The following is a 57,143-nucleotide window of genomic DNA, read 5'->3' on the forward strand; positions in this document are numbered from 1 at the left end:
TATGCAGGTAGGGGTTTTGTCTTTTCCGCCCTTCGGCAATGCGGCGCTTTGCCGCTGCAGCCAAATGTCTTTTGTCTGTATCCTCCTAGCTGCACCGTTTGAACGGTGCGACAATATTTCTCGCAAATTAACGTGACTTGTTTGCGCTTAAGCTGCGTCAAGACTTAAGTTCGGGGCAATCCTGGCCCCCGAATCGAGCGATGCCAGCGTACCGTGCTGCGCATTTCTGGACTTCCACCGTCCGATCACTTGAGGTTACAAGCAAGATGGCCAAGGCCGCCGATGTCGTTGTGCAATGCCTGGAAAACGAAGGTGTCGAGTATGTGTTCGGCATTCCTGGTGAGGAAAACCTCGACCTGCTGGAATCCCTGCGCAAGTCGAAGATCAAGCTGGTACTGACCCGCCACGAGCAATCCGCGGGCTTCATGGCCGCCACCTATGGCCGCCTGACCGGCAAGACCGGTGTCAGCCTGTCGACCCTGGGCCCTGGCGCAACCAACCTGGTGACCGCCAGTGCGTACGCCTACCTGGGCGGTATGCCGATGATGATGATCACCGGCCAGAAGCCGATCAAGAAGTCCAAACAGGGCCGCTTCCAGATCATTGACGTGTGCGGCATGATGGACCCCATCACCAAGTACACCCACCAGTTCGCCTCGGCCGACAACATTCCGGCGCGCATGCGCGAAGCGTTCCGCCTGGCTGAAGAAGAGAAGCCGGGCGCCGTGCACCTGGAACTGCCGGAAGACATCGCTGCCGAGCAGACCGACGCCCTGCCGATCCCGCGCAGCCTGCACCGTCGCCCGCTGGCCGAGCACGTGGCCATCGAAGCCGCCGTCGAGAAACTGCAGAAGGCCCGCAGCCCGATCCTGGTGATCGGCGCCGGCGCCAACCGCAAGATGACCGCCAAGGTCCTCAAGCAACTGATCGACAAGACCGGCATCCCGTTCATCACCACCCAGATGGGTAAAGGTGTGGTCGACGAGCGCCACCCGCGCTTCCTCGGCAACGCTGCGCTGTCGTCCGGTGACTTCGTCCACCGCGCCATCGAAGCGGCCGACCTGATCATCAACATTGGCCACGACGTGATCGAGAAGCCGCCGTTCTTCATGGTCCGTGGCGGCACCGAAGTCATCCACATCAGCTTCCGCTCCGCCGAAGTCGATGCCGTGTACTTCCCGCAGGTCGAAGTGATCGGCGACATCGCCAACGCAGTCTGGCAGATCAGCGAAGCGCTGACCGACACCGCGCACTGGGACTTCACCCGCCTGATGGCCATCCGTGAAGCCAACGAAGCGCAGATCGCCGAAGGCGCCGACGACAACCGCTTCCCGGTCTACCCGCAGCGCATGGTCGCCGACATCCGTCGCGTACTGCCGTCCGAAGGCATCGTTGCCCTGGACAACGGCATCTACAAGATCTGGTTCGCCCGTAACTACAAGGCCCACAAGCCGAACACCGTGCTGCTCGACAACGCCCTGGCGACCATGGGCGCCGGCCTGCCATCGGCAATGGCGGCGCACCTGGTGTACCCGGACCGCCCGGTGATCTCGGTGTGTGGCGACGGCGGCTTCATGATGAACAGCCAAGAGCTGGAAACGGCGGTGCGTCTGGGCATGCACATCACCGTGGTGATCCTGCGTGACGATGGCTACGGCATGATCCGCTGGAAGCAGGCCAACATGGGCTTCACCGATTTCGGCCTGGACTACGGCAACCCGGACTTCGTCAAATATGCCGAAGCCTACGGTGCCAATGGCCACCGCGTGGAAAGCGCCGAAGCCTTCCTGCCGCTGCTCGAGCACTGCATCAAGACCCCTGGCGTGCACGTGATCGACTGCCCGGTCGACTACAGCGAGAACGACCGCATCCTCAACAGCGAGCTGCGTGAGCGTGCGCTGGCGGTATAAGGCTTAACGGCTTGATCGCCGGCAAGTCGGCTTTCACAGGTTTTTTGCAGGCCTCATGGCCGTTGCAGGACCTTGTGGGAGCTGGCTTGCCGGCGATTGCTTTTGTACAGGTAACAAATCCCTCCAGCTGATCACCATGTGCTAGGGTGCACGCAAATCTTCACCCAGGACGTCCGCACATGCTCCCCGCCCTCAGCGAAAAAGAACTCGCCCGCCTCGAAGACCTGCTGATCACCTACGGCAACGACTATTCGGTGCTCAACCTGGCCGAGCTCAACGGCTTTTTCACCGCCTTGGCCAGTTCCCCGGTCGACGTACTGCCAGAGCAATGGCTGCCCACTGTCGCGGGTGGCAAGGTACCGAAATTCAAGAAGCCTGCCCATGAAGAGGCCTACACCGCCTTGATGCTGCGCTATGCCCACCAGGTCGCCGAGCAACTTGCAGAAAACCTCGATAGCTTCGAGCCGCTGTTTGAGGAAAGCGAAGCCGAGGAGGGGCCGGCGATCATCATGGAGGAATGGTGCTTCGGCTACATGCGTGGCACGCAGATCGCTGCCTGGGGCCAGTTGCCGCCAGAGCAGGATCAACGGCTCAAGGCTATTTCGCTGCATGGCCTGGAAGACAACTTCGAGTTGCTCGATGCCATGAGCTTCGATGAATTGCAGGCCTGCGTGCCGCACGTGGTCGAGGCGGCGCGGGGCTTGTATCGCTATCAGAAGCAGTCGCGACACTGACCTTTCGATTATTTCGCAAGGCGAAATTATGGTTTGCTCCTTGCACTGATTCTGCTGCCAGCCGAATCAGCGCAGGATGGGCTCCAGCTGGCACCACCCCGGTGCCCTCCTGGAGCCCAGCCCATGATCAAACTCTACAACTTCCCCAAATCGGGCCACGCCCACCGTATCGAGCTGATGCTGTCGCTGCTCGACCTGCCCACCGAACGGGTATTCGTCGACCTGGCCAAAGGTGCGCACAAGCAGCCGGAATTCCTCGCCCTCAACCCGTTCGGCCAAGTGCCGGTGATCGATGACAACGGCACTGTCATCGCCGATTCCAATGCCATCCTGGTTTACCTGGCCAGCACCTACGACAAGGCTGGCAAATGGCTGCCCCATGACCCGCTGAATGCTGCCCGCGTGCAACGCTGGCTGTCGGTTGCCGCCGGGCCACTGGCCTTCGGGCCTGCCGCCGCCCGTCTGGTGACCGTATTCGGCGCTTCGTTCGACACCGACGACGTCATCGGCCGCGCCCACACCCTGTTCAAGGTAATGGATGCCGAGCTGGCCAAGTCGACATTCCTGGTCGGCGATCAACCAACCATCGCAGATGTTGCCAACTACTCGTACATCGCCCACGCGCCCGAAGGCAATGTCTCGCTGGAACCCTACCCCAATGTGCGAGCCTGGCTGGCTCGTATTGAAGCGTTACCTGGCTTCGTGGCCATGCCACGCACCGCCGTCGGCTTGCAGACTAGCGTCTGAGCCGCCACCCCACGCGAGGAATGCCGCCATGGCGCAACTCCCCAACCATCGCAGCTCGCCCTGGCACGCTGGCGAGAAACGCCTGCAGGAGCAGGTCGGAGTGTCGCAGCGCATGGACGTGTTCGGGCAGAAGGTCATTCGTGACTTCATGCCCGATCAGCACCGCATGTTCTACCAGCAGTTGCCGTTCATCGTCGCTGGGGCTGTGGACTCGGGCGGCAGGCCTTGGGCGACGTTGCTGGAAGGCCCGGAGGGTTTCATCAGCTCGCCCGACCCCCGGCATTTGCTGATCCACACACAGCTGGCCAGTGACGACCCGGCAACACCAGGGCTGGCCGCTGGCGGGGCCATCGGCCTGCTCGGCATCGAGTTGCACACGCGCCGGCGCAATCGCATGAATGGGTTGATCGCCCAGGCCGCTGACGATTGCCTGGACGTGCAGGTGGAACAATCGTTCGGCAATTGTCCGCAGTACATCCAGCTGCGCGAATACACCCGCGTCGATGAACCGGCACAGAGGCGCATCGATGCGCAAGGGCTGGATGCCAGCACGGCCGCAATGATCGAGAACGCCGACACATTGTTCGTCGCCAGCTACATCGATCACCCGCACGGCCAACGTTCGGTAGACGTCTCCCACCGTGGCGGTCGCCCAGGTTTCGTCAGGGTCGAAGGCAATCGCCTGACCATTCCCGATTATGCTGGCAACCTGCATTTCAATACTCTCGGCAACCTGCTGGAGAATCCGCAGGCCGGGCTGTTGTTCGTCGACTTCATGACCGGCGATGTATTGCAAGTGACCGGGCGCACCGAAGTGCTGCTCGACAGCCCGTTGACCAAGGCCTTCGAAGGGGCCGAGCGGCTGTGGACGTTGGACATCGAGCACGTCGTGCTGCGCCGCGCAGCGGTGAGCCTGCGCTGGGTGTTCCAGGAATATGCGCCGACCAGCCTCATGACCGGTACCTGGGCAGAGGCGGAGCAACGGCTGCAGCAACGTGAACGGCAGCGTCAGTGGTTGAGCTGGCAGGTGGCACGTGTGGAGCAAGAGAGCCGCGATATCCGCTCGTTCTACCTTGCCACGGACGAGCCGGTGGAGTTCTTGCCCGGCCAGCACATTCCCGTTCGTATCTCGCTGGGCGGCGAGGCGCCGCTGATCCGCACCTTCAGTTTGTCTAGCGCGCCAGCCGATGGTTTCTTGCGCATCAGCGTCAAGGCGCAGGGGCCGGCGTCGCGCTATTTGCATGAGCGAGTCGGGGCCGGAGACACGCTGGACGTTCGCCTGCCCATGGGCAGCTTCACCTTGGATAGCAGCAGCGACAGGCCGATCGTGCTGATCGGCGCCGGGGTGGGTATCACGCCCCTGATCGCCATGCTGCGCGAGTTGCTGGCGAACGGGCAGGGCCGGCGCATCCATCTGTTTCAGGGGGCACGCAGCCTGAGTGAGCTGCCGTTCCAGCAAGAACTGGCCGAATTGCGTGAGCAGGCCGGAACACGCTTGAGCGTGCATCGCTCGCTGAGTCAACCTGAAGCCGAAGCGGTGCAAGGGCGTGATTTCGAGCACGCAGGGCGGCTGGGCATTGAGCAGGTGAAAGCGATGCTGACGTTGGATGATTACGCATTTTACCTGTGTGGCCCAGCCAGTTTCACCCAGGACCTGTACGAAGGGCTGCGCGGCGTGCATGTGCCGGATGCGCGCATTCATGCCGAAGCCTTCGGGCCATCGACCTTGCGCCGCCATGGCGATGACAACCAGCCGACGCTGCAGCAGCCGCCGGCCGCCAGCGAACCGGTCCCCGTGTATTTCGCCAGCTCTGCCAAGGAGGCACGTTGGGCGCCGGGAAGCGGAACCTTGCTGGAGCTGGCAGAGGCGCGCGGACTGGCACCAGACTTCAGTTGCCGGGGTGGGTCTTGCGGTACATGCAAGACCCAGGTGTTGAGTGGGCAGGTGCATTACCCGATTCCGCCCGCCGAATTGCCAGAGGAGGGCACTGCGCTGATCTGCTGTGCGGTACCGGCCCAGGCATTGGTGCTGGAGCTATGAGGTGGCTTGTGCTGGCCCTTTCGCGGGCGTGCCCGCGAAAGGGCCGGAACGGGCAGCGAAAATTGCCCAGATAATCGATAATCCCCGCACCCTCGATGCCCTGGAGCGCCCATGGACCAGATCCACCTGATGAAGGTGTTCGTCGCCGTCGGCGAGCTGGAAAGCTTCGCCGCTGCCGCCCGTCGCCTGGACATCTCACCCGCCGCCGTCACCCGTGCCGTCAGCGCGCTTGAAGAGCAGATCGGGGTCAAGCTGGTGCTGCGCACCACCCGTAGTGTGCGCCTGACCGAGGCGGGTAGCCGCTACCTGGAAGACACCCGGCACATCCTCGCCAGCATCCATGAGGCCAACGAAGCTGCGGCGGGTATCAATGCCACCCCCAAGGGCGAACTGGCGATCACTGCGCCAATACTGTTCGGCAAGAAGTTCGTCATGCCCTGCATCGTGCGTTACTTGCAGCAATACCCCGAAGTCGACGTATCGGCGTACTTCCTCGATCGTGTGGTGAACATGGTCGAGGAGGGTATGGACGTGGCTGTGCGCATCGGGCCATTGCCCGACTCCGGTCTCAAGGCCCTGCGTGTGGGCCGGGTGCGGCGGATGCTGTGTGCATCGCCCGAGTACCTCGCGCGCATGGGCGAGCCGCAGCACCCGTCGGACTTGCCGGAACACGCGGTGATCGCCACCACCAACCTCTCGCCCCGCGCCGGTTGGCGCTTCGGCCTGGCCGACGAGCCGACCCTGGTGCGCATGAAGCCGCGGCTGACAGTCACCAGCAACGACGGTGCAATCGCTGCGGCAGTGGGCGGGCTGGGCATCGCCCGGTTGCTGTCATATCAAGTGGTCGATGAACTGGCCAGCGGCCAGTTGAAGGTCATTCTCGCCGAGTACGAGGAAGCTCCCTGGCCGATCCACGTCTTGCACCGCGAGAGCAAGTACGGCTCGGCGAAGGTGCGTTCGTTCATCGACCTGCTGGCGCAGGACCTGCGGGCTCGTCAATTGGATTGACCTTTGAGGTCGTACAACGTAACTGGATATCACTCGATTCCGATGTATACGCCCATTTTTGCTGGTCATGAGTAATTATTGTTGTACGACGACCTATGACATGGCAATCTTCACCTGAAACAATTTGTCTCATTTAGCCCTGCCGGCGCATGAGACAGATCACCCGTAAATCTAAGAATAAAATTCAGGTGAACCATGAAGATCAAAGGCATCCGTTGGTGGATGGTCAGCCTTGTCACGGCCGGGCTCGTCGTCAACTACCTCGCCCGCAATACCCTCTCGGTGGCAGCCCCTACGCTGATGACCGACCTCTCCATCACCACCGAGCAATACGCCAAGATCGTCGCGACCTGGCAGATGTGCTATGCGCTCATGCAGCCGATCGCCGGTTGGCTCATCGATTTCATTGGCACCAAGCTGGGCTTTGCCGTGTTCGCCCTGGCCTGGTCACTGGCCTGTGCAGGCGCGGCGCTGGCCAGCGGCTGGCAGAGCATGGCATTTCTACGCGGTTTGCTGGGCATGACCGAGGCTGCTGGCTTGCCGGCCGGGGTCAAGGCCACCACCGAGTGGTTCCCTGCCAAGGAACGCTCGGTCGCCATTGGCTGGTTCAATATCGGTTCTTCCCTGGGCGCGCTGTTGGCGCCACCGCTGGTGGTATGGGCGATCCTGCACAGTGGCTGGCAGTTGGCATTCGTCATCGTCGGCCTATCCGGTGTGCTATGGACCCTGCTGTGGATGCTGCTGTACAAGCACCCGCGTGATCAGAAACGCCTGAGCGACGAGGAACGTGACTACATCCTGTCCGGCCAGGAAGCTCACTTCAAGGCAGAGCGGCGCGAGAAGGGCGCCTGGAAGCGCATCTTCAAAACCCGCAACTTCTACGCCATCGCCTCGGCACGCATTCTTTCCGAGCCGGCCTGGCAGACCTTCAACGCCTGGATTCCGCTGTACCTGATGACCGAGCGGCACATGAACATCAAGGAAGTGGCGATGTTTGCCTGGTTGCCATTCCTCGCTGCCGACATCGGCTGTGTGCTCGGGGGGTACCTGAGCCCCATGTTCCATCGCTATTTCAAGGTGTCGCTGTTCACCTCGCGCAAAATGGTGCTGGTATTCGGCGCCAGCTGCATGATTGGCCCGGCCTGCATCGGGCTGGTCGAAAGCCCGTACACGGCGATCCTGCTGCTGTGCATTGGCGGCTTCGCCCACCAGACCTTGTCGGGTGCGCTGTATTCGATCACTTCGGATTCCTTCAGCAAGGACCAGGTGGCGACCGCGACCGGCATGGGCGGGATGTGCGGCTACCTGGGGGCGGCGCTGTTCACCCTGGTATTTGGCATCCTGGTCACGCAGATCGGCTACAGCCCGCTGTTCGTGGTGCTTGCGGCGTTCGATATCGTGGCGGCGGTGCTGGTGTGGAAGGTCGCGCGGGAGGTGCAAGGGGCCGCTTCGCAAAGGCCACTGGCACCGACGACCGAGGCACTGGCGTAAGGCATGGAATGCAAGGGCCGCGTCTACAGCAATAAATACGGTCTTTGTAGGAGCGGCCTTTTGTCGCGATTGGGCTGCGCAGCCGCCCCAGTATCAGGCATTCACAATGCCTGATACTGCATCCTGAATCCCAGGCTGCTCGTTTCGCCCTTCTGCAGCAGTCGCAGCCCCGGCCGCCCTGGCAAGTGATGCGCATTGATCGGGTGGCTCACCGGCTCAAAGCAGAAGAACGGCTGATCATGTGGGCAGAACAACAGAAAATGCTCGGCGCCGCTGGCGCTGCAGGCCAACCGATACCCAGCGCTCGGCTGCTCGATCACACAGTCACCAGGCCATCCGCTGAACGCGTGATCAACCACCGCGGCTGGCAGCGTTCGTGCAGTGGCGAAGTTCCAGTCTTCAGGCAGCGCAGCTTGCCGGGAAGGCAAATTTCCATCATCTGCCAGCCACACCTTGCGCGCCTCTGCGCGCAGCCTTGTATCGCCGTAGCGCGGGAAGTAAGGATGCAGCCCCAGCCCATACCAGGTGGCAGCCGAGTCCAGATGCGTCACGTGCAAATCGATATTCAGGCAGCCTTCGTGCAGGTGTATGTCGAGGGTAGCCCGGTAGGCGAATGGCACAGTGCTTTCGAGGCCAAGACGGGTACGTTGCTCGCTGTGATGCTCCACTTGCCAGGCCTGTTGCCAGGCGCTGCCGTGTATCGGGTAAGGGTCATGCCCGGTGTTCGGCGTGAGGGCCAGCCAGCCATCAGGGCGCAGGAAGCCGCCCTCGGCGATGCGGTTGGACCACGGGGCCAAGGGGTAGCAGCCCAGGCGCCGCGGGCTGCCGCTGGCCAGGGCCTCTTCGTCGGCTGGGCGCAGCAGCGCCTGGCCGGTGGCTCTGGCCTGCCAGTTGACCAGGCTGGCGCCCAGCTCGGGGGCGATGCTCAGGCGGGTAAGGCGGTCTTGCAGGTGCAGCAGGGTGACGCTCATCAGGGCCTCCGGTAGGTCAGCAGGACGATGCCGCACACCACAACGGCACCGCCTATCAGTTGCAGGCCACTGAGTTGCTGGTCAAGCAACGCCCAGCCCAGCAGCAAGGTGGCGATGGGTTCGACGTTCATCACCGGCGCGTTCTGCGCCATGTTCAGTTTCGGCACGCAGACGAACAGCAAGGTGAAGGCCACGCCATACAACACCACGAGGCTGGCCAGCGCCATCCACCCGCTGGCACTGCCCGGCAACGACAAGCCGGCGGGCATCACGCCGCTGATGCCGGCGACCAGCATGCTGCCGAACACGATCAGCAAGGTCAGCAGACTGCGCACGGGGCCGCGCACGCTCGCCAGCTTGTGGTCGGTGATCCAAAGTGCACACGCGAACACGCAGGCGGCGCAGAACGCCAGGCCCACGCCCAAGGCCCAGTGCGGATTCGCGTCGCCATCGTCGGCCAGCCGTGCCGGTACATCCAGCGCCAGCACCAGGCCACACAGGATCAGCCCCATGAACAGCACCGTGCGCCCGCTCGGGCGGGCACCGCCAAGTGCCCAGGTCAGCAGCGCCAGAAGCATGGGGAAGGTGTTGCCCACCAGCAGTGCCAAGGCCACCGGAATGCGTGCTACTGCCGAATACAGGCACAGGCTCTGGGTGGCGATCAGCAGGCCCAGCAGCAGCTGCCAGCGCCATGTGCCGGCTGGCAGGCCCAGCGGCTGGCGCTGCCACAGCACCAGGCTGGCCAGCGCCAGGAAGGTGATGCCTGAGCGACAGAGGATTGCCAGCAGCACGCCGGTGTCGTCATCGAAGGCGATGCGTGCGGCGATGTGGTTGCCGGCGAACGAACAGGCCAGCAGGACGAGGAGGGCGATAGCCAGCCTGCGCGGGAAGGGGATTACAGCAGAGGAAGAGAAAGCCATGTGCAGGATCCGTTTGCTTTGAGAACCTGGGACCCTGTAGGAGCGGCCTTGTGTCGCGAAAGGGCCGCAAAGCGGCCCCAAGGTTCCAGCGTCAATGCGCAGATCCTGGGGCTGCTTTGCAGCCCTTTCGCGACACAAGGCCGCTCCTACAGGCAACCCGCTTGCAGTTACAAGACCACGCTCGGCAACCACAGCGAAATGGCCGGAATGTAGGTCACTGCCATCAGCACCAGGAACAACGCCAGGTAGAACGGCAGCAGCGCCTTCACCGTGGCTTCGATGCTCACCTTGCCAATCGCTGACCCGACGAACAGCACAGCGCCCACAGGCGGTGTGATCAGCCCGATCCCCAGGTTGACCAGCATGATCATGCCGAAGTGCACAGGGTCTACGCCGATACCGGTAATCACCGGCAGCAGGATTGGCGTGAGGATCAGGATCAGCGGCGCCATGTCCATCACCGTGCCCAGCAGCAAGAGCATGAAGTTGATGCACATCAGGATCACGTAGCGGTTGTCCGACAGGGTCAGGAACGCCGTGGTGATCTTCGACGGGATCTGCATCAGGGTCATCACGTAGCCGAAGCTGGCGGCGAAGCCGATCAGGATCATCACGATCGAGATGGTCCGCACGGTGCGGTGCATCAGCTTGGGCAGGTCGCGCCATTTGTAGTCGCGGTAGATGAACATGGTCACGAAGAACGACCACACTACCGCCACTGCAGCCGATTCGGTCGCGGTGAACACGCCCGACAGAATGCCGCCGAGAATGATCACCATGGCCATCAGGCCCCACAGCGCTTCACCGGCGATCTTCAACGCCTGGCGCAGCGGGATGACCTCGCCCTTGGGGTAGTCGCGCTTCTTCGCGAAGACCAGGCACAGGCCCATCATCACCGCGCTCAGCAGCAACCCGGGCATCACCCCGGCCATGAACAGCGAAGCGATCGACACCGTGCCACCGGCCGCCAGCGAGTACAGCACCGAGTTGTGGCTGGGCGGGGTCAGCAACGCCTGCACCGAGCCGCTGACGGTCACTGCGGTAGAGAATTCGCGTGGGTAGCCCTTGCGTTCCATCTCTGGAATCAGCACCGAACCGACCGACGCGGTGTCAGCCACCGATGAGCCCGAGATCGCGCCGAAGAAGGTCGAGGCCATGATGTTGACCAGCGAGAGCCCGCCGCGCACGAAGCCCACCAGCACCCCGGCGAACGCCACCAGGCGCCGCGACATGCCACCTTCGGCCATGATCGCCCCGGCGAGGACGAAGAACGGAATGGCCAGCAGCGAGAACTTGTTAACCCCACTGGCCACCTGAATCATCATCGCCTGCAGCGGGATGTCGATGTACCACGCGCCGATCAGCGCCGACAGGCCAAGGGCGTAGGCCACCGGCATGCCCAGCAGGATCAGCGCAATGAAACTGCCCAACAGAATGAACGCATCCATTTACGCCGCCCCCTCGTTTTCTTCCACCAGGTCGAACCGCACCACCTTGCGCTGGCTCTGGTCACCCAGCAGGAGTTTTTCCAGCACGAAGATCAGTGTCAGCACGCCACCGACCGGGATCGGCGCATAGCTCATGCCCACCCGCACGCTGGGCAGCGAGGCCATGAACTGGTTCCAGGTGGTGACGCACAGCTTGAAGCCGTACCAGGTCATGAACACACAGACACCCACCATCAGCAGTTGCGTGAACACCGCCACCCCCTGGCGCAGTGGTTCCGGCAGGCGGTCGGTAACCATCGCCACCGCCATGTGCGCACCTGCGCGGTAGCTGGCGGCGGCGCCGATGAAGGTGAACAGCACCATCAGCAGGATCGAAACCGGCTCTGGCCAGCTTGAGCCGGTGCCGAGTACGTAACGGGCGAAGATGCCCCAGGGAATGATCAGCGTCATGGCCAGGATCGACAGCCCGGCGACCCAGATACAGCTGCGGTACAGCGTGTCGTTGACGCGCAGGAAAAGCGTTTTCATAGGCATCACCAAAGCGGCAGAGCGACGGACGTCGCGCTGCCGAGGTCATCTTGGAAAAGGTCCGGGGTTACTGGACTGCGTCGATACGCTTCATCAGGTCGGCGTACTGAGCACCGTACTTCTCGCGCACTGGCGCGGTGGCGTCGTAGAAGGGCTTGGTGTCGACGGTGATGAACTCGACGCCGGCGGCCTTGAGCTTCTCTTCGCTGGCGGCGGACTTGGCGTCCCACAGTGCACGCTCTTCCATCTGCGCTTCGCGGGCGACCTTCTTCACCAGTGCCTGCTGCTCGGGGGTGAGCTTGTTCCAGGTGGTCTTGGACATCACCACCGGCTCCGGCAGGATCAGGTGATTGGTCAGGGTGAAGTACTTGGCGCTCTGGTAGTGGTTGTGTTCGAGCAGGGTTGGCGGGTTGTTCTCGGCACCGTCGATCACCCCGGTCTGCAGGGCGCTGAAGATTTCGCCGGTGTCCATGGCGATGCCGTTGCCGCCCATGGCGTTCATCATGTCGATGAACAGCGGGTTGCCTTGCACGCGGATCTTCATGCCCTTGAGGTCTTCGAGGCTGCGCACCGGCTTCTTGGTGTAGAGGCTGCGCGAGCCCCCATCCATCCAGGCCAGGGCGACCAGGTTGAATTCGGAGTTGGTGATCTTGTCGAGGATCTCCTGGCCGATGTCACCGTCGATGATCTTGCGCATGTGCTCATGGTCGCGGAACACGAACGGCATGTTGAACACGTTCACGTCCGGCACCACCGGGCCGACGATGCCAAGGCTGACGCGGGTCATCTGCACAGCACCGATCTGCGCCTGCTCGATCACCTCCTTCTCCGAACCGAGCACGCCGCCGGGGAACATCTTGAAGGTGATTTGGCCATTGCTGGCCTGTTCGAGCTTCTTGCCCATGTTCTGTTCGGCGACCACGGTCGGGTAGCCGGCCGGGTGAATCTCGGCGAACTTGATGTCGAGGGCCGAGGCGGGCATCGACAGGCTGAAAGCGAACGGGAGTACGGCAAGAAGCAGCTTGCGTTTGAAGGTCATGGTGAAACTCCGTGGTTTTTATTATCTGGTTTCGCGCGTGAGTGTTGGGTACTGCGGTGTGGTACAGGCCGTATTCAGCCGCGCCAGGCAGGTTCCTCCAGGCCTTGCACGCCTGGGCGCAGGGCGAACACGCCACCGGCCAGGGGCTGGTCGCTGAGGTCGCTGCCGGCAGGGCGGATCGAGGTGACGAACAAGGTGTCGAGGTGGGCGCCGCCAAAGGCGCACATCGCCGGCTTCTTCACCGGCACGCTGAGCGAGCGATCGAGGCGCCCGTCAGGGGTAAAACGGTGGATCTGCCCGGCGTCGTTGCCGCAGATCCAGTAGCAACCGTCGGTATCGATGGCGGCGCCGTCGGGTCGCCCGGGGAAGGCGCGCATGTCGACGAACAGCCGCTGGTTGTGTGGTGTGCCGCTGTCGATGTCGTAATCGAAGGTCCAGATCTTCTGCACGTTGGGGTGCGAGTCGGAGAGGTACATGCGTGTGCCGTCAGGGCTGAAGGCCAGGCCGTTGGGCACGATCATGTCCTTGAGCTGCGGGTGCAACTGGCCCTCGCCATCGACGCGGTACAACGCGCCAAGGTGGGCACCTTGCTGCATGTCCATCAGCATGCTACCGGCCCAGAATCGGCCCTGGCGGTCACAGCGCCCATCGTTGAAGCGCATGCCCGGTTGGGCATGCACGACCGGGCTGAACAGGCGGCTGTGGAGGCTGCCGTCAGCGTGGGTCTGCAGCTGGAAGATGCCGCTTTCCATACCCGCGACCCAACCCCCTTCGGTGCGGGCGATGCAGGCGAGCATCTCGTCACCCTGCCAGACCTGATGGGCGCCGTCTCGCCAGCGGTGCAGCTGGCGGGCCGGGATGTCGACCCAGTACAGCGCCTGCTCGGTGGGGTGCCACACGGGGCTTTCGCCGGTGCCGTTGCGGGCGTCGACAATCAGTTCGCAGTGCATGCTGGAGCCTCCTGGCAGTGCGTGGGTTCAGCTGAATGGGCCGGCAGCGACGAAGGCTCCGCCCTGGTAGACCATGCTCGGGTCGTCGGCGGCGGGCGCGGGTCTGGCCTCTACCGCTGCGCGGAACACTTCGGCGCTGTCTTTGGGCTGGTAGCCCAGGTGTGCGGCGTAGCGGTTGTCCCACCAGACGGTACGGTTGTCGGAAGCGCCGTAGACCACGGTGTGGCCAACGTCGGGGGTGAACAGGCCACGTTCGATGAGCTGGGTCAGGTCGTCGTAGCTCAGCCAGGTGCTGAGCATGCGCAGGTTCTGCGGTTCATCGAACGAGGAGCCGATGCGAATGCTGACGGTCTCGATGCCGTAGCGGTCGAAGTAGAAACTGGCGACATCCTCGCCATAGCACTTGGACAAGCCGTAGTAGCTGTCTGGCCGGCGCAGGGCATGGGCGTCGATCGTCTGGTCCTGGCGGTAGAAGCCGATCACATGGTTGGAGCTGGCGAAGATGATGCGCTTGACCCCGTGCTTGCGCGCGGCTTCGTAGATGTGGAACACGCCGCAGATGTTGGGGCCGAGGATGTCCTCGAACGAGTGCTCGGTGGACACGCCGCCGAAGTGGACGATGGCGTCGACGCCTTCGACCAGTGAATGGACCGCAGCCTTGTCGGCGAGGTCGCAGGGCATGACTTCTTCATGGGGGCCGTTGGCGGGCGCCATTGGAGCGATGTCGGAAAGGCGCAGGACCTCGGCGCAGCCGGTCAGGCGTTGGCGAAGGACCTTGCCCAGGCCGCCTGCGGCTCCAGTGAGCAGCAGGCGCTTGAAGGGGGTGGTGGTCATGGCGGCTCTACTTGTGATTGTTGTAAGTTGTCGTATGACTTTGCTGATTATCGGCAGTGCTTTCCGGGGTTGTCAATGCTGCTTCTGCACGTTTCCATGGCCTTGTAGGAGCGGCCTTGTGTCGCGAAAGGGCCGCAGCGCGGCCCCAGCATTCGCGCATGTGCTGCAATTTCTGGGGCTGCTGCGCACCCCTTTCGCGACACAATGGCCGGATTACAGCAAGGAGAGCGGATAGTTGAAGATCAGCCGGTTCTCATCGAACTCGTTGTTGCTGTAGTCCCGGCGAATGGTCGAGTTGCGCCATTTCACGCTCAAATCCTTGAACGGCCCGCTCTGGATCACATAAGCCAGCTCCGACTCGCGCACCCACTCCTTGCCGTCGGTCACCGCTCCAGTATGCACATCGCGGCCACTGATATAGCGGTTCATCACGGTAAGGCCCGGGACCCCGAGCGTCACGAAGTTGAAGTCATGCCGCACCTGCCACGAGCGCTCGTTGGCATTGTCGAAGCTGGAGTTGTAGCTGTCGTTGGCCAAGGTCCCGCCGCTGGTGCCGTTGACCCGCATCCAGGTATCGCCGTCGACTTTCTGCAGCCCGACCCAGAAGGTGTTGCCGCCATACTTGGCCGAGAACATCCCCGAGTAGGTCTTGTTGTCCAGCTTGCCGGCGCGCTCCGCGCCATCCTCGCCGCCGTGGAAGTAGCCCAGGTTGGCGCCGAGGGTCCAGTCGCCCAGTGGCTGGCTGTGGCTCAGTTGCAGGTACTGCTGTTCGTAGACATCCTTGAGCACCGCATTCCACAGCCCGACCAAGGTCCGGTCCTGGTTGAACTTGTACTCGCCACCGACAAAGTTGAACCGGTCCGACAGGCCGCCGCCGTAGCTCATGTCCTCCATGCTTGCATCGTTGCGCGGGCTGTTGCCACGGAACTGGCCGCCATACAGGGTCAGCCCGGCCACTTCGTTGGAAGTCACCTGGCCACCGCGGAAGGTCTGTGGCAGCGAGCGGCCATCGTCCGAGCGCAGGATCGGCAGCACCGGCATCCATTCGCCGATCTTCAGCTCGGTCTTGGAGATACGCGCCTTGCCCGCCACCGCCAGGCGGCCATAGTCATCCGCCGGCCGCCCATCGTCATGGCGTGGCAGCAGCGCTGTGCCATAGGTGCCGCCACCGCCATCGAGCTTCAGCGACCACAGCCCCAGCACATCCGCGCCAAACCCCACCGGCCCCTCGGTGAAGCCGGAGCGGGCATCGAGAATGAAGCTTTGGGTCCATTCTTCAGCCTTGCTCTGCGGATTGCTGGGGTTGGTGAAATTACGGTTGATGTAGAAATTGCGCAGGCCCAGCACGGCCTTGCTGTCTTCGACGAAACCCTGAGCGAGGCTGATGCCCGGCATGCCGCCGAACAGGCTGGCGCCAAGCAGCGCAAAGGGGAGGGTTGTCTGGCAGATTTTCGACATGGGATGGGTCCGCTATGTTGTTTTTGTTATGTGTTGTCGTACAACTGCGGCGTTTTTTATCAAGCTGAAATACACCTGTCAACGCTGGGAAACGCAATAAATTCGCGTCGTCAAGTGAATGAATACTGGCGATGGCTCTAACTCAAGGACTTGGATTAATTTAAAGTCATACTATGACAGCGCGCATATTGATGCATGGGTGTCAAAGCTTGCACGCTGGCGCGTCGGTAGTCGCAGAATCATCTCGTAATACTATTCTGTGTTATCTGACGGGCTAATCGATTCAGTTCAATGGAAATGGAGAATTCGCTGATGAGCACTACCGGTGCTTCACAAACCCCACGCGTGTTGCCCAAGCTGCTGGGCGTGGTCATGCTGTTGATGGGCCTGGCGCTATTGGCCGGCGGCATCAAACTGGCGACCCTGGGCGGTTCGCTGTATTACCTGCTGGCCGGCGTCGGTTTCCTGATAACCGCTGGCCTGCTGCTGGCCGGGCGACGTGAAGCGCTGAGCGTGTACGGCATCGTGCTGCTGCTGAGCACGCTGTGGTCATTGATGGAGGTGGGCCTGGACTGGTGGCAACTGGTGCCACGCCTGGCCCTCTGGTTCGTCCTCGGCCTGATCTTGCTGTTGCCTTGGCTGCGCAAACCGCTGACCCTTGGCCAGCCATACCCGTTGGGTACCGGCGTGCTGGGTGTGGGGGTGGCGGCGGCGGGGCTGATGGCCCTGGCCAGCCAGTTCACCCACCCCGGTACCCTTGTCGGCCACCTGGATCGCGACACGGCGGGTACTGCCAGTAGCGCGCCGCAAATGCCTGACGGTGACTGGCAATCCTACGGCCGTACCGAATTCGGCGACCGCTATTCGCCACTCAAGCAGATTACCCCCGAGAACGTCGGCAAGTTGAAGCTGGCCTGGACCTATCGCACCGGCGACATTCCAGGCCCTGACGACCCAGGTGAAACCACTGCCGAAAACACCCCGCTCAAGGTCAACGGCAAACTCTACGTCTGCACCCCACACAGCCAGGTGATCGCCCTTGACCCGGATACCGGCAAGGAGATCTGGCGCTTCGACCCCAAGCTCAGCACCCAGAACGCTGCCAACTTCAAGGGGTGGGCGCACATGACCTGCCGCGGCGTGGCCTACTTCGATACGGCCAGGTCGCAAGCGCGCCCCGCTGAAGGGCAAGCCTGTGCCAAGCGTGTCTACGTACCCACCGCCGATACTCGTCTGATTGCCCTGGATGCCGATACCGGCAAGCAGTGCGCAGGCTTCGGCGACAATGGCCAGGTCGACCTGACCCGTAACATTGGCACCTTCGCCCCCGGTGGCTACTACTCCACCTCGCCACCCACCGTGGCCGGGGGCCTGGTGATCCTCGGCGGGCACGTCACCGACAACGTATCCACCGACGAGCCGTCAGGGGTGGTCCGTGCCTACGACGCAATTACCGGCAAGCTGGTCTGGAACTGGGACAGCGGCAAGCCCGACGCCACCGCGCCGATCGCTGACGGCCAGTTCTATACCCGCAACTCGCCGAACGTGTGGTCAGTGATCAGTGCCGATGAAAAGCTCGGCCTGCTGTACCTGCCCATGGGTAACCAGATGCCCGACCAGTGGGGTGGCAACCGCACACCGGAAGCCGAGAAATTCAGTGCCGGCCTGGTGGCCCTGGATATCGCCAGCGGCAAGGTGCGCTGGAACTACCAGTTCACCCACCACGACCTGTGGGACATGGACGTCGGCGGCCAGCCGAGCCTGATCGACATCAAGACCGCCGATGGAATGAAGCCTGCTGTCATGGCCTCGACCAAGCAGGGCAGCATCTACGTGCTTGACCGCAGCAATGGCCAGCCGTTGGTGCCGATTCGCGAAACGCCGGTTCCCCAAGGCGCGGTGGAGGGCGACCACACCTCGCCGACCCAGCCGATGTCCGAGCTCAACTTCATGCCGCCGACCCTGCACGAGCGTGACATGTGGGGCGTGACGCCATTCGACCAGCTGCTGTGCCGCATCGACTTCCGCTCCATGCGCTATGACGGCATCTTCACGCCGCCGTCGCTGCAGGGCTCGCTGGTGTACCCGGGTAACTTCGGGGTGTTCGACTGGGGCGGCATTTCGGTCGACCCGGTGCGCCAGATCGCCTTCGTCAACCCCAGCTACATGGCCTTCAAGTCGCAACTGGTTCCGGCCGCGAAAATCGCCAGTCAGCCTGCGCGCAAGAGCGAGACCGAAGGCATCCAGCCGAACAAGGGTGCGCCGTATGGCGTCATCATGGGCGCCTTCCTGTCACCGTTGGGCCTGCCGTGCCAGGCGCCATCGTGGGGTTACGTGGCGGCCGTGGACCTGACTACCCACAAGGTGATCTGGAAGCACAAGAACGGCACCGTGCGTGACAGCTCGCCAGTGCCGATCCCGCTGACAATGGGCGTGCCGAGCCTGGGCGGGACCTTCACTACCGCCAGCGGCCTGGCGTTCCTCAGCGGCACCCTCGACCAATACCTGCGCGCCTATGACGTGCGTGACGGCAAGGTGCTGTGGGAAGGGCGCCTGCCAGCAGGCGCGCAGACCACGCCGATGACCTACACCGGCAAGGACGGGCGCCAGTATGTGTTGGTGATGGCCGGCGGGCATGGTTCGCTGGGCACCAAGCAAGGCGACTATGTGATGGCGTTTGCCTTGCCTGAGTAAGGGGGTGTTGCCGCGGTTCTACGTCGTGGCATTTTCATGGCCTGTAAGACCGAGCGCCGCCCGCGCGGCGCATCGCGGATAAATCCGCTCCTACATCTGTTGCAACGTACCGAACCTGTTACGCCATGGTTGCCCGCCTTGGCACATGACTTGAGCCTTACGAACAGGCTGGCAACCATGGCCTGACAGGCATGGCCACGTTGCAACAAATGTAGGAGCGGATTTATCCGCGATGCGCCGCGCGGGCGGCGCTCGGTCTTACAGGCGCCACACCTGCGGCGACAGGCACATCCAGCCCAAACGAGGCCTACCCAGTAAATCAATAGAAATCCCTATATATGGGATTGTATTTTACATATTGGAATTTAACGCTCCCCAGGTTTATAGTCGCCCTCACTCACTGCCAAGAACAGAACAGGTGAAGCGATGCAGGCGCAATTGATCGCGCTCGACTGGGGAACCACCTCCCTTCGTGCTTACAAACTCGGCGCCAACGGCCAGGTACAGGACGTGCGCGCGCTGCCCAGTGGCATCATGCAACTGCCCAAGGCCCCGCGCCTGATCAACGGCGAACGCTGCAGCGACGGTTTCGAACTGGCCTTCGACGATGCCTGCGGCGACTGGCTCGACGCCCAGCCTGGCCTGCCGGTGATTGCCTGCGGCATGGTCGGCAGCGCCCAGGGCTGGCACGAAGCGTCCTACCGCGACACCCCCGCCAATGTCGCCAGCCTGGGTGCCTCCTTGCAGACCGTGAGCAGCCGCCGCGGTGTCGATGTGCACATCGTGCCCGGTGTGATTCAGCGTTCCCGGCTGCCCAATGTCATGCGCGGCGAAGAAACCCAGGTGCTCGGCGCACTGCCCAGCGTCACCACGGATGACCTGCTGATCGGGCTGCCCGGCAGCCATTCGAAATGGGTGCAGGTGGCCGACGGTTGCATCGTGCATTTCGATACCTTCATGACCGGTGAAGTGTTCGCCGTGCTAAGCGAGCACAGCATCCTCGGCCGTACCCAGCAACGCGGCGCAGCGTTCGATGCCCCGGCATTCGACCACGGCGTGCAGGTGGCGCTGTCCGCCGAAGGCGAGATCGGCCCGCTGTCCACCGTATTCAGCGCCCGCAGCCTGGGCCTGACCGGTGAATTGAGCGCCAGCGCCCAGCCCGATTACCTCTCCGGCCTGCTGATCGGCCACGAACTCTGCGCCCTGGCCAAGGTGCAACGCCAGCGACGCAACAGCGTGCACCTGCCGGCGATCCTGCTGATCGGCAACGGGCCGCTTTGCATGCGCTACAGCCGTGCCCTGCAGGCATGTGGCTTCAGCCACGTGAGCGTGGCCGAGCAGGCCACCGAACGCGGCTTGTGGCAGCTGGCGCTCGCCGCCGGCCTTACTCATCCATCTTGAAGGGAGCCCGACATGCTTGAACACGCACTGGCACAGAACGGCCTGATCGCGATCCTGCGCGGCCTGCAACCGCACGAAGCCGCCGCCATCGGTGAAGTCCTCTACGGCGCCGGCTTTCGTGTCATCGAAGTGCCTCTCAATTCGCCCGAGCCCTTCGAAAGCATCCGCATCCTGCGCGGCAGCTTGCCCGCCGATTGCCTGATCGGCGCCGGCACCGTGCTGACACCCGCGCAGGTGGCCCAGGTGCAAGCGGCGGGGGGGCAATTGATCGTCATGCCGCACAGTGACCCACAGGTGCTGCGTGCGGCCAAGGCGGCGGGCCTATATCTGGCGCCAGGTGTCGCCACGCCGACCGAAGCGTTCGCCGCCCTGGCCGAAGGTGCCGACGTGCTCAAGCTATTCCCGGCCGAGCAGATGGGCCCGGCGGTGGTCAAGGCCTGGTTGGCCGTGCTGCCCGCCGGCACCGTGCTGGCGCCGGTTGGCGGCATCACGCCCGGCAACCTGCAGCAGTTCTTCGACGCTGGCGCCCGAGGCTTTGGCCTCGGCTCCGGCCTGTACAAGCCGGGCATGACACCCAGGCAGGTCGCGGCCGCTGCCCAGGCTTACGTGACCGCCTGGCAAGCCCTGCGCTGATCCATTCCTGCGCTGCATCCAACAAGAGAGACAAGCAGATGAAAATTACCAAGCTGACCACCTTCATCGTTCCGCCACGCTGGTGCTTCCTCAAGGTCGAGACCGACCAGGGCGTGACCGGTTGGGGCGAGCCGGTGGTCGAAGGGCGTGCGCACACCGTTGCGGCTGCCGTCGAAGAGCTTTCCGACTACCTGATCGGCAAGGACCCACGCAACATCGAAGACATCTGGACCGTGCTCTATCGCGGGGGCTTCTACCGCGGTGGCGCCATCCACATGAGCGCCCTGGCCGGCATCGACCAGGCCCTGTGGGACATCAAGGGCAAGGCGCTGGGCGTGTCGGTCAGCGACCTGCTGGGTGGCCAGGTGCGTGACAAGATCCGGGTGTATTCGTGGATCGGCGGCGACCGCCCGGCCGACACCGCCCGTGCGGCGAAAGAGGCCGTTGCCCGGGGTTTCACGGCCGTGAAAATGAACGGCACCGAGGAGCTGCAATTTCTCGACACCTTCGACAAGGTCGATCAGGCCCTGGCCAATGTCGCTGCCGTGCGCGATGCGGTGGGCCCGAACGTTGGCATCGGTGTCGACTTCCATGGCCGGGTGCACAAGCCCATGGCCAAGGTGCTGATGAAGGAGCTCGACCCGTACAAGCTGATGTTCATCGAGGAGCCGGTGCTCAGCGAAAACTACGAAGCGCTGAAAGAGTTGGCGCCGCTGACCAGTACCCCGATCGCCCTGGGCGAGCGGCTGTTTTCACGTTGGGACTTCAAGCGCGTGCTTAGCGAAGGCTATGTCGACATCATCCAGCCCGACGCCTCCCACGCTGGCGGCATCACCGAAACCCGCAAGATCGCCAACATGGCCGAGGCCTACGACGTCGCGCTGGCGCTGCACTGCCCGCTGGGCCCGATTGCCTTGGCGGCCTGCCTGCAGCTGGATGCCGCCTGCTACAACGCCTTTATCCAGGAGCAGAGCCTGGGCATCCATTACAACGAGAGCAACGACCTGCTCGACTACGTGCGCGACCCCGGCGTATTCGACTATGAGCAGGGCATGGTGAAGATCCCCGACGGCCCGGGCTTGGGTATCGAGATCAACGAGGCATACGTCATCGAGCGCGCCGCTGTAGGCCATCGCTGGCGCAATCCGGTGTGGCGCCATGCCGACGGCAGTTTCGCCGAGTGGTGATGGCGCTCTGACAAGCGCGCTGAAACGACCTCAATAACCATAACAAGAGGCACTTCTCATGCTCCCGCACACCCTCACTGGGCAGGCCACCCTGGTGGCGCCCAGCCGCAAGCGCTTTTTCATCATGGTGCTGCTTTTCATCACGGTGGTGATCAACTACCTGGACCGCAGCAACCTGTCGATTGCCGCGCCTGCCCTGACCAGCGAGCTGGGCATCGACCCGATCCACGTCGGCCTGGTGTTCTCGGCATTCGGCTGGACCTACGCCGCCATGCAGATCCCCGGTGGCTGGCTGGTCGACCGGGTGCCGCCGCGCATCCTCTATACCGTGGCGCTGGTGCTGTGGTCGCTGGCCACGGTGATGCTCGGCTTTGCCGCCAGCTTCATCGCGCTGTTCGTGCTGCGCATGGCAGTCGGCGCCCTGGAGGCGCCGGCCTACCCGATCAACAGCCGCGTGGTCACCACCTGGTTCCCCGAGCGCGAGCGGGCTACTGCCATCGGCTTCTACACCTCCGGGCAGTTCGTCGGCCTGGCGTTCCTGACCCCGTTGCTGGCCTGGCTGCAGCATGAATTCGGCTGGCACATGGTGTTCGTCGTGACCGGTGCGGTGGGCATTCTCTGGGGAGTGATCTGGTACGCGGTGTATCGCGAACCGCGCGATTTCAAGGGTGCCAACGACGCCGAGATCGCACTGATCCGCGAGGGCGGCGGGCTGGTGGACATCCAGGATGAGCAGGCCAAGGTCAAGGCAAGGTTCAGCTGGACCGACCTCGGCATCGTGTTGACCAAACGCAAGCTGTGGGGCATCTACCTCGGCCAGTTCTGCCTCAACTCGACGCTGTGGTTCTTCCTCACCTGGTTCCCGACCTACCTGGTGAAGTACCGCGGCATGGACTTCATCAAGTCCGGGATGCTGGCATCGCTGCCATTCCTCGCGGCCTTCGTCGGCGTGCTGTGCTCGGGCTTCTTCTCCGACTGGCTGATCCGCCGTGGCGCCAGCGTGGGCTTTGCACGCAAGCTGCCGATCATCAGTGGCCTGTTGATTTCCACCGCGATCATCGGCGCCAATTTCGTCGACTCGACGCCACTGGTAATCGCCTTCCTGGCCCTGGCGTTCTTCGGCAACGGCCTGGCTTCGATCACCTGGTCGCTGGTCTCGACCCTGGCCCCGGCGCGCCTGCTCGGGCTGACGGGCGGAGTGTTCAACTTCATCGGCAACCTGTCGGCAATCATTACCCCGATCGTGATCGGCTTCCTGGCCAGCGGCGATTCTTTCGCCCCGGCCATTACCTACGTCGCGGCACTGGCTCTGGTCGGTGCGCTGTCGTATATCCTGCTGGTGGGCAAGGTCGAGCGCATCGAGTTGTAGGCGTGCCCTGTGGGCGAACATAATGTCGCCCGCCCACTCGCTCAACGAAAAAGGCCGTACATGCAGGAAGACCCCGCAAAAACCGCCCCCACCGGCACCCAGACCCTGCTGCGCGGGCTGGCCGTGGTGCAGGCCGTGGCCGCTGGCGCGCGCGACCTCAAGGACATCGCCCGGCACATCGGCACCACCCGCAGCACCACCCACCGCCTGGTCAGTTGCCTGGTGGACGAGCGCTACCTGCGCGTGGTGCCCCAGGTCGGCTATCTGCTAGGCCCCAAGCTGATCGAACTCGGCTTCCAGGCCCGCGAGGAGTTGCCGCTGGTGACCCTGGCCGGTCCTTACCTTGATGAGCTGTCGGCCCTGACCGGCGATACCATCCACCTGGCGATCCGCGAAGGCGACGAAGTGCTGTACCTGCACAAGACCCCGGGGCGCAACGGCCCGGAAATGCGCTCGCGGGTCGGCCACCGCATGCCGCTGGCACGCACCGGTATCGGCAAGGCACTGATGCTCGACGACACGCCGGCCGAATGGCAGCGCCTGTATGAGACCAGCCTGCCGGTGGGTGGCAAGAGCGCGTTTTGGCCGCACCACACCGAGCAGACCTGGGCGCAGTTCGAGCATCGCATGGTCGATTATGTCGCGGGGGGATATGCCTTCGATCTGGAAGACAATGAGCCATCGATCCGCTGTGTGGCGGCCCCGGTGCGCGATGCGAGCCGTCGGATCGTGGCGGGGATCAGTGTGGCGAGTACTGTGCCGTACATGCCCGAAGAGAAGATGCGCGAGCTGGTACCGGTCCTCAAAGGCGTGACCGCACGGCTGTCGGCAGAGCTTGGGCTGAAAAACTAGCCCCAACCGCTCTCTTCGCTGAACAAATTGAAACGAATCATGTCTCGTGGCCAGCAGAGACATGACGTTTCGTTTTCCCAAGCGAGGAGGCTTCACCCTGCAACCCACCCCACCTGCGTCCACCGGCAAGCTGCTCGGCAGCTGCAATTGGCCGCAGCCAGCGACGAGGCCGGTGCAGGCATAACCAGGCTCTGGGCTATACGCACATCATGTGGGAGCAACTGTCTTCTTGTGGAAGCTGGCCTTGCCAGCGATGGGGCGCGTAGCGCCCCGAGCCCGACTCTGTCAGGCATCGCCAGCAAGGCTGGATCCTATGAGTGAACTACCTGTTCCTGCCAGGGCGTTCCAGTCTTGAGCATCGCGTTCAGCCGCACTATCAATACCCGCAGCAACGCCACCACCTCATGGGTCAGCCACCAGCGCAGATGTCGGTTCTCTGGAACATGGTGATGCGCCAGCAACGTCTAGGCCCCGGACTCGCAGAGCATCGTGGTCTCCTGGTACTGCCCGTAGCGCAGCAGCTGCACCTTGCGGTACTGGTCCGGGTCGAGCTTGTGGATGCAGTGTTCGTCGAAGAAGCGAGCGCTCAGCCGGCCGAGTTCGTGGGTGCAGAACCAGGCTTGGGATTCGAGCCAGAGGGTGTGGAGGGGGCGGTTGTGGTGGGTGAAGAGGGGGGAGGTATAGACGCTGTTCATGATTGGCCATCCTGATGTGGGAGTGCCGTTTCTGACGGGTACGGGATGCCGCTATGTGAGCGTTCTTAAGCGCCGGAAAACGTTATCGTGATGGCGTGCGACAGGCAATGCCGCAGTTTGTAGGGCACTTCCTGTTCTGTTAGCGCAGGCAATAAAAAGGCTGCCATTCGGCAGCCTTCTCGATGCTCAGCCCGGACGATCAGTCCCAGCTCAATGCCCCACCAGTCTGATACTCGATCACGCGAGTCTCGAAGAAGTTCTTCTCTTTCTTCAAGTCCATGATCTCGCTCATCCATGGGAACGGGTTGGTAGTCCCCGGGTACTCTTCCTTCAGGCCAATCTGGGTCAGGCGACGGTTGGCGATGAACTTGAGGTAGTCCTCCATCATCGCTGCGTTCATGCCCAATACGCCGCGTGGCATGGTGTCACGGGCGTATTCGATCTCCAGCTGGGTCCCTTGCAGGATCATCTGGGTCGCTTCTTCCTTCATCGCCGCGTCCCACAGGTGCGGGTTCTCGATCTTGATCTGGTTGATCACGTCGATGCCGAAGTTCAGGTGCATCGACTCGTCACGCAGGATGTACTGGAACTGCTCGGCAACGCCGGTCATCTTGTTGCGGCGGCCCATGGACAGGATCTGGGTGAAGCCGCAGTAGAAGAAGATGCCTTCCAGTACGCAGTAGTAGGCGATCAGGTTGCGCAGCAGCTCTTTGTCAGTCTCGACGGTGCCGGTGTTGAATTCCGGGTCGGAGATGGCGCGGGTGTACTTCAGGCCCCAGGCGGCTTTCTTCGCGACCGACGGGATCTCGTGGTACATGTTGAAGATCTCGCCTTCATCCATGCCCAGCGACTCGATGCAGTACTGGTAGGCGTGGGTGTGGATCGCCTCTTCGAAGGCCTGGCGCAGGATGTACTGGCGGCATTCCGGGTTGGTGATCAGGCGGTACACGGCCAGGGCCAGGTTGTTGGCCACCAGCGAGTCGGCGGTGGAGAAGAAGCCGAGGTTGCGCATGACGATGCGGCGCTCGTCCTCGGTCAGGCCGTCCATGCTCTTCCACAGGGCGATGTCGGCGGTCATGTTGACCTCTTGCGGCATCCAGTGGTTGGCGCAGCCGTCGAGGTACTTCTGCCAGGCCCAGTCGTACTTGAACGGTACCAGCTGGTTGAGGTCGGCGCGGCAGTTGATCATGCGCTTTTCGTCAACGGCGACGCGGGCCGAGGAGCCTTCCAGCTCAGCCAGGCCTTCGGCGATGTCGAGGGCGTCGAGGGCAGCTTTGGCGCGTTTCACCGCGTCGGAGTCGGCGGCTGTGGCAGCACGGGCTTCCAGGGCGGCGGCACCACCGGCGCTGTCGAGCTTGTCGAGGGTGGCGGCGGCAGTGGCCTGCGCAGGGGTGTTGCCTTTGGCGGCTACTTCGCCGTCTTCCTTGTCGAATTCGTCCCAGCTCAGCATGGTGATTGGCTCCTGCTTGAGGGTTGCCCCCTTGGGGTAACCGGTTGGATTTTAAGAATGTGATGCCTGACGCAAGGCCGTTACGGCGAATGGACAGCTCGAGAGGCTGACTCTCGTTACATCTGACTCGTGCCTGGCCAGGCCTCGGGGGAGGGGCCAGGGACATGAATGGGTGCCCTTTTCAGAGGGGGCGAAGTATACCGGAATTCGCTTTCGATCGGGGCGCGTGTCTAGCGGGCGAGGGTAATTTTTCGACCGGTTCTGTGCGCGTCCGTTCAAGGAATCTCGTGTCGTTCTTTACGGGGAGGGAGTTTAGCGGCAAATAATGCGAAGCACTACATGTGGTGGGTTTTTATTTTTAAAGCACAAGATGCTGGGTTTAACAAACCCTTGTAGGAGCGGCCTTGTGTCGCGAAAGGGCCGCAAAGCGGCCCCGGCAATCTCGCGCTGGAGCCGAGATACTGGGACCGCTGCGCAGCCTTTTCGCGCCACAAGGCCGCTCCTGCAACGACCGCATTTTCAGCGGGCTAGCTGCACTGCTTGCGCAGCGTCTCGACCACATGGGTCTTGGGGTGCTTGCGGGCCTCTTCCACCGAAGTGAAGCGGCCGGTTTCTGCATTGCGACCGATCTTGCGAGTTGCCACTTTTTTCCGCGCCATGGGTTTGCATCCTTTCTGAGAGGTCCTTTCTTTTTACCTATGCGCGTGAGCGGTGGGCAAAGGGCAGGGCTTCTCAGGGGCGCAGATACAAAAATGCCGCAAGGGGCACCCGAGGGCACCCCTTGCGGCATCAGGCCTTACTGGCAGGCTTCGCAGTCAGGCTCGTCGATCGCGCAGGCCTTCGGCACTGGCGCAGGGCCGGCTGCCTGGACCGGGGCGCTGTCGCCGCCGCTGGAAACGGCGTTGAGCTTGCCGGTGTTGATGGTCGACTTCTCGGTGCTGGTCGCGGCCAGGGCACGGAGGTAGTAGGTGGTTTTCAGGCCACGGTACCAGGCCATGCGGTAGGTCACGTCCAGCTTCTTGCCCGAAGCGCCGGCGATGTACAGGTTCAGCGACTGAGCCTGGTCGATCCACTTCTGGCGACGGGAGGCTGCATCGACGATCCACTTGGTCTCGACTTCGAACGCGGTGGCGTACAGGTCTTTCAGCTCTTGCGGGATACGCTCGATCTGCTGCACCGAACCGTCGTAGTACTTCAGGTCGTTGATCATTACCGAGTCCCACAGGCCGCGGGCCTTCAGGTCGCGGACCAGGTACGGGTTGATCACGGTGAACTCGCCCGACAGGTTCGATTTCACGTACAGGTTCTGGTAGGTCGGCTCGATCGACTGCGACACGCCAGTGATGTTGGCGATGGTCGCGGTTGGCGCGATGGCCATGATGTTCGAGTTACGGATGCCTTTCTGCACGCGGGCACGGACCGGCGCCCAGTCCAGCGACTCTTCCAGGTTGACGTCGATGTACTTCTGGCCACGGGCTTCGATCAGGATCTGTTGCGAATCCAGCGGCAAGATGCCCTTGGACCACAGCGAACCCTGGAAGGTCTCGTAGGCGCCACGCTCGTCGGCCAGGTCGCAGGAAGCCTGGATCGCGTAGTAGCTGACCGCTTCCATCGACTTGTCGGCGAACTCGACGGCAGCGTCGGAGCCGTACGGGATGTGCTGCAGGTACAGCGCGTCCTGGAAGCCCATGATGCCGAGGCCGACAGGGCGGTGCTTGAAGTTCGAGTTACGCGCTTGTGGCACCGAGTAGTAGTTGATGTCGATCACGTTGTCGAGCATGCGCACGGCGGTGTTCACGGTGCGTTGCAGCTTGGCGGTATCCAGCTTGCCGTCGACAATGTGGTTCGGCAGGTTGATCGAGCCCAGGTTGCAGACCGCGATCTCGTCCTTGTTGGTGTTCAAGGTGATCTCGGTGCACAGGTTCGAGCTGTGGACCACGCCCACGTGCTGCTGCGGCGAACGCAGGTTGCACGGGTCCTTGAAGGTCAGCCATGGGTGGCCGGTCTCGAACAGCATCGACAGCATCTTGCGCCACAGGTCTTTGGCCTGGATGGTCTTGAACACCTTGATCTTGTTGTACTCGGTCAGGGCTTCGTAGTACTCGTAACGCTCTTCGAAGGCCTTGCCGGTCAGGTCGTGCAGATCAGGCACTTCCGATGGCGAGAACAGGGTCCACTTGCCGTCATCGAAGACGCGCTTCATGAACAGGTCAGGGATCCAGTTGGCGGTGTTCATGTCGTGGGTACGACGACGGTCATCACCGGTGTTCTTGCGCAGCTCGATGAATTCTTCGATGTCCAGGTGCCAGGTTTCCAGGTAGGCACACACGGCGCCTTTGCGCTTGCCACCCTGGTTGACGGCAACGGCGGTGTCGTTGACTACTTTCAGGAACGGCACGACGCCCTGGGATTTGCCGTTGGTGCCCTTGATGTAGGAGCCCAGTGCGCGCACAGGGGTCCAGTCGTTGCCCAGGCCACCGGCGAATTTCGACAGCATGGCGTTGTCGTGGATCGCGTGGTAGATGCCCGACAGGTCGTCCGGCACGGTGGTCAGGTAGCAGCTCGACAGCTGCGGGCGCAGGGTACCGGCGTTGAACAGGGTTGGGGTCGAAGCCATGTAGTCGAACGACGAGAGCAGGTTGTAGAACTCGATCGCACGGGCTTCTTTGTCTTTTTCTTCCAGCGCCAGGCCCATGGCCACACGCATGAAGAACACCTGCGGCAGCTCGAAGCGCACGCCATCCTTGTGGATGAAGTAGCGGTCGTACAGGGTTTGCAGGCCCAGGTAGGTGAACTGCTGGTCGCGCTCGTGGTTGATCGCCTTGCCCAGTTTTTCCAGGTCGAAGTCGGCCAGTGCAGGGTTGAGCAGTTCGAACTCGACACCTTTGGCGATGTAGGCCGGCAGGGCCTTGGCGTACAGGTCGGCCATCTCGTGGTGGGTGGCGCTGTCGGCGACGTTGAGGAAGCCCAGGCCTTCGGCGCGCAGGGTGTCCATCAGCAGGCGGGCGGTGACGAACGAGTAGTTCGGCTCACGCTCGACCAGGGTACGGGCGGTCATCACCAGGGCGGTGTTGACGTCCTTGATGGCCACGCCGTCGTACAGGTTCTTCAGGGTTTCGCGCTGGATCAGGTCGCCATCGACTTCGGCCAGGCCTTCGCAGGCTTCGCTGATGATGGTGTTCAGGCGCGCCATGTCCAGCGGCGCCAGGCTGCCGTCGGCCAGGGTGATGCGGATGCTCGGGTGCGGCTCGACCACGCTGTCTGCGTTGCTGCGGGTTGCGCGCTCCTTGGCGCGCTGGTCGCGGTAGATCACGTAGTCACGGGCGACTTTCTGCTCGCCGGCACGCATCAGGGCCAGTTCGACCTGGTCCTGGATTTCTTCGATGTGGATGGTGCCACCCGATGGCATGCGACGTTTGAACGTGGCGGTGACCTGCTCGGTCAGGCGCGCGACGGTGTCGTGGATGCGCGACGAGGCAGCGGCGGTGCCGCCTTCAACTGCGAGGAACGCCTTGGTGATGGCCACGGTGATCTTGTCGTCGGTGTAGGGGACGACAGTGCCGTTGCGCTTGATCACGCGCAGTTGGCCCGGGGCGGTGGCAGCCAGATCCTGGTTGGAATCGGCGGCCTGCGGCGCCTTGGCCTGCGGGTTCTCGCGAGTTGTGTCGGTTTGCATGGGTGGGTGTCTCCACAGTTTCTATAGTGTTCAGGCGCCTTTTGGGCGCCCACCGTTCCGTCCACTTGCTCGATGGCCCTTGCGGGGATGCGGCATGCACGCGCATCCGCCCGCTCGGGCGTACCGACTTCGGGACAGATCAGGAAATGGGGGCAAGAACCTTGCCGCTCCCTGGCCGAAGTCAAATGCTCTGGGGTGAGCCAAAGCAGGCTGTTCAGTATCCGCTAGGAGCGGTTGGATCGATGAAACCACAACGAGTTCTGCCAGAAAAATCGCTTGAATTTCTCTGCTGACTCATGCTTGGCGTTGGTGACTGAAACCCAACATCTAGTGGTTTGCTGTGCTGGGGATACAAGATAATGCGGTACAGGGGGCTTTGCAAGGCGACCGTCTGTGGATAACTTGTGCGTACTTTGTGAGTGAATAGTGGGTAATCGCTGTAGGCCTAGTGCCAAGTGGTGTGCACTATTTTTCTCTGGGTCGCTGCCCCCAGGCAGAATTTTTCGGGCGCGAACCCTACCACAAAAAACGGTTCAGTCGAGGCTGCCGTCGGGCAGGTTGGCAGTGCCGGGGGCGGCACGTAGTATCCGAAGCCGATGTTGCCTTTTGGTTAAAGGCCGGTACCGACAGAAAAACAACAATTCAAAGGCAGGGGCCATGGACCAATCCAGCAACCGCATCCTCATCGTCGAAGACGACCAGCGCCTGGCCGAGCTCACCGCCGAATACCTGCAGGCCAACGGCTATGAAGTCGCCGTGGAGGGCGATGGCGCCCGCGCTGCCCGCCGTATCGTCGACAGTCAGCCGGACCTGGTGATTCTCGACCTGATGCTGCCCGGTGAAGATGGCCTGAGCATCTGCCGGCGCGTGCGCGGCCAGTACCCCGGCCCGATTCTGATGCTGACTGCCCGTAGCGACGAACTCGATCAGGTTCAGGGCCTGGACCTGGGCGCCGACGACTATGTGTGCAAGCCGGTGCGCCCGCGTTTGCTGCTGGCGCGGATTCAGGCGCTGCTGCGGCGCAGCGAAAGCCCGGACAACAAGCGCCACGACCTGGCCTTCGGCCCGCTGCGCATCGACAACCGCCTGCGCGAAGCCTGGCTCGACGCGCAGCAGATCGACCTCACCGGTGCTGAGTTCGACCTGCTCTGGCTGCTGGCCAGCAACGCCGGGCGGGTGCTGTCGCGCGAGCAGATATTCACCGCATTGCGCGGGGTCGGCTACGACGGCCAGGACCGCTCCATCGACGTGCGCATTTCCAGGATTCGCCCCAAGATCGGCGACGACCCTATCCACCCGCGGCTGATCAAGACGCTGCGCAGCAAGGGCTACCTGTTCGTCGGCGATGCCCCATGAAGCACTCGATCTTCCTGCGTATCTACGGCGGCATGCTGGCTGTGCTGGTGCTGGTGGCACTGCTCGGGGTGCTCAGCCTGCATCTGGTCAACGAGGTGCGCGCAGCCCAGCACCGTGAGCGCCTGGCCCAGGGCACGTTCAGCCTGATGGCCGACAACCTGGCGCAGCAGAACGACACAGAGCGCAAGCGCTCGCTGCTGATGTGGGAGCGCCTGCTGGGTGTGCCGCTCGTGTTGCAACCGATGTCGGCCCGCTCGCTGGAGGGTGGCCAGCGCGCCCGCCTGTACCGCGGCCTGGTGGTGGTGGAGAAGACCGGGCCGCACGCCGCCCAGGTGCTGCGCAAGGTTGGCCAGGAAGACCTGTTGCTGGTGGCCCAGGTCAAGCAGGTCAGCGAGCAGCTGGCGCGTGCCACGCTTTATCTGCTGGCCGATGAGCTGGTGCGCTACCCGGTGACCGAGCAGCAGCAGCGCCTGGCAGAAATAACCCAGAGCAAGGGCTTCGGCTTCGGCGTCGCCCTGCAGCGTATCGAGCGGGTCGGCCTGGACGATGACCAGCGGCGCCGGGTGGAGGAGGGCGACACGGTGATGGCGCTGGGCCGCGACGGTGATTCGATCCGCGTGTTCGCGGGCCTGCCAGGCTCGCCATTGGTGCTGGAGATCGGCCCGCTGTATCAGCTCAACCCCTATCCGCCGCAATTGCTGATTCTGATCGCCTTTCTCGGCCTGTGCCTGATCGGCCTGGTGGTCTATTTGTTGGTGCGCCAGCTGGAGCGGCGCGTGTCGGGTATGGCAATCGCTGCCACACGCATCGCCCAGGGTAGCCTGGACACGCGCGTGCCAGCCGGTGATGCCGATTCGGTGGGGCGCCTGGCCGCTGCGTTCAATGGCATGGCCGAGCACCTGCAGCGCTCGCTGAACATGCAGCGCGAACTGGTGCGCGCGGTGTCCCACGAACTGCGCACCCCCGTGGCACGCCTGCGCTTTGGCCTGGAGATGATCGAAAGCGCGCCCACCGAGCAGGCCCGCGCCAAGCACCTGGCTGGCATGGATGGCGATATCCAGGACCTGGACAAGCTGGTCGACGAGATGCTGACCTACGCTCGCCTGGAGCAGGGCGCCCCGGCGCTGAAGTTCCAGCGTGTCGAGCTGGATGCCTTGTTCGACCGGGTGATCGAAGAGCTGGCGCCACTCAACAGCAACGTCCGCCTGGTGCGTGGGGCATGCCAGGGCAACGACGGTTGCTGGGTCGAGGCCGAACCGCGTTACCTGCACCGTGCGCTGCAGAACCTGGTAAGCAATGCCCTGCGCCATGCCGGGAGTGAGGTGCGCCTGAGCTACCAGCTGGGCCAGCAGCGTTGCCGTATCGATGTGGAGGACGATGGCCCGGGTATCCCTGAAGGTGTCTGGGATCGCATCTTCACCCCCTTCACCCGGCTCGACGACAGCCGCACCCGCGCTTCCGGCGGGCATGGCCTGGGCCTGTCGATCGTGCGAAGGATCATCTACTGGCACGCTGGCCGCGCCACGGTGGGGCGCAGCGAGGCGCTGGGTGGGGCCTGTTTCAGCCTCAACTGGCCGCGCGAGCAGGCGCCGCAGTAGGGCTCAGATGCTTATCAGGCTGAGCAGGTGGCCGTCTTGCAGGCAGAACTGGCCTTCGACCTCGGCGCCGTGTCGCCACTCGGGCGACAGGTCGGTGAGCAGGCGCAGCCGTGCCAGGCCATCGCAGGACCATTCCAGCAACTCGGCATGCTCGAAATAGAAGCGCTTGCGGGTCACTGGGTAGAGGGTCTTGAACAGGCTTTCCTTCAGCGAGAAGGTCAGGGTGACCGTAAGACCCAGCTGGCTGCGGTCCAGCCGGCCGAGCTCGCCTGGTGTCAGGATTTCACCCATCAAGCGTTCAGCGCGTTCGTCATCCAGTAGCGCTTCCTGGTCCAGTCCCAGGCCGCGGCATTCGCCATCGGCGGCCACCACGGCGGCGGCCCAGCCTTTGCCGTGAGTGATCGAGCCATGGATGCCGGCAGGCCAGATCGGCGAGCGATCCTCATGGGTGCCGGGGACGTAGTCGCGACCATCCAGGCGCTGCAGCGCAGCACGGGCGCAGACTCGCCCGGCCAGGTATTCCGCCTGGCGTTTGGCCACCGAGCGTTGCAGGCTGGCGCTGGGCACGATGCCTGCGCGCTGGAAGTCATCGGCGGCCAGGCGGGCGGGGTCGAAGGCACAACTGGCCAGCACCGCACCGGGTAGCGGGCGGGGCAGGGGCCAGTGGTACTGGAGCGGGGCGCAGCAGGCGGGGAGACTGTTCATGGCGGCTATTGTGCCAGCCGCGAGGCGTGTGTGGGAGACGGGGCTGCTTCGTCACTTGAACACTTGTTTGAAGAATGCCTGCATGTCCGCCCAAGAGCTCTTGTCCGCGGCCTCGTTGTAGCCAATATCCGGCCCGCCGTGCTCGCCATGACTGAGCCGGTCGGCATCCGGGTTGGTAAACCCATGCTTGGCCCCAGGAATACTGACGAACTGGTATTCGACCTTTGCCGCGTCCATCTCTTTCTTGAAAGCGTCCACTTGCTGCGGGGTGACCATGCTGTCTGCCGCGCCGTGCTCGACCAGCAAATAGGCCCTTACAACGCCTGGCTGGGTGACCGGTGTCTGGGTGGCCAGTGCGCCATGGAAACTCACCACACCATCGAGCCTGGCGCCGCGCCGTGCGGCATCGAGCACCACCTTGCCGCCGAAGCAGTAACCCACTGCGCCGAGCTTGTGCTTGTCGGTGTAGGGCTGTTTCTTCAACAGGTCCAGCCCGGCGTCGAAGCGCTTGGCCGATGCCTCCGGATCCTTGCTTGCCTCGGCCATGAATGCCTGTGCGTCCTGCGGATGCTCGGTGTGCTTGCCTTCACCATACATGTCGATGGCCAGCGCGCTGTAGCCCAGCGCGGCGAGGTCGCGGGCACGGCGTTTGGCATAGTCGTTCAGCCCCCACCACTCGTGTACCACCAGCACGCCAGGGCGCTCGCCCTTCACGGCATCATCGTAGGCGTAATAGCCGATCAGCGCGGTGCCGTCGGCATCTTGGTAACGGATCTCGCGGGTTTGTACTGCCGCTTGGGCTAGGGCGGCGCTGCACATCAGGGTCAGGGCCAGCAGGGCGCGCATGTTCACTACTCCTTGTTTTGCCGACAAATCGTTCAGCCGCGGTTCAGTCAGGGTTCAGCCGCGGTTCAGGGCACCCTGCTTACTCTAGCTTCCAGACCGCAACAGTGCCTTCATCTGGAGTACCGCGCCATGAAAACCTTCAACTCCCTGCTCGCCGCCATGGCCGTCTGCGCCGCTGGCATCACCTCTGCCCAGGCAGCGGATGAAAATTTCGCCAGCCTGACCTACGGCCAGACCAGCGACAAGGTGCGCAAGTCTGGCTTGCTGCAGAGCAACACCGACCATCTCAATGCCGACGGCATCATCGGCAAGGATGACACCTGGGGGGTGCGCCTGGGCCGCATCAACGACCAGGGCCGCTACTACATCACCTACGACAATGTCTCGGGCGACCACAGCGGCCTCAAGCTGCGCCAGGAGAACGTGCTGGGCAGCTATGATCTGTTCTTGCCGGTGGGCGATACCACCAAGCTGTTCGGCGGTGGCAGCCTGGGCATGACCAAGTTGACCCAGGATTCGCCAGGTGCCAGCCGTGATACCGACTACGGTTATGCCGTGGGCCTGCAGGCCGGTGTGATACAGGCAATCACCGACAATGCTTCGATGGAGCTGGGTTACCGCTACCTGCGCACCAATGCCGCGACCGAGGTAGGCGCCAGCGGTGGGCCGAAAGAAGGCACCTTGCGCCTGACCAGCAGTGCACAAACCTATCTGGCAGCAACTTACAAGTTCTGACCGGCGAGCCGAGTTATCCTGTAACGGCCTCTTCGCGGGTAAACCCGCTTCCACAGGGATCGCACAGTCTTCGAAACGTGTGCAGTCCCTGTGGGAGCGGGTTTACCCGCGAAAAGGCCTGTACAGGCAACACATCAAGAGGAGCCTTGAATGAAACTGCTGGTGGTCGAGGACGAAGCCCTGCTGCGGCACCACCTCTACACACGCCTGGGCGAAAGCGGCCATGTGGTGGAAGCCGTGGCCGATGCCGAAGAAGCCCTGTACCAGTCTGAACACTTCCATTTCGACCTGGCCATCGTCGACCTTGGCCTGCCTGGGATCAGCGGCCTTGAACTGATCGGCCGCCTGCGCAGCCAGGGCGAGTCGTTCCCCATCCTGATTCTCACCGCCCGCGGCAACTGGCAGGACAAGGTCGAAGGCCTGGCCACCGGTGCTGACGACTACCTGGTCAAGCCGTTCCAGTTCGAAGAACTCGAAGCGCGCCTGAACGCCTTGCTGCGCCGTTCCAGTGGTTTCACCCAGTCGACCATCGCCGCTGGCCCCCTGGTCCTTGACCTCAACCGCAAGCAGGCGACCCTGGACGAGCACCCGCTGGCACTGACCGCCTACGAGTACCGCATCCTCGAATACCTCATGCGTCATCACCAGCAGGTGGTGGCCAAGGATCGCCTGATGGAGCAGCTCTACCCCGGTGACGAGGAGCGTGACCCCAACGTCATCGAAGTGCTGGTCGGCCGCCTGCGTCGCAAGCTCGAGGGCGATAGCGGTTTCAAACCGATCGACACGGTGCGCGGCCTGGGCTATCTGTTCACTGAGCGCTGCCGATGATCCGCTCGCTGCGGGTACGCCTGATGCTCGCTGCTGCCGTGCTGGCGCTGCTGTTCATGCTGGCGCTGCTGCCAGCCTTGCAGAAGGCCTTCAGCCTGGCCCTGCAGGAATCGATCGAGCAGCGCCTGGCCTCGGACGTGACCACGCTGATATCCGCCGCGCGCATCGAACATGGCCAGCTGCAGATGCCTGAACTGTTGCCGGACGAGCGCTACAACCTGCCGTACACCGGCCTGCTGGGTTACATCTTCGACCGCGATGGCAACCTGGTCTGGCACTCGCGCGCCACCGCCGACCGGCACATCAATTACCGCCCGCGTTACGACGGGCGCGGCAACGAGTTCGCCCGTATCCATCAGGACGATGGCGAAGAGTTCTTCGTCTATGACGTCGAGATCAAACTGCTCGGCGGCCAGAGCGCGGCCTACAGCATCGTCGCGCTGCAGCCGGTGAGTGAGTACAAGGCCACGCTCAGTGGTCTGCGCGAAAAGCTCTACCTGGGCTTTGGCGCTGCCTTGCTGGCCCTGCTGGCGCTGCTCTGGGCCGGCCTGACCTGGGGGTTGCGCTCGTTGCGACGATTGAGCGTTGAGCTGGATGAGGTGGAGTCTGGTGCACGTGATGGCCTCAGTGGCGAGCACCCGCGCGAACTGCTGCGCCTGACCCGCTCGCTGAACCGGCTGTTACGCAGTGAGCGTGAGCAACGCGCGCGCTACCGGGATTCGCTGGGCGACCTTGCGCACAGCTTGAAGACACCGCTGGCGGTATTGCAGGGTGTTGGCGAGAGCCTGCAGCAACGTGACGGTGAGCGTGAGCAAGCGCGGGTACTGCAAAGCCAGATCGAGCGCATGAGCCAGCAGATCGATTACCAGTTGCAGCGCGCCAGCATGCGCAAAAGTGGCCTGGTGCGCCATAGCGTGCCGTTGCTGCCGGTACTGCAGAGCCTGTGCAGTACTTTGGCCAAGGTCTACCGCGACAAGCAGGTCGATGTCGATCTGCAGGTGCCTGAACCGTCGCGCGTGCCGATGGAGCGGGGCGCCTTGCTGGAATTGTTGGGTAATCTGCTGGAGAACGCTTATCGCCTGAGCCTTGGGCGGGTGCGGGTTGTGTTGCAGGAAGAACCTGGGGGGCTGACGCTGTGGGTCGAAGATGACGGGCCGGGAGTGCCGGCTGACCAGCGCGAGCGAATCCTGGAACGCGGCGAGCGGCTGGACCGGCAGCACCCGGGGCAGGGGATCGGGCTGGCGGTGGTCAAAGACATCGTCGACAGCTACGACGCCGAGCTGACCCTGGGGGATTCTCCGCTGGGTGGCGCGGCGTTCCGCATCACCTTCCACCTTGACTGACCTGTAACCTGCTCCGGCCCTCGAATGGGCCCGTGCCGCCAAGACCAAACAGGGCGGATTCCCGCCATATCCGCTGTACATTTCCCGCCACCGGGCGGAAATCCGCCACCCCTCCTCAGAAAATTCGCCCCGTCGTTGGGCATTTACACCCCGTAAACATTGCCTCTGCACTCAAGATGGGCATTTTGGCATCGCCCTTGCTATCTCAGTTGGCAGAGGCCTGCCCAGGCAGCTCGAACACAACGACAAATCCCTCCAGGTGCAGGAGGGTTAGCGATTCAGGTGCCCAACCACCCTGGGAAGGGTGAAGCCGGCACACTTGAGGAAAATTGAGCCATGACGACACGTCAGCCGCTGTACAAATCCCTGTATGTCCAGGTGTTGGTCGCCATCACCATCGGCATCCTGCTCGGCCACTTCTACCCCGAAACCGGTGTCGCCCTTAAGCCCTTGGGTGATGGTTTCGTCAAACTGATCAAGATGGTCATCGCGCCCATCATCTTCTGTACCGTGGTCAGCGGCATCGCCGGCATGCAGAGCATGAAGTCGGTCGGCAAGACCGGCGGCTACGCGCTGCTGTACTTTGAAATCGTCTCCACCATTGCCCTGATCATCGGCCTCGTGGTCGTCAACGTGGTCCAGCCGGGCGCTGGCATGCACATCGACGTCAGCACCCTGAACGCCAGCAGCGTCGCTGCCTACGCCGCCGCCGGCGCGCAGCAGACCACTGTCGGCTTCCTGCTCAACATCATCCCCAACACGGTGGTGGGTGCCTTCGCCAACGGCGATATCCTGCAAGTGCTGATGTTCTCGGTGATCTTCGGCTTCGCCCTGCACCGCCTGGGCAGCTACGGCAAGCCGGTACTGGACCTGATCGATCGTTTCGCCCATGTGATGTTCAACATCATCAACATGATCATGAAGCTGGCGCCGCTCGGTGCCTTCGGCGCCATGGCCTTCACCATCGGCCAGTATGGTGTGGGTTCGCTGGTGCAGCTGGGCTACCTGATGGCGTGCTTCTACATCACCTGCCTGCTGTTCGTGCTGGTGGTGCTGGGCGGTATCTGCCGTGCCCACGGCTTCAGTGTCCTCAAGCTGATCCGCTACATCCGTGAAGAGCTGATGATCGTGCTGGGTACTTCCTCCTCGGAGTCGGCCCTGCCACGCATGCTGGCCAAGATGGAGCGCCTGGGTGCCAAGAAGTCGGTCGTCGGCCTGGTTATCCCGACGGGTTACTCGTTCAACCTCGACGGTACCTCGATCTACCTGACCATGGCTGCGGTGTTCATCGCCCAAGCCACCGACACCCACATGGACATCACCCACCAGATCACCCTGCTGCTGGTGCTGCTGGTGGCTTCCAAGGGTGCCGCCGGCGTGACCGGTTCGGGCTTCATCGTCCTCGCTGCCACCCTGTCGGCCGTCGGCCACCTGCCGGTTGCCGGCCTGGCGCTGATCCTCGGTATCGACCGCTTCATGTCCGAAGCCCGTGCACTGACCAACCTGGTCGGCAACGCCGTGGCCACCGTGGTTGTGGCCAAGTGGGTGAAGGAGATGGACGACGACAAGCTGGCCTCCGAGCTGGCCTCCGGTGGCGCGCCGCTGGAAATGAACCTGCCTACCGATGACCTGGGTGTTGCAGAAACCCCGGTTCGTTGAGCCTGACGGGGTAAAAAAGAAGGCGACCCTCGGGTCGCCTTTCTTGTGCCTGGCTATTTATTCGACGCGCGTTTCGCCGCTATACACCAGGATTTCCCTGCAGCGCCGGCACAGGTAGCGCCGCCCTTGGTGCACCAGCTTGTGCCGCTGCGCGGTAAACGGGAAATCGCTCTCCGGGCAGGGGCAGCGGTAGATGTAGCGGGTTACCACGCGCCGCTGCACTTCATAGTTGTGGCAACGGTTCGGGGGCAGTTCGTACACCCCGCGCATGATCAACTGCCATTCTTCGCCATGGGCCTGTATCCGCTCGCCAAACAACTGATGGGCCACCAGGTGCGCCACCTCATGGGCCACGGTCTGGCGCAGGAAGTCGTCCTGGTTCTCGCGATACAGTTGCAGGTTGAAGCGCAGCAGGTTCTCGTGCAGGTGGGCGACGCCGGCCTTCTGGCCGCGCAGCTTGAAGCTGACTTCCGGGCGGGGGAAGGGGCGTTTGAAGAAGGCTTCGGCTTGCTGGTAACAGGTTTCGACGCGTTGTTTGAGCAGCTCGGGCATGACGGGGTGGTTCTCCTGACCGGGCATTATGCCGCAAGCACGTCGTAACTGCCGAGCCACCGGTCAGCAGGCAGACAAAGGCCGCCTTGCGGCGGCCTTTGCTTGATGCCCTATGTTGGCTGGATCTGATCTAGTTGGTGTACACGGGCCCCACGCCCAAACCCCAGATGATCACGGTAGCAGCCATGATCGCCACCAGTACGACGAGGCCTACCGCCAGCACCGAGCTGGAGAACAGGAAGCCTTCATCTGACGGTATGTTCATGAAGGTCGGCAAGCCGACATACAGCAGGTACACGGTGTAGCAAATGGCAGCGGTCCCCACCAGCATGCCCAGCCACAGGTGCGGATAGAGCGCCGCCAGGCCGCCGAGGAACAATGGGGTAGCGGTGTAGGTGGCAAAGGCGATGCATTGCGCCATGGACGGGTTGGCGTCGTAGGTGCGGGCCATCCAGTGAATGAAAGCCCCCATGACCGCGACGCCGGCGAGCATCGCCAGATAGGACATGATGCTCATCCAGATCGCGCTTTCCATGGTCAGCATCACGGCCGGCCGGCCGCCGATCACCCAGCCCACCTGGGTTGTGCCGATAAAGGCCGAAATGGCGGGAATCGCCGCCAGAATGAGCGTGTGCGTCAGGTACATGTGGCTGATGCTTTCTTCTTCGCCACGAATCTCCCGCCATTCCTGGTCGGGATGGGTAAACAGCCCCACAACGTGATGAATCATGCCGGTCACTCCTCTCTATGTTGCCAATCGCCCCCCACATGGAGCGCAAGCGGCCCGAGGCCAGGACACCGAAGCAGAACGGTAATGTGGCCTTATGTCGCAGTATAGGAAGCCAATTCCCGCACAAACCCCGCTTTTTAGAGCAAATTGCGCTGTCAGGGCCGTTGTTGATTCCCTTGAAGTCTTTATCGGAATCCCTACAGGTGAGCGTGGTTTGTGCGTAAAATAGCCGGCTTTTGTCACACCTCGCGGATCCAAGCGCTATGGGCACCCTCTCGGTCAATCAGAACAAACTGCAAAAACGCCTGCGTCGTCTCGCCGGCGAAGCCATCACCGACTACAACATGATCGAGGATGGCGACAAGGTCATGGTCTGCCTGTCCGGCGGCAAGGACAGCTACACCATGCTCGACGTTCTGTTGCACCTGCAGAAGGTGGCACCGATCAAGTTCGAGATCGTCGCGGTGAACATGGACCAGAAGCAGCCGGGTTTCCCTGAGCATGTGCTGCCGGCCTATCTCAAGGAACTGGGCGTCGAGTACCACATCGTCGAGAAGGACACCTACTCGGTAGTCAAGGAGCTGGTCCCCGAGGGCAAGACCACCTGCTCGCTGTGCTCGCGCCTGCGCCGTGGCACCCTGTACACCTTCGCCGATGAAATCGGTGCGACCAAGATGGCCCTGGGGCATCACCGCGACGACATCGTCGAAACCTTCTTCCTCAACATGTTCTTCAATGGCGCGCTCAAGGGCATGCCGCCGAAGCTGCGCGCCGACGACGGCCGCAACGTGGTGATCCGCCCGCTGGCCTACTGCAGCGAGAAGGACATCCAGGCCTACTCGGACATGAAGGAATTCCCGATCATCCCGTGCAACCTCTGCGGCTCGCAGGAAAACCTGCAGCGCCAGGTGGTCAAGGACATGCTGGTGGAGTGGGAACGCAAGCACCCGGGCCGTACCGAGAGCATCTTCCGCGCCATGCAGAACGTGGCGCCGTCGCAGCTGGCCGACCGCAACCTGTTCGACTTCACCAGCCTGAAGATCGACGAGAACGCTACCCCTCGCTTCCTCGACGTGGTGAACATCTGAGGCCATGCGCGATTACCAGTGGCTGCATGAGTACTGCCTGAACCGCTTCGGCTCGGCCCAGGCGCTGGAAGCCTTCCTGCCGCAGCCGCGCACGCCGGCGCAGTTGCGCGAAATCGCTGATGACCGCTACCTGTCGACCTTGGCCCTGCGCGTGTTCCGCGCCGGGCTCAAGCACAGCCTGGTGGATGCCAAGTGGCCGGCGTTCGAGCAGGTGTTCTTCGGCTTCGACCCGGAAAAGGTGGTGCTGATGGGCGCCGAGCACCTGGAGCGGCTGATGCATGACGAGCGCATCATCCGCCACCTGGGCAAGCTCAAGAGCGTACCGCGCAATGCGCAGATGATCCTCGACGTGGCGAAGGAGAAAGGCAGTTTCGGTGCGTTCATCGCCGACTGGCCAGTGACCGATATCGTCGGGCTGTGGAAGTACCTGGCCAAGCATGGCAACCAGCTGGGTGGGTTGTCGGCACCGCGCTTCCTGCGCATGGTTGGCAAGGACACGTTCATCCCCACCGACGACATGGCCGCCGCGCTGATTGCCCAGAAGGTGATCGACAAGCAGCCGACCAGCCAGCGCGACCTGGCCCTGGTGCAGCAGGCGTTCAATCAGTGGCACGAGGAAAGCGGGCGACCCCTGTGCCAGTTGTCGGTGATGCTGGCGCATACCGTCAACCATTGAGTCCTGTCTGGACTCTTCGCGGGTAAACCCGCTCCCACAGGGACCGCGCCGCATTTGAGGTCTGTGCTGTACTTGTGGGAGCGGGTTTACCCGCGAAGAAATTAACGCCCTTCGCCCGCCATGCGCCGTTCGAACTGGAACTTCCAGCGCACATACAGCAACCCGGCGATGAACAGCCCCAGGCTCACCAGCACTTCAACCCAGCCAAACACCGCACGCGCCGGGTCGAACGCCGCCAGCACGCCCTTGATGAAATAGATATTCACCACGAAGCAGGTCCAGGCATGCGCCCGGGCGCTGCCCGTCAGCATGCCCGGCAACAGCAACAGCAGTGGCACCAGCTCGATCGCCAGGATCACTTCGACCCGCGCACCATGCAGGTTGGCGAACCAAAGGTTATTCACCACCAGCAGCGCGATCAGGCCAAGGAAAAACGCCAGGCTCAACGCCCGCGTCAGGCGCAGGCGCGGCGCCAGCCATTCCAATGGCGGCAGCACCTTGGGCTTTTTAGCCACGCGCAGCCTCCAGGGCCTTGGCTGTGGTCGCCAGGCGTTGGCCAAGGGCACGGCACAAGGCGATCTCGTGTTGGTCCAGTTCACGCTTGCCATCGGCGCCAGCATGGTGGCTGGCACCGTAAGGGGTACCGCCGCCACGGGTTTCCAGCAATGCCGATTCACTGTACGGCAGGCCCATCACCAGCATGCCGTGGTGCATCAGCGGCAGCATCATCGACAGCAGGGTGGTCTCCTGGCCGCCGTGCAGGCTGGCAGTGGAGGTGAACACGCCAGCCGGCTTGCCGACCAACTCGCCACCCAGCCACAGGCTGCTGGTGCCATCGAGGAAGTACTTCAGTGGTGCGGCCATGTTGCCAAAACGGGTCGGGCTGCCCAGTACCAGCCCGGCACAGTGGCGCAGGTCGTCGAGGGTGGCGTACAGCGCGCCGCTGGCCGGGATGTCCGGGGCGACTGCTTCGCATTCGGTGGAAATCGCCGGTACCGTGCGCAGGCGCGCTTCCATGCCGGCCAGCTCGATGCCGCGGGCAATGTGCCGGGCCATCTCGCTGGTCGAACCGTGGCGGCTGTAATACAGCACCAGGATGTACGGCGCGCTCACGGCAGGATCTCCAGCACCTTCTCTGGCGGGCGGCCGATGACGGCTTTGTCACCGGCGATCAGGATCGGCCGTTCGATCAGCTTGGGGTGCTGGACCATGGCGTCGATCAGTTGCGTGTCGGTCAGCGCCGGGTTGGCCAGGTCGAGGGCCTTGTATTCGTCTTCACCGCTGCGCAGCAGTTGGCGTGGGGCGATGCCCAGCTTGCCGAGCAGGGCCTTGAGCGTGGCGGCGTCGGGCGGGGTTTCGAGGTAGCGCACGATGGTCGGTGCCAGGCCGCGTTGTTCGAGCAGTTCCAGCGCGCCGCGGGATTTTGAGCAGCGCGGGTTATGATAGAGCGTCAAGTCAGGCATGTCGGGTCGCATCCAGCTGGGTGTGGCGGCTATTCTAACCGCAGCGACTGACCTATTTGCTTGAAACTTCGAGAAGGATTGACCCATGGCAAGGCGTCTGGCAGCAGTACTGGCCATCACCGCGAGCCTGTTGCTCGGTGGTTGCGGTGCCGATTACGGCGTGGACCAAGATGGCAAGACGGTAAAGGCGGAACAGATCGACGGGCACTGGGTAGTGCTCAATTACTGGGCCGAATGGTGCGGCCCGTGCCGAACCGAGGTACCTGAACTGAACCAGGCGGCCAAGCAGTGGGCGGCTGATGGTATCAAGGTGGTCGGGGTGAACTTCGATGGCCTGCAGGGCCCAGAGCTGAAACAGGCGGCGCAGGCCTTGGGCATCGGCTTCACCGTGCTGGCCCAGGACCCGGCCGAGCGCTATGACTTGCCACGCAGCGAGGCGCTGCCGGTGACCTACATCATCGACGACAAGGGCAAGGTGCGTGAGCAATTGATGGGCGAGCAGACCCTGGAAGGGTTGCAGGCCAAGATCAAGGCCCTCAAGCAGGGGTGAGTCGCAAGCTGCAAGCTGCAAGTAAAGGCAGATTGGTGTTCACTCTGCTTTTTCTTGCGGCTTGAAGCTCGCAGCGTGCAGCTGTATTCAGCCTTCCTCAGGCCAGAAGCGCAGCGGCTTGCCTTCGGCCGGCCAGAAGCGCATCTGTTCGATGGGCGACACGTCCCAGCGCTGCACGGTCTCCAGCGCCTGCAGGAAGTGCTTTTCCTGTTCCATCAACGCCGGTGCGCACAGCTTGCGGGTCTTGCCGACCTTGCCGAAGCTCAGGTGCTCACCGTCCAGCGTATACGGCGCAAACCAGTGGTTGCAGCCGGCGTTGCCGTAGGCGCGGCCATCGCTGGCCAGGGTCAGGGTCAGGTGGCTGTAGTCGATCAGCGGACGCTCGCCGATCCATTCCAGCACGTAGCTGCGCTCCTGCTGCAGCTTTGAAGGTTCGGCGGCACAGCCGAGCAGGCCGGTGGCAATCAGCGCGCCGGTCAGCAGATTCTTCACTCGGCGCTCTCCTGGCAACGCGGGCACAGGTGTTTGTCGCCGCGGCTGGCCCAGCCCAGCTCGGTGATACGTGCGCTGGCAGCCGGCTGACGGGCCGCCTTGCCGAGTTTGGCGTCGACGGCGAACTCGACGTCCAGCACCGCGTCGCAGCTGTCGCACTCAACCTTCCAGGTAAGAATCTCCAGCTCGTTGAACACCGGGCCGCTGGCCACGGCAACCCACTGGCCGCGTGGGTTGATCAGGTGGCGCACGCTCTCCACGGTCAGGCGCATGGCCAGGTCCTTGCTGCCCTTGAGGGTCACGATCAGGACATCGCCTTTGTGCATCGAGCCGCCGTTGCCGGTCACCTGATAACGGCCAGGAACCAGGGCACGGCACTCGATCAGGGTGTGTTGCGGGTTGAAAAGGGTGTAGCGAAAATCGTGTTCGACCATGGGTCCTCCAGAAATGCCGCGTATCCTAGCATCAACCGCTGACCAGATTCTGCGGATTACCCGCCGCCCAGCGGATGATGTTGTCCAGGGTGGTGGCGGCGATTGCGTCCAGTGCCTCACGGGTCAGGAATGCCTGGTGGGCGGTGATGATCACGTTGGGGAAGGTCAGCAGCCGCGCCAGCACATCATCCTGCAGTGGCAAGTCGGAACGGTCCTCGAAGAACAGTTGGGCTTCCTCTTCATAGACGTCCAGGCCCAGGTAGCCGAGCTGGCCGCTTTTCAGGGCGTCGATCAGTGCTGGAGTGTCGACCAGTGCACCGCGGCCGGTGTTGATCAGCATTGCGCCCGGTTGCAACTGGCTCAGGCTTTGCGCATTGATCAGGTGCCGGGTGTGCTCGGTCAGGGGGCAGTGCAGGCTGATGATCCGCGCCTCGCGCAGCAGTTCGGGCAGGTCCAGGTAGCGGGCCCCCAGGGCCAGCAGCTCCGGGTTGGGGGAGGGGTCGTACGCCAGCAGCTGGCAGCCGAAACCGGCCATGATACGGGCGAAGGCAGCGCCGATCTGGCCCGTGCCGACCACGCCAACGGTCTTGCCATGCAGGTCGAAGCCGGTAAGCCCGTGCAGGGTGAAGTCCCCTTCGCGGGTGCGGTTGTAGGCGCGGTGCAGGCGGCGGTTGAGCGCCAGGATCAGGGCCACGGCATGCTCGGCCACGGCATGCGGCGAATAGGCCGGCACGCGCACCACCGCCAGGCCAAGGCGCTGCGCCGCCGCCAGGTCGACGTGGTTGTAGCCGGCCGAGCGCAGGGCGATCAGCCGTGTGCCGCCATCGGCCAGGCGCTGCAGCACCTGGGCGTCGAGCTCATCGTTGATGAAGGCGCAGACAACCTCGTAGCCCTTGGCCAGGGCGGCAGTGTCGAGGGTCAGGCGGGCGGACTGGAAGTGCAGGTCCAGGGCGCTGTCGCCAGTGGCCCGGGTGAAGCTTTCCTGGTCGTAGTGCTGGCTGCTGAACAACAGAACGCGCATGGTGAGGGGTTTCCTTTGTGGTGCATGGCTTGGGTTGTGTGGCGCCTGCGAGATCGAGCGCCGTCCGCACGGCGCATCGCGGATAAATCCGCTCCTACATTTGTTGCAACGTGGCCATGCCTGTAAGGCCAGGGCTGGCAACCATGGCGTAACCGCTTCGGCACGTTGCAAAAAATGTAGGAGCGGATTTATCCGCGATGCGCCGCGCGGGCGGCGCTCGATCTCACAGGCGCTAAAACGCTCAAATCAGGCACTCAACCGCGCCTGCGCCGCCAGCCGGTTGATCGCCGCATCCAGTTCATCCAGCGCCTGCTGTGCCTGCGGGCTTTCCTGCTTGAGCAGGGTCTCGCTACGCTGGCAGGCCGCGCGCAGCTGGGGTACGCCGCAATAACGCGAGGCACCGTTGAGCCGGTGCACCTGCTCGATCAGTGTCTCGCTGTCATCCGCCTCGCGTGCGGCGCGTATCGCCTGGCGGTCGCTTTCCAGCGACGCCAGCAGCATGGCCAGCATGTCGGCAGCCAGGTCCGGCTTGCCGGCGGCCAGGCGCAGGCCTTCATCCGGGTCCAGCACCGGCAGCTCATGGCTGTCGCCAGGCTGCTCGCTGGCCTGCTCAAGCGGCGATGCGCCCAGGCTCAACCCCGTCCACTTCATCACCACCTGGGCCAGCTGCCGTTCGCTGATCGGTTTGGTCAGGTAGTCGTCCATGCCGCTGTGCAACAGGGCACGTTTCTCGTTGGCCATGGCATGTGCGGTGAGGGCGACGATCGGCAGAGGGTTGCTACTTTGGGTCTTTTCCCACAGGCGGATCTGTTCGGTGCAGGCGCGCCCGTCCATGCCTGGCATCTGCACATCCATCAGCACCAGGTCGAAGGGCTCCGCCTGCACCGCTTTTACGGCGGCATAGCCGTTGTCGACCGCCAGCACTTCGGCGCCCAAGTCTTCGAGCAGCGTCTGTACCAGCAGCAGGTTGGCTGCATTGTCGTCAACGCACAGTACCTTCGCCCGGCGCTGGTTGCTGTTGGCCAGCCCCGGCTCTGCCAGTGGCCGGCGCGGTTGCACCAGCTCCAGCAGCAGACGGCGCAACTTGCGCGTGCAGGTCGGTTTGGACAGCAGCTGGCCATGGCTGTTAGGCAGGTAGGGGTGGTACAGCGCCTGCTCGGTGGTCGGGCACAGCACCACGCACTGGCAGCGCAAACGCTCCAGTTGCTGGTTGTACTGGCCAAGCTGCTCTGGCGAAAGTGTGCCCAGGTTGGCGCCGAGCACTGCGAACTCGAATGGCATGCCGGCCTGGAAGCCCGCCTGCACACCCTGCAGCAACTGGTCGTAGGAGGCGAACAGGCTGACGCTAAGGCCGCAGTCTTCGAGTTGATGCTCCAGGGCCTGGCGCGCCAGCTCATGGCCATCGACGATTGCCGCTCTGCGGCCGAGCAACGGTTGCAGTGGCTGTTCCTCGATATCGTCATGGGCCTTGGGCAGGCTCAGGCTGATCCAGAACTGCGAGCCTTCGCCCGGCGTGCTGTCGACACCGATCTCACCGCCCATCTGTTCGATCAGGCGCTTGGAAATGACCAGTCCCAGGCCAGTACCACCGGGCTGGCGGGCCAGCGAGTTGTCGGCCTGGCTGAACGCCTGGAACAGGGTGCGCACGTCCTGCGGGGACAGGCCGATGCCGGTGTCCTGCACGCTGATACGCAGCTGGGCGCTGTCTTCCTGTTCGTCATCGAGCATGGCCCGGACGACGATGGTGCCTTCACGGGTGAACTTGATCGCGTTGCTCACCAGGTTGGTGAGGATCTGCTTCAGCCGCAACGGGTCGCCGACCAGCGACGATGGCGTGTCGCGGTAGATCAGGCTGAGCAGTTCAAGCTGTTTGGCGTGGGCGGCGGGGGCGAGGATGGTCAGGGTGTCCTGGACCAGGTCGCGCAAGTTGAACGGGATGCTGTCGAGCACCAGCTTGCCGGCTTCGATCTTGGAGAAGTCGAGGATCTCGTTGATGATCCCCAGCAGGTTGTCGGCGGACTTTTCGATGGTGCTCAGGTAGTCCAGCTGCCGCGGGGTCATCTCGCTCTTCTGCAGCAGGTGGGTGAAGCCAAGGATGCCATTGAGCGGCGTGCGGATTTCATGGCTCATGTTGGCCAGGAACTCCGACTTGATGCGGCTGGCCTCCAGGGCCTCCTTGCGCGCCATGTCCAGCTCGATGTTCTGGATCTCGATGGTTTCCAGGTTCTGGCGGACATCCTCGGTGGCCTGGTCGATGCTGTGTTGCAGTTCCTCGTGGGCCCCGTGCAGGGTCTCGGCCATGCGGTTGATGCCGCGGGCCAGTTCGTCCAGTTCATGGCTGCCCATGGCCGGCAGGCGTTCGTCGAGGTGGCCGTCCTTGAGCTGGTTGACCGCATGCTTGATGCGGGCGATCGGGTCATTGATGGTGCGGCTCATGCGCATTGCCAGCAGGCCGCTGAGGCCCAGGCAAGCGAGGATCAGCAGCACGCTGGTGAACAGGTTGCGGTAGCCGCGCAGCAACATGCCGTCGTGTGACAGCTCGATTTCGACCCAGCCGAGCAGGCGCTCGGCCTCGGCCGGAATGGCATCGGTGGCCAGGTCGCGGTGGTGCCCGAACACCGGCATCAGGTAGCGGGTGGCGTCGTTGCCGGTGCGCTGCAGCAATTGCGTGCCAGTACCACCACTGGGCGCTTGGTTGATCATGCTCGGGCCGGCATGGGCCAGGCGGCTGCGGTCGGGGGCGAGGAAGGCCACTGCGCGCACGTCGGCCTGCTCCAGGGTCTGCGCGGCGATACGCTCCAGCTGGGCAGGCGTCTGCCGTGCCAGGGCCGGTGCGGCCAGCGGTGCCAGTTGCTCGGCGAGCATCTTGCCGCGCTGCAGCAGCTGGGTGCGCAGCTGGTCTTGCTGCAGCCAGGTGAAATAACTGCCCAGCACCAGTGCCATCAGGCTGGCCGGCAGCAGCGCCAGCAGCAGCACGCGGCTTCTGATTCCCAAACGATCGAGCACACTCGCCTCCTGTGATGTGCCTGGACGCCGTCGTCACTGCGACGGACCAAAGCGGGAAGTTACTCCGCTGGCTGCGCTAATGCACTCTTTGTGTAGCTTTTCATTGCCTGGCCCGGGCGCTGGTCGCAAGGCGGTTGCCTGGACGGTGAGCATGCACAATAATTGCGCAACTGAGAATGGATGGCAGTTGCCAATGAATCCTGTAACTAATTACGCCTCCCGCATCCTGGCCATCGAGGACGACCCGGTCCTGGGTGCCTACCTGCACGAAGAGTTGCAGCGTGGCGGCTTCCAGGTCACCTGGTGCCGCAACGGCCTGGAGGGCCTGGAGGCGGCCGGTCGGCAAGCCTTCGACGTGGTACTGCTGGACATCCTGCTGCCAGGCCTCAATGGCCTGGACGCCCTTGCCCGGCTGCGCCAACACAGCGCCACGCCGGTCATCCTGATGTCGGCGCTGGGCGCCGAGGCCGATCGTATCAGCGGCTTCCAGCGTGGTGCCGACGACTACCTGCCCAAGCCCTTCAGCATGGCCGAGCTGCAGGTGCGCATTGAAGCGATCCTGCGCCGGGTTGCCCTTGAGCGTCGTCATCAGCCACCGCTAGAGGCTGCCGGAAGCGAGTTGCACTTCGACGAAGGCCTGTGTGATGTCAGCCTGGGTGGCCAGCCAGCCGGCATGACTCCCACCGAATACCGCCTGTTCGACACCCTCTACCGCAATGCCGATGAAATGTTGAGCAAGGCCTTCCTTTACCAGCAGGTGCTGCAACGTGGCTATTCGCGGCACGACCGCAGCCTGGACATGCACGTCAGCCAGATCCGCCGCAAGCTCAAGGGTATCGGCTACCACGAGCGTCAGATCCGCACCGTGTGGGGCAAAGGGTACGTACTGAGCGTCGGCGAAGCGGAGTAAGCCATGCTTGATCGCCATTCGCTGTTCTGGAAGCTTGCCATCCTGCTGGTGGGCTTCTGCCTGTTGATGATCGGCCTCAGCTACACCTGGGGCCGGCATATGGAAACCCAGAACGCCTTTCTCGACGAGCCGGCCCGCCAGGTGCTGCGCGACTATGCCAGCGAGGCGGAAAAGGCCTGGCGCGGCGGTGGGCGCGAGGGGCTGGACCGCTGGGTGGCGGCGATGCACCAGCGCGAGCACGGCTGGGTCGGTGTGCTCGACCTCAACCTGCGGCCCCTCGACAGTGCCATGCTCGGCCCCCAGATCATGCAGCGGCTCACTCGCCTGCGTGGTGTCGACTGGCCCATGAGCCGGCGCAGTGTCGACCAGCCGTGGTTGCGTATTCCGTTCCCCGGTGCGCCGGAGCAGGGCATGCTGGTGATGGAACTGCCGCATCGGCTCAATCCCGGCCACTATCGGGTGTTCTGGCAGATCATCACCAACGGCATCATCCCCGGCCTGTTCACCTTGCTGCTGTGCGTCGGCCTGTACCGCATGCTGATCGTCCCGCTCAACCAGCTGCGCGAGCAGGCCAATGCCTGGCGTGCCGACCAGCTTTGCGCACGCCTGGATTCCCGTACTACGGCCCGGCACGATGAGCTGGGCGAACTGGCCCGTGCCTTCGATCAGATGGCCGAGCGGCTGCAAGGCACGGTGATGATGCAGCAGCAGTTGCTGCGCGACCTGTCCCATGAAATGCGCACGCCGCTCAGCCGCTTGCGCGTGGCCTGCGATGGCGAGACCGACCTTGAGCGCCTGCGTGAGCGCCTGAGCCGCGAGGTGGACGGCATGCAGCAGTTGGTCGAGAACACGCTGCAACTGGCCTGGCAGGACGCCGAACGCGCACCGATGAACCTTGAGCCGATCCAGGTTCAGGCGCTGTGGGACCTGCTGAGCGAAGACGCCAGCTACGAAAGCGGCTGGTCGCCCGAGCGGCTGCGCTGCGAGCTGCCGGGTACGTGCTGGGTGCAGGGCAACCTCAACCACCTGGCCCAGGCCTTGGAGAACATGCTGCGCAATGCCATCCGCCATTCGCCGGAAAACGGCCTGGTGCGACTCGGCGGGCAGCGCGAGGGCGGGTATTGGCGTTTGTGGCTGGAAGATGATGGCGGCGGCGTGGCCGATGAGCATCTGGAGCGGATCTTTGCACCGTTCTCCCGGCTTGATGGCTCGCGGCCGGGGGATGGCGGATTTGGCCTGGGGCTGAGCATTGCTCGCAGCGCCATTCAGCGTCAGGGCGGCACACTGTGGGCGGAGAATGGCAAGCGCGGGCTGCGCCTGTGCATGCGCTTGCCGGCTCATGTGCCGGGCTCTGTGCCCCACAGGTACAACCCTGTGCTTGATAGCGGCGCTGTCCTTGTGGAAGCAGGCTTGCTGGCGAAGCAGGCGGCGCCGTTATAGCTTGTAGCTATAGCGACCACAGATTGCGTGATATGGCCAGAAGGGGTTTGCCGGTATGATAGGCACCCCTGCCGTCCGGATTGTGAAATACGCCATGACCTTGCAGTACCCAACCATCGCCGATTGCGTCGGCAATACGCCCCTGGTTCGCCTGCAGCGCATCGCTGGCGAAACCAGCAACACCCTCCTGCTCAAGCTCGAAGGTAACAATCCCGCCGGCTCGGTGAAGGACCGCCCGGCACTGTCGATGATCACTCGCGCCGAACTGCGCGGCCAGATCAAGCCAGGTGACACCCTGATCGAAGCCACCTCCGGCAACACCGGCATCGCCTTGGCGATGGCGGCTGCGATCAAGGGTTACAAGATGATCCTGATCATGCCTGACAACTCCACCGCCGAACGCAAGGCCGCGATGACCGCCTACGGCGCCGAGCTGATCCTTGTGACCAAGGAGGAGGGCATGGAAGGCGCCCGCGACCTCGCCGAGAAGCTGCAGGCCGAAGGCCGTGGCCTGGTCCTGGATCAGTTTGCCAATGGCGACAACCCGATCGCCCACTACAACAGCACCGGCCCGGAGATCTGGCAGCAGACCCAGGGCAGCATCACCCATTTCGTCAGCTCCATGGGCACTACCGGCACCATCATGGGCTGCTCGCAGTACCTCAAGGAGCAGAACCCCAACGTGCAGATCGTCGGCCTGCAGCCGATGGAAGGCTCGGCCATCCCGGGTATCCGCCGTTGGCCCGAGGAGTACCTGCCGAAGATCTTCGATGCCACGCGTGTCGACCGCGTGATGGACATGTCCCAGCAGGAAGCAGAAGACACCACCCGCCGCCTCGCTCGCGAAGAGGGCATTTTCTGTGGCGTGTCTTCCGGTGGTGCGGTGGCAGCCATGCTGCGCCTGTCCCGCGAAGTCGAAAACGCCGTGATGGTCGCGATCATCTGTGACCGCGGCGACCGCTACCTGTCCACCGGCCTGTTCGACCCGAGCTAAATGTCCAAGAAAAAAAGCAACAGCGGCCTGCGCTTCCAGCCAGCCGGCGGCAACCGCACGCCCCAGGTCCCCGTGGGCAAGAAACAGCGCCTGGATATCGAGCGCCTGGCCGGTGACGGCCGTGGCATCGCCTTCCTCGAAGGGCGCACCTGGTTCGTCAGTGGCGCCCTGGCCGGTGAAGCGGTCGAAGCGCGCGTGCTCAATGCCCGTGGCAAAGTCGTCGAGGCACGCCTGGAGCGGTTGCTGCAGGCCAGCCCCGAACGCCGACAGGCGCCGTGCCGTCACTACGAGCGTTGCGGCGGCTGCAACCTGCAACACCTGCCCCACGACGCCCAGCTGGCGCTCAAGCAGCGCACCCTGGCGGAACAGCTGCAACGGGTGGCCGGCGTGCAACCGGAAGAATGGGCCGCGCCCCTCAGCGGGCCGGAATTCGGCTACCGGCGCCGGGCGCGGGTGGCAGTGCGCTGGGACGTCAAGGCCAAGCACCTGGATGTCGGCTTGCGTGCCGAAGCCAGCCAGGAAATTGTCGCCATCGATGACTGCGCCGTGCTGGTACAGCCTTTGCAATCTATTCTTCGCCACTTGCCGACCGTGCTGCGTTCGTTGGGCAAGCCGCAAGCGATCGGCCACGTGGAGCTGTTCAGTGGCACTGCCGAAGCCGTGCTGGTGCGTCATGTGGCACCGCTGCCAGCCGACGACCTGGCGCGCCTGCAGGCGTTCTGCGACGAGGCCAGGGCGCAGCTCTGGCTGCAAGGCGAGGGTGAGCCGGCACCCGTGGATGCCAAGGCGAAACTGGGCTTTGCCCTGGAGCCTTGGCAGCTCGAACTGGCCTGGCGCCCGGGCGACTTCGTCCAGGTCAACGCCCAGGTCAACACGGCGATGATCGAGCAGGCCCTGGCCTGGCTCGCACCGCAAGCTGACGAGCGCGTACTGGACCTGTTCTGCGGCCTGGGCAACTTCGCCCTGCCGCTGGCTCGCCAGGCACGTGAAGTGGTGGCGGTGGAAGGTGTGCAGGCCATGGTCGATCGGGCCGCGGCCAATGCCCGGAACAACGATGTGCATAACGCCGCGTTTTTTCAGGCCGATTTATCGCAGCCTTTGGCAGGCGCCGGATGGGCCGCCGAAGGCTTTTCTGCGGTACTCTTGGATCCACCGCGCGACGGTGCATACGAGGTGGTGCAAGGCATCGCCCGCCTCAACGCCAAGCGCTTGGTGTATGTATCGTGCAACCCGGCCACGCTGGCGCGAGACGCCCAGGTGCTGGTCGGCCAGGGGTACCGGTTAAAAAGGGCCGGGATTCTCGACATGTTTCCTCAGACGGCGCATGTCGAAGCCATGGCGTTATTCGAAGCGGGCTAGCAGGCTGGCCCCTTGGTGCGGCTTCCACGGAAGCGAAGCTGCACGGTGATAGCCAGTGCACCCGTGCGGTGCGCTGTATGGAAAGGTAAAACAAAGATGGTACAGGTGAGAGTGCACCAGCCGGTCAACACAGACGGCAGTATCAATCTCGAAGCATGGCTGGATCACGTGGTGAGCGTCGATTCGGCACTGGATCGCGTGGCCCTGAAAGAGGCCTGCGAGTTCACCCAGGAAATCGAAAAGAAGGGCAACCCGGCCAAGCATTCATGGGCCGATGGTACGTCCAGTTATCAGGCTGGCCTTGAGATCGCCGAAATCCTCGCCGACCTCAAGCTCGACCAGGATTCGTTGGTCGCGGCGGTGATCTATCGCTCGGTGCGTGAAGGCAAGGTGACCCTGGCCGAAGTCGGCCAGCGCTTCGGCCCGGTGGTGTCCAAGCTGATCGACGGTGTGCTGCGCATGGCCGCCATCAGCGCCAGCCTCAGCCCGCGGCAGTCACTGGTGCTGGGCTCGCAGGCGCAGGTCGAGAACCTGCGCAAGATGCTCGTGGCCATGGTCGACGACGTGCGCGTGGCGCTGATCAAGCTGGCCGAGCGTACCTGTGCGATCCGGGCGGTAAAAGCAGCCGATGACGAAAAACGCCTGCGCGTGGCACGCGAGGTGTTCGACATCTATGCGCCGCTGGCTCACCGGCTGGGCATCGGCCACATCAAATGGGAGCTGGAAGACCTGTCCTTCCGCTACCTGGAGCCTGACCAGTACAAGCAGATCGCCAAGCTGCTGCACGAGCGCCGGCTGGACCGTGAGCGCTTCATCAGCGATGTGATGAACCAGTTGCAGAACGAGCTGCTGGCCACTGGGGTCAAGGCTGACATCAGCGGCCGGGCGAAGCACATCTATTCGATCTGGCGCAAGATGCAGCGCAAAGGCCTGGAATTCAGCCAGATCTACGACGTGCGTGCGGTGCGCGTGCTGGTACCGGAGGTGCGTGACTGCTACACCGCACTGGGCATCGTGCACACCCTGTGGCGGCACATCCCCAAGGAATTCGACGACTACATCGCCAACCCCAAGGAAAACGGCTATCGCTCGCTGCACACTGCGGTGATCGGCCCCGAGGGCAAGGTGCTGGAAGTGCAGATCCGTACCCACGGCATGCACGAGGAAGCCGAGCTTGGCGTCTGCGCCCACTGGCGTTACAAAGGCACCGACGTCAAGCCAAGCTCCAACCACTACGAAGAGAAGATCTCGTGGCTGCGCCAGGTGCTCGAATGGCATGAGGAGCTGGGCGACATCGGTGGCCTGGCCGAACAGCTGCGGGTCGATATCGAACCGGACCGGGTTTACGTGTTCACCCCGGATGGCCACGCCATCGACCTGCCCAAGGGTGCCACACCGCTGGACTTCGCCTACCGCGTGCACACCGAGATCGGCCACAACTGCCGTGGGGCCAAGATCAACGGGCGCATCGTGCCGCTCAACTACAGCCTGCAGACCGGCGAGCAGGTAGAGATCATCACCAGCAAGCACGGCAATCCAAGCCGTGACTGGCTGAACTCGAACCTGGGCTACGTCACTACCTCGCGGGCGCGGGCCAAGATCGTCCACTGGTTCAAGCTGCAGGCGCGTGACCAGAACGTCGCTGCCGGCAAGACCTTGCTCGAGCGCGAGCTCAGCCGCCTGGGCCTGCCGCAGGTGGACTTCGAACGCCTGGCCGAGAAGACCAACGTCAAGACCGCCGAAGACATGTTCGCCTCGCTCGGTGCCGGCGACCTGCGCCTGGCGCACCTGGTCAACGCCGCCCAGCAGTTGCTCGAGCCCGAACGTATCGAGCAGATCGAACTGGTACCGCGCAAGCCCACCGGCCCGCGTACCGGCAAGCGTGGCGACATCCAGATCCAGGGCGTCGGCAACCTGCTCACGCAGATGGCCGGCTGCTGTCAGCCGCTGCCGGGTGATGCCATCGTCGGCTATATCACTCAGGGGCGCGGCGTCAGCATCCACCGCCAGGACTGCGCCTCGGCGCTGCAGTTGGCCGGGCGCGAGCCGGAGCGCATGATCCAGGTGAGTTGGGGCCCGATCCCGGTGCAGACCTATCCGGTCGACATCGTCATCCGCGCCTACGACCGCCCAGGGCTGTTGCGCGACGTGTCGCAGGTGCTGTTGAACGAGAAGATCAACGTGCTGGCGGTCAACACCCGCTCGAACAAGGAAGACAACACCGCGCTGATGTCGCTGACCATTGAAATTCCGGGCCTGGATGCGCTGGGGCGCTTGTTGGGGCGGATTTCGCAGTTGCCTAACATCATCGAGACGCGGCGTAACCGTACCCCTTGAGATCGCGGCGCCTGATTCGCGGGCAAGCCCGCTCCCACAGGAACGGTGCATACCTTGAATGTGCACAAGACCCTGTTGGAGCGGGCTTGCCCGCGAAGAGGGCTACACCGAAGGACCTGCTTATATGACCTACACCCTCGAAGACCTGCTGCACCTCATGGCTCGCTTGCGTGACCCGCAGTACGGCTGCCCATGGGACCTCAAGCAGAACTACGCGAGTATCGTCCCGCACACCCTCGAAGAGGCGTATGAAGTCGCCGATACCATCGAGCGCGGCGATTTCGAGCACCTGCAGGGCGAGCTGGGTGACCTCTTGTTCCAGGTGGTCTACTACAGCCAGCTGGCCCGGGAAGAAGGGCGTTTCGAATTTGACGGTGTGGTCGACAGCATCACCCGCAAGCTGATCCGCCGTCACCCCCACGTATTCCCCACAGGCGAGCTGTACGCGCCGCTGGACACGCCCAGCCTGAGCGAGGCCCAGGTCAAATCACGCTGGGAGGAGATCAAGGCCGAGGAACGCGCCGAGAAAAGCACCCCTGAACAACTGTCGTTGCTCGATGACGTGCCGGCGGCATTGCCGGCGCTGTCGCGGGCGGCCAAACTGCAGAAGCGCGCGGCCACCGTCGGTTTCGACTGGCCAGCGGCGCTGCCGGTGCTGGACAAGGTGCGCGAGGAGCTCGACGAAGTGTTGCAGGCCATGGCCGACAACGACGCCGACGCCCTTGAGGATGAAGTCGGCGACCTGCTGTTTGCCGCCGTGAACCTGGCCCGCCACCTCAAGCAAGACCCGGAAAGCGCCCTGCGCCGCGCCAACCGAAAGTTCGAGCGGCGTTTCCGCTTCATTGAGCAGGCATTGCGCGACAGCGGCCGGCCGATTGAAAATTGTAACCTTGACGAGCTGGACGCCCTCTGGGGCGAAGCCAAACGTCAGGAAAAGAACCTGCCCAGCTGCGGCTGAGCTGTTGCATAAGTGAGTGAACATTCA

The 57,143-nt window shown here is 63.3% G+C and carries 50 protein-coding genes; 27 read left to right on the forward strand and 23 right to left on the reverse strand.

The genetic code is table 11. The annotated features are described in order from the left end of the window. Nucleotides 1-266: 266 nt before the first annotated feature. From APH27_RS00005 to APH27_RS00030, 6 genes are all read left to right on the forward strand, one after another. Nucleotides 267-1,910, forward strand: coding sequence for an acetolactate synthase large subunit (locus APH27_RS00005; protein ID WP_060483672.1), 1,644 nt, complete (start codon nt 267-269; stop codon nt 1,908-1,910). 179 nt (nt 1,911-2,089) lie between these two features. Further along, nucleotides 2,090-2,644, forward strand: coding sequence for a UPF0149 family protein (locus tag APH27_RS00010; RefSeq protein WP_027918036.1), 555 nt, complete (start codon nt 2,090-2,092; stop codon nt 2,642-2,644). Nucleotides 2,645-2,767: 123 nt separating this feature from the next. Then, nucleotides 2,768-3,391 (forward strand): glutathione S-transferase family protein, encoded by a 624-nt coding sequence (locus tag APH27_RS00015; RefSeq protein ID WP_060483673.1) that lies wholly within the window; start codon nt 2,768-2,770, stop codon nt 3,389-3,391. A 28-nt stretch (nt 3,392-3,419) separates the two neighbouring features. Further along, nucleotides 3,420-5,432 carry a pyridoxamine 5'-phosphate oxidase family protein gene (locus tag APH27_RS00020; RefSeq protein ID WP_060483674.1) on the forward strand — a complete coding sequence of 671 codons (2,013 nt, stop codon included), beginning with the start codon at nt 3,420-3,422 and terminating at the stop codon, nt 5,430-5,432. A gap of 111 nt (nt 5,433-5,543) precedes the next feature. Then, nucleotides 5,544-6,440: a LysR family transcriptional regulator gene (locus tag APH27_RS00025; protein ID WP_027918039.1), complete on the forward strand. Its 897-nt coding sequence runs from the start codon at nt 5,544-5,546 to the stop codon at nt 6,438-6,440. 195 nt (nt 6,441-6,635) lie between these two features. Beyond that, on the forward strand, nt 6,636-7,931 hold the full coding sequence (locus tag APH27_RS00030; RefSeq protein ID WP_027918040.1) for an MFS transporter: 1,296 nt from the start codon (nt 6,636-6,638) through the stop codon (nt 7,929-7,931). Between the two features lie 101 nt (nt 7,932-8,032). Here the strand turns inward: APH27_RS00030 and APH27_RS00035 are convergent, their stop codons facing one another. The 8 genes from APH27_RS00035 to APH27_RS00070 form a co-directional block, all read right to left on the reverse strand. Next, on the reverse strand, nt 8,033-8,902 hold the full coding sequence (locus APH27_RS00035) for an aldose 1-epimerase (protein WP_060483675.1): 870 nt from the start codon (nt 8,900-8,902) through the stop codon (nt 8,033-8,035). Continuing rightward, complete coding sequence (locus APH27_RS00040) at nt 8,902-9,822, reverse strand: DMT family transporter (protein ID WP_027918042.1); 921 nt, start codon at nt 9,820-9,822, stop codon at nt 8,902-8,904. The genes APH27_RS00035 and APH27_RS00040 overlap by 1 nt, the downstream gene beginning before the upstream one ends. Nucleotides 9,823-9,989: 167 nt before the next feature. Continuing rightward, a complete protein-coding gene (locus APH27_RS00045) occupies nt 9,990-11,270 on the reverse strand; it encodes a TRAP transporter large permease (RefSeq protein ID WP_027918043.1) in 1,281 nt (426 codons plus the stop codon). Beyond that, entirely contained in the window at nt 11,271-11,798 is a 528-nt protein-coding gene (locus tag APH27_RS00050; protein WP_060483676.1) for a TRAP transporter small permease, read from the reverse strand. Between the two features lie 67 nt (nt 11,799-11,865). Further along, nucleotides 11,866-12,837, reverse strand: a complete 972-nt coding sequence (locus APH27_RS00055; protein ID WP_027918045.1) for a TRAP transporter substrate-binding protein — start codon at nt 12,835-12,837, stop codon at nt 11,866-11,868. Between the two features lie 74 nt (nt 12,838-12,911). Further along, nucleotides 12,912-13,787 carry an SMP-30/gluconolactonase/LRE family protein gene (locus APH27_RS00060; RefSeq protein WP_027918046.1) on the reverse strand — a complete coding sequence of 292 codons (876 nt, stop codon included), beginning with the start codon at nt 13,785-13,787 and terminating at the stop codon, nt 12,912-12,914. Between the two features lie 27 nt (nt 13,788-13,814). Further along, nucleotides 13,815-14,621 carry an NAD(P)-dependent oxidoreductase gene (locus APH27_RS00065; RefSeq protein ID WP_060483677.1) on the reverse strand — a complete coding sequence of 269 codons (807 nt, stop codon included), beginning with the start codon at nt 14,619-14,621 and terminating at the stop codon, nt 13,815-13,817. Nucleotides 14,622-14,834: 213 nt separating this feature from the next. Beyond that, nucleotides 14,835-16,079: an OprD family porin gene (locus tag APH27_RS00070; RefSeq protein ID WP_060483678.1), complete on the reverse strand. Its 1,245-nt coding sequence runs from the start codon at nt 16,077-16,079 to the stop codon at nt 14,835-14,837. 312 nt (nt 16,080-16,391) lie between these two features. On the opposite strand from APH27_RS00070, the gene APH27_RS00075 reads away from it, so the two are divergent. The 6 genes from APH27_RS00075 to APH27_RS00100 all read left to right on the forward strand — a co-directional run bounded on the left by APH27_RS00075 (nt 16,392) and on the right by APH27_RS00100 (nt 24,215). Beyond that, nucleotides 16,392-18,773: a glucose/quinate/shikimate family membrane-bound PQQ-dependent dehydrogenase gene (locus tag APH27_RS00075; protein WP_027918049.1), complete on the forward strand. Its 2,382-nt coding sequence runs from the start codon at nt 16,392-16,394 to the stop codon at nt 18,771-18,773. Nucleotides 18,774-19,199: 426 nt separating this feature from the next. Beyond that, entirely contained in the window at nt 19,200-20,174 is a 975-nt protein-coding gene (locus APH27_RS00080; protein ID WP_060483679.1) for a 2-dehydro-3-deoxygalactonokinase, read from the forward strand. Between the two features lie 12 nt (nt 20,175-20,186). Then, nucleotides 20,187-20,807 (forward strand): 2-dehydro-3-deoxy-6-phosphogalactonate aldolase, encoded by a 621-nt coding sequence (locus APH27_RS00085; RefSeq protein WP_027918051.1) that lies wholly within the window; start codon nt 20,187-20,189, stop codon nt 20,805-20,807. Nucleotides 20,808-20,845: 38 nt separating this feature from the next. Continuing rightward, a complete protein-coding gene (gene dgoD, locus APH27_RS00090; RefSeq protein WP_027918052.1) occupies nt 20,846-21,994 on the forward strand; it encodes a galactonate dehydratase in 1,149 nt (382 codons plus the stop codon). Nucleotides 21,995-22,052: 58 nt separating this feature from the next. Then, nucleotides 22,053-23,363 carry an MFS transporter gene (locus tag APH27_RS00095; RefSeq protein WP_027918053.1) on the forward strand — a complete coding sequence of 437 codons (1,311 nt, stop codon included), beginning with the start codon at nt 22,053-22,055 and terminating at the stop codon, nt 23,361-23,363. 60 nt (nt 23,364-23,423) lie between these two features. Next, the gene (locus APH27_RS00100; protein ID WP_027918054.1) at nt 23,424-24,215 is read left to right on the forward strand and encodes an IclR family transcriptional regulator; all 792 of its coding nucleotides are present in this window, start codon (nt 23,424-23,426) and stop codon (nt 24,213-24,215) included. Nucleotides 24,216-24,679: 464 nt separating this feature from the next. Here APH27_RS00100 and APH27_RS00105 read toward each other — a convergent pair whose 3' ends face one another. From APH27_RS00105 to APH27_RS00115, 4 genes are all read right to left on the reverse strand, one after another. Next, nucleotides 24,680-24,910 carry a hypothetical protein gene (locus APH27_RS00105; RefSeq protein WP_256250535.1) on the reverse strand — a complete coding sequence of 77 codons (231 nt, stop codon included), beginning with the start codon at nt 24,908-24,910 and terminating at the stop codon, nt 24,680-24,682. Nucleotides 24,911-25,109: 199 nt separating this feature from the next. Further along, nucleotides 25,110-26,360, reverse strand: a complete 1,251-nt coding sequence (locus APH27_RS00110; RefSeq protein WP_027918055.1) for a ribonucleotide-diphosphate reductase subunit beta — start codon at nt 26,358-26,360, stop codon at nt 25,110-25,112. A 527-nt stretch (nt 26,361-26,887) separates the two neighbouring features. Further along, the gene (locus APH27_RS26720; protein WP_256208043.1) at nt 26,888-27,019 is read right to left on the reverse strand and encodes a hypothetical protein; all 132 of its coding nucleotides are present in this window, start codon (nt 27,017-27,019) and stop codon (nt 26,888-26,890) included. A 137-nt stretch (nt 27,020-27,156) separates the two neighbouring features. After that, complete coding sequence (locus APH27_RS00115; RefSeq protein ID WP_060483680.1) at nt 27,157-30,036, reverse strand: ribonucleoside-diphosphate reductase subunit alpha; 2,880 nt, start codon at nt 30,034-30,036, stop codon at nt 27,157-27,159. Nucleotides 30,037-30,693: 657 nt separating this feature from the next. Between APH27_RS00115 and APH27_RS00120 the strand changes: the two genes are divergently transcribed. Beyond that, a complete protein-coding gene (locus APH27_RS00120; protein WP_060483681.1) occupies nt 30,694-31,392 on the forward strand; it encodes a response regulator transcription factor in 699 nt (232 codons plus the stop codon). Next, nucleotides 31,389-32,990, forward strand: coding sequence for an ATP-binding protein (locus APH27_RS00125; protein ID WP_060483682.1), 1,602 nt, complete (start codon nt 31,389-31,391; stop codon nt 32,988-32,990). Before APH27_RS00120 ends, APH27_RS00125 begins: the two co-directional genes overlap by 4 nt. 3 nt (nt 32,991-32,993) lie before the next feature. Here the strand turns inward: APH27_RS00125 and APH27_RS00130 are convergent, their stop codons facing one another. Together APH27_RS00130 and APH27_RS00135 are read right to left on the reverse strand one after the other, a co-directional pair. Beyond that, a complete protein-coding gene (locus APH27_RS00130) occupies nt 32,994-33,695 on the reverse strand; it encodes a 4'-phosphopantetheinyl transferase (RefSeq protein WP_060483683.1) in 702 nt (233 codons plus the stop codon). A 51-nt stretch (nt 33,696-33,746) separates the two neighbouring features. Continuing rightward, complete coding sequence (locus APH27_RS00135) at nt 33,747-34,541, reverse strand: dienelactone hydrolase family protein (protein WP_027918060.1); 795 nt, start codon at nt 34,539-34,541, stop codon at nt 33,747-33,749. A 129-nt stretch (nt 34,542-34,670) separates the two neighbouring features. On the opposite strand from APH27_RS00135, the gene APH27_RS00140 reads away from it, so the two are divergent. The 4 genes from APH27_RS00140 (at nt 34,671) to APH27_RS00155 (ending at nt 39,106) form a co-directional block, all read left to right on the forward strand. Next, nucleotides 34,671-35,276 carry an outer membrane protein gene (locus APH27_RS00140; RefSeq protein WP_060483684.1) on the forward strand — a complete coding sequence of 202 codons (606 nt, stop codon included), beginning with the start codon at nt 34,671-34,673 and terminating at the stop codon, nt 35,274-35,276. 150 nt (nt 35,277-35,426) lie between these two features. Beyond that, on the forward strand, nt 35,427-36,104 hold the full coding sequence (locus tag APH27_RS00145; protein ID WP_060483685.1) for a response regulator: 678 nt from the start codon (nt 35,427-35,429) through the stop codon (nt 36,102-36,104). Further along, nucleotides 36,101-37,447 carry an ATP-binding protein gene (locus APH27_RS00150; RefSeq protein ID WP_060483686.1) on the forward strand — a complete coding sequence of 449 codons (1,347 nt, stop codon included), beginning with the start codon at nt 36,101-36,103 and terminating at the stop codon, nt 37,445-37,447. The genes APH27_RS00145 and APH27_RS00150 overlap by 4 nt, the downstream gene beginning before the upstream one ends. A gap of 336 nt (nt 37,448-37,783) precedes the next feature. Then, a complete protein-coding gene (locus tag APH27_RS00155) occupies nt 37,784-39,106 on the forward strand; it encodes a dicarboxylate/amino acid:cation symporter (protein ID WP_027918064.1) in 1,323 nt (440 codons plus the stop codon). Between the two features lie 57 nt (nt 39,107-39,163). Here the strand turns inward: APH27_RS00155 and APH27_RS00160 are convergent, their stop codons facing one another. Together APH27_RS00160 and APH27_RS00165 are read right to left on the reverse strand one after the other, a co-directional pair. After that, complete coding sequence (locus APH27_RS00160) at nt 39,164-39,658, reverse strand: SprT family zinc-dependent metalloprotease (protein WP_027918065.1); 495 nt, start codon at nt 39,656-39,658, stop codon at nt 39,164-39,166. 130 nt (nt 39,659-39,788) lie between these two features. Beyond that, nucleotides 39,789-40,388, reverse strand: coding sequence for a Yip1 family protein (locus APH27_RS00165; RefSeq protein ID WP_027918066.1), 600 nt, complete (start codon nt 40,386-40,388; stop codon nt 39,789-39,791). Between the two features lie 263 nt (nt 40,389-40,651). Here APH27_RS00165 and ttcA point away from each other — a divergent pair, with 263 nt between their 5' ends. Both ttcA and APH27_RS00175 read left to right on the forward strand, forming a co-directional pair. Further along, on the forward strand, nt 40,652-41,476 hold the full coding sequence (gene ttcA / locus APH27_RS00170) for a tRNA 2-thiocytidine(32) synthetase TtcA (RefSeq protein ID WP_027918067.1): 825 nt from the start codon (nt 40,652-40,654) through the stop codon (nt 41,474-41,476). Between the two features lie 4 nt (nt 41,477-41,480). Beyond that, nucleotides 41,481-42,152: a DNA-3-methyladenine glycosylase I gene (locus APH27_RS00175; protein ID WP_027918068.1), complete on the forward strand. Its 672-nt coding sequence runs from the start codon at nt 41,481-41,483 to the stop codon at nt 42,150-42,152. A 101-nt stretch (nt 42,153-42,253) separates the two neighbouring features. Here the strand turns inward: APH27_RS00175 and APH27_RS00180 are convergent, their stop codons facing one another. From APH27_RS00180 to arsC, 3 genes are read right to left on the reverse strand one after another with little or no spacing between them, the layout of a single operon-like run. Then, complete coding sequence (locus APH27_RS00180; protein ID WP_060483687.1) at nt 42,254-42,667, reverse strand: DUF2069 domain-containing protein; 414 nt, start codon at nt 42,665-42,667, stop codon at nt 42,254-42,256. After that, entirely contained in the window at nt 42,660-43,265 is a 606-nt protein-coding gene (gene wrbA, locus APH27_RS00185; protein WP_016501124.1) for an NAD(P)H:quinone oxidoreductase, read from the reverse strand. The genes APH27_RS00180 and wrbA overlap by 8 nt, the downstream gene beginning before the upstream one ends. After that, nucleotides 43,262-43,615, reverse strand: a complete 354-nt coding sequence (gene arsC, locus APH27_RS00190) for an arsenate reductase (glutaredoxin) (RefSeq protein ID WP_060483688.1) — start codon at nt 43,613-43,615, stop codon at nt 43,262-43,264. Before arsC ends, wrbA begins: the two co-directional genes overlap by 4 nt. 85 nt (nt 43,616-43,700) lie before the next feature. Here arsC and APH27_RS00195 point away from each other — a divergent pair, with 85 nt between their 5' ends. Further along, nucleotides 43,701-44,165 (forward strand): TlpA disulfide reductase family protein, encoded by a 465-nt coding sequence (locus APH27_RS00195; RefSeq protein ID WP_027918071.1) that lies wholly within the window; start codon nt 43,701-43,703, stop codon nt 44,163-44,165. An 87-nt stretch (nt 44,166-44,252) separates the two neighbouring features. Here the strand turns inward: APH27_RS00195 and APH27_RS00200 are convergent, their stop codons facing one another. The 4 genes from APH27_RS00200 to APH27_RS00215 all read right to left on the reverse strand — a co-directional run bounded on the left by APH27_RS00200 (nt 44,253) and on the right by APH27_RS00215 (nt 49,118). Continuing rightward, on the reverse strand, nt 44,253-44,657 hold the full coding sequence (locus APH27_RS00200; RefSeq protein WP_027918072.1) for an META domain-containing protein: 405 nt from the start codon (nt 44,655-44,657) through the stop codon (nt 44,253-44,255). Continuing rightward, nucleotides 44,654-45,091, reverse strand: a complete 438-nt coding sequence (locus APH27_RS00205) for a hypothetical protein (RefSeq protein ID WP_027918073.1) — start codon at nt 45,089-45,091, stop codon at nt 44,654-44,656. The genes APH27_RS00200 and APH27_RS00205 overlap by 4 nt, the downstream gene beginning before the upstream one ends. A 31-nt stretch (nt 45,092-45,122) precedes the next feature. Then, nucleotides 45,123-46,112, reverse strand: coding sequence for a 2-hydroxyacid dehydrogenase (locus APH27_RS00210; protein ID WP_027918074.1), 990 nt, complete (start codon nt 46,110-46,112; stop codon nt 45,123-45,125). A 246-nt stretch (nt 46,113-46,358) separates the two neighbouring features. After that, on the reverse strand, nt 46,359-49,118 hold the full coding sequence (locus tag APH27_RS00215; protein WP_027918075.1) for a response regulator: 2,760 nt from the start codon (nt 49,116-49,118) through the stop codon (nt 46,359-46,361). Nucleotides 49,119-49,311: 193 nt separating this feature from the next. Here APH27_RS00215 and APH27_RS00220 point away from each other — a divergent pair, with 193 nt between their 5' ends. The 6 genes from APH27_RS00220 (at nt 49,312) to mazG (ending at nt 57,116) form a co-directional block, all read left to right on the forward strand. Further along, a complete protein-coding gene (locus APH27_RS00220; RefSeq protein ID WP_060483689.1) occupies nt 49,312-50,028 on the forward strand; it encodes a response regulator transcription factor in 717 nt (238 codons plus the stop codon). A gap of 3 nt (nt 50,029-50,031) precedes the next feature. Then, complete coding sequence (locus tag APH27_RS00225; RefSeq protein ID WP_060483690.1) at nt 50,032-51,468, forward strand: sensor histidine kinase; 1,437 nt, start codon at nt 50,032-50,034, stop codon at nt 51,466-51,468. Between the two features lie 94 nt (nt 51,469-51,562). Continuing rightward, entirely contained in the window at nt 51,563-52,462 is a 900-nt protein-coding gene (gene cysM / locus APH27_RS00230; RefSeq protein WP_027918078.1) for a cysteine synthase CysM, read from the forward strand. Beyond that, the gene (gene rlmD / locus APH27_RS00235; RefSeq protein ID WP_027918079.1) at nt 52,463-53,821 is read left to right on the forward strand and encodes a 23S rRNA (uracil(1939)-C(5))-methyltransferase RlmD; all 1,359 of its coding nucleotides are present in this window, start codon (nt 52,463-52,465) and stop codon (nt 53,819-53,821) included. A 96-nt stretch (nt 53,822-53,917) separates the two neighbouring features. Further along, nucleotides 53,918-56,158, forward strand: coding sequence for a GTP diphosphokinase (relA, locus tag APH27_RS00240; RefSeq protein ID WP_027918080.1), 2,241 nt, complete (start codon nt 53,918-53,920; stop codon nt 56,156-56,158). Between the two features lie 124 nt (nt 56,159-56,282). Beyond that, complete coding sequence (gene mazG, locus APH27_RS00245; protein ID WP_060483691.1) at nt 56,283-57,116, forward strand: nucleoside triphosphate pyrophosphohydrolase; 834 nt, start codon at nt 56,283-56,285, stop codon at nt 57,114-57,116. The last annotated feature ends 27 nt before the right edge of the window (nt 57,117-57,143 follow it).

This window comes from Pseudomonas sp. NBRC 111123 (assembly GCF_001320205.1).
Taxonomy (GTDB): Bacteria; Pseudomonadota; Gammaproteobacteria; order Pseudomonadales; family Pseudomonadaceae; genus Aquipseudomonas; species Aquipseudomonas putida_J.

Excerpts from the sequence above, each read along its gene's own strand:
- APH27_RS00005 (WP_060483672.1), top strand. The coding sequence starts at position 267 with ATGGCCAAGGCCGCCGATGTCGTTGTGCAATGCCTGGAAAACGAAGGT.
- APH27_RS00010 (WP_027918036.1), top strand. The coding sequence starts at position 2,090 with ATGCTCCCCGCCCTCAGCGAAAAAGAACTCGCCCGCCTCGAAGACCTG.
- APH27_RS00015 (WP_060483673.1), top strand. The coding sequence starts at position 2,768 with ATGATCAAACTCTACAACTTCCCCAAATCGGGCCACGCCCACCGTATC.
- APH27_RS00020 (WP_060483674.1), top strand. The coding sequence starts at position 3,420 with ATGGCGCAACTCCCCAACCATCGCAGCTCGCCCTGGCACGCTGGCGAG.
- APH27_RS00025 (WP_027918039.1), top strand. The coding sequence starts at position 5,544 with ATGGACCAGATCCACCTGATGAAGGTGTTCGTCGCCGTCGGCGAGCTG.
- APH27_RS00030 (WP_027918040.1), top strand. The coding sequence starts at position 6,636 with ATGAAGATCAAAGGCATCCGTTGGTGGATGGTCAGCCTTGTCACGGCC.
- APH27_RS00035 (WP_060483675.1), bottom strand. The coding sequence starts at position 8,902 with ATGAGCGTCACCCTGCTGCACCTGCAAGACCGCCTTACCCGCCTGAGC.
- APH27_RS00040 (WP_027918042.1), bottom strand. The coding sequence starts at position 9,822 with ATGGCTTTCTCTTCCTCTGCTGTAATCCCCTTCCCGCGCAGGCTGGCT.
- APH27_RS00045 (WP_027918043.1), bottom strand. The coding sequence starts at position 11,270 with ATGGATGCGTTCATTCTGTTGGGCAGTTTCATTGCGCTGATCCTGCTG.
- APH27_RS00050 (WP_060483676.1), bottom strand. The coding sequence starts at position 11,798 with ATGAAAACGCTTTTCCTGCGCGTCAACGACACGCTGTACCGCAGCTGT.
- APH27_RS00055 (WP_027918045.1), bottom strand. The coding sequence starts at position 12,837 with ATGACCTTCAAACGCAAGCTGCTTCTTGCCGTACTCCCGTTCGCTTTC.
- APH27_RS00060 (WP_027918046.1), bottom strand. The coding sequence starts at position 13,787 with ATGCACTGCGAACTGATTGTCGACGCCCGCAACGGCACCGGCGAAAGC.
- APH27_RS00065 (WP_060483677.1), bottom strand. The coding sequence starts at position 14,621 with ATGACCACCACCCCCTTCAAGCGCCTGCTGCTCACTGGAGCCGCAGGC.
- APH27_RS00070 (WP_060483678.1), bottom strand. The coding sequence starts at position 16,079 with ATGTCGAAAATCTGCCAGACAACCCTCCCCTTTGCGCTGCTTGGCGCC.
- APH27_RS00075 (WP_027918049.1), top strand. The coding sequence starts at position 16,392 with ATGAGCACTACCGGTGCTTCACAAACCCCACGCGTGTTGCCCAAGCTG.
- APH27_RS00080 (WP_060483679.1), top strand. The coding sequence starts at position 19,200 with ATGCAGGCGCAATTGATCGCGCTCGACTGGGGAACCACCTCCCTTCGT.
- APH27_RS00085 (WP_027918051.1), top strand. The coding sequence starts at position 20,187 with ATGCTTGAACACGCACTGGCACAGAACGGCCTGATCGCGATCCTGCGC.
- dgoD (WP_027918052.1), top strand. The coding sequence starts at position 20,846 with ATGAAAATTACCAAGCTGACCACCTTCATCGTTCCGCCACGCTGGTGC.
- APH27_RS00095 (WP_027918053.1), top strand. The coding sequence starts at position 22,053 with ATGCTCCCGCACACCCTCACTGGGCAGGCCACCCTGGTGGCGCCCAGC.
- APH27_RS00100 (WP_027918054.1), top strand. The coding sequence starts at position 23,424 with ATGCAGGAAGACCCCGCAAAAACCGCCCCCACCGGCACCCAGACCCTG.
- APH27_RS00105 (WP_256250535.1), bottom strand. The coding sequence starts at position 24,910 with ATGAACAGCGTCTATACCTCCCCCCTCTTCACCCACCACAACCGCCCC.
- APH27_RS00110 (WP_027918055.1), bottom strand. The coding sequence starts at position 26,360 with ATGCTGAGCTGGGACGAATTCGACAAGGAAGACGGCGAAGTAGCCGCC.
- APH27_RS26720 (WP_256208043.1), bottom strand. The coding sequence starts at position 27,019 with ATGGCGCGGAAAAAAGTGGCAACTCGCAAGATCGGTCGCAATGCAGAA.
- APH27_RS00115 (WP_060483680.1), bottom strand. The coding sequence starts at position 30,036 with ATGCAAACCGACACAACTCGCGAGAACCCGCAGGCCAAGGCGCCGCAG.
- APH27_RS00120 (WP_060483681.1), top strand. The coding sequence starts at position 30,694 with ATGGACCAATCCAGCAACCGCATCCTCATCGTCGAAGACGACCAGCGC.
- APH27_RS00125 (WP_060483682.1), top strand. The coding sequence starts at position 31,389 with ATGAAGCACTCGATCTTCCTGCGTATCTACGGCGGCATGCTGGCTGTG.
- APH27_RS00130 (WP_060483683.1), bottom strand. The coding sequence starts at position 33,695 with ATGAACAGTCTCCCCGCCTGCTGCGCCCCGCTCCAGTACCACTGGCCC.
- APH27_RS00135 (WP_027918060.1), bottom strand. The coding sequence starts at position 34,541 with ATGCGCGCCCTGCTGGCCCTGACCCTGATGTGCAGCGCCGCCCTAGCC.
- APH27_RS00140 (WP_060483684.1), top strand. The coding sequence starts at position 34,671 with ATGAAAACCTTCAACTCCCTGCTCGCCGCCATGGCCGTCTGCGCCGCT.
- APH27_RS00145 (WP_060483685.1), top strand. The coding sequence starts at position 35,427 with ATGAAACTGCTGGTGGTCGAGGACGAAGCCCTGCTGCGGCACCACCTC.
- APH27_RS00150 (WP_060483686.1), top strand. The coding sequence starts at position 36,101 with ATGATCCGCTCGCTGCGGGTACGCCTGATGCTCGCTGCTGCCGTGCTG.
- APH27_RS00155 (WP_027918064.1), top strand. The coding sequence starts at position 37,784 with ATGACGACACGTCAGCCGCTGTACAAATCCCTGTATGTCCAGGTGTTG.
- APH27_RS00160 (WP_027918065.1), bottom strand. The coding sequence starts at position 39,658 with ATGCCCGAGCTGCTCAAACAACGCGTCGAAACCTGTTACCAGCAAGCC.
- APH27_RS00165 (WP_027918066.1), bottom strand. The coding sequence starts at position 40,388 with ATGATTCATCACGTTGTGGGGCTGTTTACCCATCCCGACCAGGAATGG.
- ttcA (WP_027918067.1), top strand. The coding sequence starts at position 40,652 with ATGGGCACCCTCTCGGTCAATCAGAACAAACTGCAAAAACGCCTGCGT.
- APH27_RS00175 (WP_027918068.1), top strand. The coding sequence starts at position 41,481 with ATGCGCGATTACCAGTGGCTGCATGAGTACTGCCTGAACCGCTTCGGC.
- arsC (WP_060483688.1), bottom strand. The coding sequence starts at position 43,615 with ATGCCTGACTTGACGCTCTATCATAACCCGCGCTGCTCAAAATCCCGC.
- APH27_RS00195 (WP_027918071.1), top strand. The coding sequence starts at position 43,701 with ATGGCAAGGCGTCTGGCAGCAGTACTGGCCATCACCGCGAGCCTGTTG.
- APH27_RS00205 (WP_027918073.1), bottom strand. The coding sequence starts at position 45,091 with ATGGTCGAACACGATTTTCGCTACACCCTTTTCAACCCGCAACACACC.
- APH27_RS00210 (WP_027918074.1), bottom strand. The coding sequence starts at position 46,112 with ATGCGCGTTCTGTTGTTCAGCAGCCAGCACTACGACCAGGAAAGCTTC.
- APH27_RS00220 (WP_060483689.1), top strand. The coding sequence starts at position 49,312 with ATGAATCCTGTAACTAATTACGCCTCCCGCATCCTGGCCATCGAGGAC.
- APH27_RS00225 (WP_060483690.1), top strand. The coding sequence starts at position 50,032 with ATGCTTGATCGCCATTCGCTGTTCTGGAAGCTTGCCATCCTGCTGGTG.
- cysM (WP_027918078.1), top strand. The coding sequence starts at position 51,563 with ATGACCTTGCAGTACCCAACCATCGCCGATTGCGTCGGCAATACGCCC.
- rlmD (WP_027918079.1), top strand. The coding sequence starts at position 52,463 with ATGTCCAAGAAAAAAAGCAACAGCGGCCTGCGCTTCCAGCCAGCCGGC.
- relA (WP_027918080.1), top strand. The coding sequence starts at position 53,918 with ATGGTACAGGTGAGAGTGCACCAGCCGGTCAACACAGACGGCAGTATC.
- mazG (WP_060483691.1), top strand. The coding sequence starts at position 56,283 with ATGACCTACACCCTCGAAGACCTGCTGCACCTCATGGCTCGCTTGCGT.